The organism is Saccharomonospora sp. NB11 (assembly GCF_015910535.1).
In the GTDB taxonomy this organism is placed as follows: Bacteria; Actinomycetota; Actinomycetes; order Mycobacteriales; family Pseudonocardiaceae; genus Saccharomonospora.
Window position 1 is genome coordinate 1 of the sequence record NZ_JACBJG010000014.1, and the last position, 57671, is coordinate 57671.

47 protein-coding genes, 1 pseudogene and 1 riboswitch (1 of these 49 running past the window's edge) are annotated in these 57671 nt (G+C 70.9%); of the genes and pseudogenes, 27 read left to right on the plus strand and 21 right to left on the minus strand.

All coding sequences use genetic code 11. From position 1 onward, the window contains the following. Nucleotides 1–519 precede the first annotated feature (519 nt). The 6 genes from JAV51_RS18270 to priA all read left to right on the plus strand — a co-directional run bounded on the left by JAV51_RS18270 (nt 520) and on the right by priA (nt 4980). On the plus strand, nt 520–768 hold the full coding sequence (locus tag JAV51_RS18270) for a hypothetical protein (protein ID WP_197321971.1): 249 nt from the start codon (nt 520–522) through the stop codon (nt 766–768). A gap of 18 nt (nt 769–786) precedes the next feature. Further along, a complete protein-coding gene (locus JAV51_RS18275; RefSeq protein ID WP_197322067.1) occupies nt 787–1296 on the plus strand; it encodes a metallophosphoesterase in 510 nt (169 codons plus the stop codon). Further along, nucleotides 1293–2306: a PHP domain-containing protein gene (locus JAV51_RS18280; protein WP_197321972.1), complete on the plus strand. Its 1014-nt coding sequence runs from the start codon at nt 1293–1295 to the stop codon at nt 2304–2306. The genes JAV51_RS18275 and JAV51_RS18280 overlap by 4 nt, the downstream gene beginning before the upstream one ends. Nucleotides 2307–2431: 125 nt before the next feature. Next, the gene (locus JAV51_RS18285; RefSeq protein WP_197322068.1) at nt 2432–3547 is read left to right on the plus strand and encodes an MFS transporter; all 1116 of its coding nucleotides are present in this window, start codon (nt 2432–2434) and stop codon (nt 3545–3547) included. A gap of 36 nt (nt 3548–3583) precedes the next feature. Further along, complete coding sequence (gene hisH / locus JAV51_RS18290; protein WP_197321973.1) at nt 3584–4213, plus strand: imidazole glycerol phosphate synthase subunit HisH; 630 nt, start codon at nt 3584–3586, stop codon at nt 4211–4213. Nucleotides 4214–4248: 35 nt separating this feature from the next. Continuing rightward, nucleotides 4249–4980, plus strand: coding sequence for a bifunctional 1-(5-phosphoribosyl)-5-((5-phosphoribosylamino)methylideneamino)imidazole-4-carboxamide isomerase/phosphoribosylanthranilate isomerase PriA (priA, locus tag JAV51_RS18295; protein ID WP_197321974.1), 732 nt, complete (start codon nt 4249–4251; stop codon nt 4978–4980). 145 nt (nt 4981–5125) lie between these two features. Here the strand turns inward: priA and JAV51_RS18300 are convergent, their stop codons facing one another. Both JAV51_RS18300 and JAV51_RS18305 read right to left on the minus strand, forming a co-directional pair. Beyond that, nucleotides 5126–5512, minus strand: a complete 387-nt coding sequence (locus JAV51_RS18300) for a PPOX class F420-dependent oxidoreductase (protein WP_374059072.1) — start codon at nt 5510–5512, stop codon at nt 5126–5128. A 68-nt stretch (nt 5513–5580) separates the two neighbouring features. Then, nucleotides 5581–7377, minus strand: coding sequence for a hypothetical protein (locus JAV51_RS18305; RefSeq protein WP_197321976.1), 1797 nt, complete (start codon nt 7375–7377; stop codon nt 5581–5583). A gap of 115 nt (nt 7378–7492) precedes the next feature. Between JAV51_RS18305 and hisF the strand changes: the two genes are divergently transcribed. Next, nucleotides 7493–8266, plus strand: a complete 774-nt coding sequence (gene hisF / locus JAV51_RS18310; RefSeq protein WP_197321977.1) for an imidazole glycerol phosphate synthase subunit HisF — start codon at nt 7493–7495, stop codon at nt 8264–8266. Next, the gene (gene hisI / locus JAV51_RS18315; RefSeq protein WP_197321978.1) at nt 8263–8622 is read left to right on the plus strand and encodes a phosphoribosyl-AMP cyclohydrolase; all 360 of its coding nucleotides are present in this window, start codon (nt 8263–8265) and stop codon (nt 8620–8622) included. The genes hisF and hisI overlap by 4 nt, the downstream gene beginning before the upstream one ends. Nucleotides 8623–8624: 2 nt before the next feature. Here hisI and JAV51_RS18320 read toward each other — a convergent pair whose 3' ends face one another. Beyond that, complete coding sequence (locus tag JAV51_RS18320; protein WP_197321979.1) at nt 8625–9272, minus strand: TetR family transcriptional regulator; 648 nt, start codon at nt 9270–9272, stop codon at nt 8625–8627. Nucleotides 9273–9366: 94 nt separating this feature from the next. On the opposite strand from JAV51_RS18320, the gene JAV51_RS18325 reads away from it, so the two are divergent. From JAV51_RS18325 to lgt, 6 genes are all read left to right on the plus strand, one after another. Then, nucleotides 9367–10920, plus strand: a complete 1554-nt coding sequence (locus tag JAV51_RS18325; protein WP_197321980.1) for an anthranilate synthase component I — start codon at nt 9367–9369, stop codon at nt 10918–10920. After that, nucleotides 10913–11494 carry a Trp biosynthesis-associated membrane protein gene (locus JAV51_RS18330; RefSeq protein WP_197321981.1) on the plus strand — a complete coding sequence of 194 codons (582 nt, stop codon included), beginning with the start codon at nt 10913–10915 and terminating at the stop codon, nt 11492–11494. Before JAV51_RS18325 ends, JAV51_RS18330 begins: the two co-directional genes overlap by 8 nt. 156 nt (nt 11495–11650) lie before the next feature. After that, nucleotides 11651–12460, plus strand: a complete 810-nt coding sequence (gene trpC / locus JAV51_RS18335) for an indole-3-glycerol phosphate synthase TrpC (RefSeq protein ID WP_197321982.1) — start codon at nt 11651–11653, stop codon at nt 12458–12460. Then, a complete protein-coding gene (gene trpB, locus JAV51_RS18340) occupies nt 12457–13695 on the plus strand; it encodes a tryptophan synthase subunit beta (protein WP_197321983.1) in 1239 nt (412 codons plus the stop codon). Before trpC ends, trpB begins: the two co-directional genes overlap by 4 nt. Then, entirely contained in the window at nt 13692–14477 is a 786-nt protein-coding gene (gene trpA, locus JAV51_RS18345; RefSeq protein ID WP_197321984.1) for a tryptophan synthase subunit alpha, read from the plus strand. Before trpB ends, trpA begins: the two co-directional genes overlap by 4 nt. A gap of 132 nt (nt 14478–14609) precedes the next feature. After that, nucleotides 14610–15665, plus strand: coding sequence for a prolipoprotein diacylglyceryl transferase (lgt, locus tag JAV51_RS18350; protein ID WP_197321985.1), 1056 nt, complete (start codon nt 14610–14612; stop codon nt 15663–15665). Nucleotides 15666–15686: 21 nt separating this feature from the next. Here the strand turns inward: lgt and JAV51_RS18355 are convergent, their stop codons facing one another. The 3 genes from JAV51_RS18355 to JAV51_RS18365 are packed head-to-tail and all read right to left on the minus strand — an operon-like array spanning nt 15687 to nt 18459. Beyond that, a complete protein-coding gene (locus JAV51_RS18355) occupies nt 15687–16463 on the minus strand; it encodes an ABC transporter ATP-binding protein (RefSeq protein ID WP_197321986.1) in 777 nt (258 codons plus the stop codon). Beyond that, nucleotides 16460–17521 carry an iron ABC transporter permease gene (locus JAV51_RS18360; protein ID WP_197321987.1) on the minus strand — a complete coding sequence of 354 codons (1062 nt, stop codon included), beginning with the start codon at nt 17519–17521 and terminating at the stop codon, nt 16460–16462. Before JAV51_RS18360 ends, JAV51_RS18355 begins: the two co-directional genes overlap by 4 nt. Nucleotides 17522–17523: 2 nt before the next feature. Further along, on the minus strand, nt 17524–18459 hold the full coding sequence (locus tag JAV51_RS18365; protein WP_197321988.1) for an ABC transporter substrate-binding protein: 936 nt from the start codon (nt 18457–18459) through the stop codon (nt 17524–17526). Nucleotides 18460–18540: 81 nt separating this feature from the next. Next, nucleotides 18541–18707: riboswitch (cobalamin riboswitch) on the minus strand. A 249-nt stretch (nt 18708–18956) separates the two neighbouring features. Between JAV51_RS18365 and gltB the strand changes: the two genes are divergently transcribed. The 4 genes from gltB (at nt 18957) to JAV51_RS18385 (ending at nt 28104) form a co-directional block, all read left to right on the plus strand. Next, entirely contained in the window at nt 18957–23546 is a 4590-nt protein-coding gene (gene gltB / locus JAV51_RS18370) for a glutamate synthase large subunit (protein WP_197321989.1), read from the plus strand. 370 nt (nt 23547–23916) lie between these two features. Beyond that, nucleotides 23917–25422, plus strand: coding sequence for a glutamate synthase subunit beta (locus JAV51_RS18375; RefSeq protein WP_197321990.1), 1506 nt, complete (start codon nt 23917–23919; stop codon nt 25420–25422). A 156-nt stretch (nt 25423–25578) separates the two neighbouring features. Next, complete coding sequence (locus JAV51_RS18380) at nt 25579–26592, plus strand: serine protease (RefSeq protein WP_197322069.1); 1014 nt, start codon at nt 25579–25581, stop codon at nt 26590–26592. Nucleotides 26593–26700: 108 nt separating this feature from the next. Continuing rightward, nucleotides 26701–28104 carry a class II 3-deoxy-7-phosphoheptulonate synthase gene (locus tag JAV51_RS18385; RefSeq protein WP_197321991.1) on the plus strand — a complete coding sequence of 468 codons (1404 nt, stop codon included), beginning with the start codon at nt 26701–26703 and terminating at the stop codon, nt 28102–28104. 77 nt (nt 28105–28181) lie between these two features. On the opposite strand, the gene pknB is transcribed toward JAV51_RS18385, so the two are convergent. Continuing rightward, the gene (pknB, locus tag JAV51_RS18390) at nt 28182–30143 is read right to left on the minus strand and encodes a Stk1 family PASTA domain-containing Ser/Thr kinase (protein ID WP_197321992.1); all 1962 of its coding nucleotides are present in this window, start codon (nt 30141–30143) and stop codon (nt 28182–28184) included. Between the two features lie 112 nt (nt 30144–30255). On the opposite strand from pknB, the gene JAV51_RS18395 reads away from it, so the two are divergent. Next, nucleotides 30256–30624, plus strand: coding sequence for an Rv2175c family DNA-binding protein (locus tag JAV51_RS18395; protein WP_197321993.1), 369 nt, complete (start codon nt 30256–30258; stop codon nt 30622–30624). A 103-nt stretch (nt 30625–30727) separates the two neighbouring features. Here JAV51_RS18395 and JAV51_RS18400 read toward each other — a convergent pair whose 3' ends face one another. The 5 genes from JAV51_RS18400 to JAV51_RS18420 form a co-directional block, all read right to left on the minus strand. Further along, nucleotides 30728–31645: an alpha/beta hydrolase gene (locus JAV51_RS18400; protein WP_197321994.1), complete on the minus strand. Its 918-nt coding sequence runs from the start codon at nt 31643–31645 to the stop codon at nt 30728–30730. Between the two features lie 147 nt (nt 31646–31792). Then, nucleotides 31793–34594, minus strand: coding sequence for a LuxR family transcriptional regulator (locus tag JAV51_RS18405; RefSeq protein ID WP_197321995.1), 2802 nt, complete (start codon nt 34592–34594; stop codon nt 31793–31795). A gap of 59 nt (nt 34595–34653) precedes the next feature. Beyond that, nucleotides 34654–35442, minus strand: a complete 789-nt coding sequence (locus JAV51_RS18410) for an LLM class F420-dependent oxidoreductase (protein ID WP_197321996.1) — start codon at nt 35440–35442, stop codon at nt 34654–34656. Next, nucleotides 35439–36950 carry a phytoene desaturase family protein gene (crtI, locus tag JAV51_RS18415; protein WP_197321997.1) on the minus strand — a complete coding sequence of 504 codons (1512 nt, stop codon included), beginning with the start codon at nt 36948–36950 and terminating at the stop codon, nt 35439–35441. Before crtI ends, JAV51_RS18410 begins: the two co-directional genes overlap by 4 nt. A 52-nt stretch (nt 36951–37002) precedes the next feature. Continuing rightward, nucleotides 37003–38088 carry a polyprenyl synthetase family protein gene (locus tag JAV51_RS18420; protein ID WP_197321998.1) on the minus strand — a complete coding sequence of 362 codons (1086 nt, stop codon included), beginning with the start codon at nt 38086–38088 and terminating at the stop codon, nt 37003–37005. A gap of 67 nt (nt 38089–38155) precedes the next feature. Here JAV51_RS18420 and JAV51_RS18425 point away from each other — a divergent pair, with 67 nt between their 5' ends. Further along, nucleotides 38156–39817 (plus strand): DUF885 domain-containing protein, encoded by a 1662-nt coding sequence (locus JAV51_RS18425; protein ID WP_197321999.1) that lies wholly within the window; start codon nt 38156–38158, stop codon nt 39815–39817. A 21-nt stretch (nt 39818–39838) separates the two neighbouring features. On the opposite strand, the gene JAV51_RS18430 is transcribed toward JAV51_RS18425, so the two are convergent. Next, on the minus strand, nt 39839–41197 hold the full coding sequence (locus JAV51_RS18430) for a sodium:proton exchanger (protein WP_197322000.1): 1359 nt from the start codon (nt 41195–41197) through the stop codon (nt 39839–39841). Nucleotides 41198–41450: 253 nt separating this feature from the next. Here JAV51_RS18430 and JAV51_RS18435 point away from each other — a divergent pair. Continuing rightward, nucleotides 41451–42357: pseudogene (locus tag JAV51_RS18435) on the plus strand (DMT family transporter). A 25-nt stretch (nt 42358–42382) separates the two neighbouring features. On the opposite strand, the gene JAV51_RS18440 reads toward JAV51_RS18435, so the two are convergent. Continuing rightward, complete coding sequence (locus JAV51_RS18440) at nt 42383–42949, minus strand: GNAT family N-acetyltransferase (RefSeq protein ID WP_197322001.1); 567 nt, start codon at nt 42947–42949, stop codon at nt 42383–42385. Continuing rightward, complete coding sequence (locus tag JAV51_RS18445) at nt 42946–43512, minus strand: YbaK/EbsC family protein (protein ID WP_197322002.1); 567 nt, start codon at nt 43510–43512, stop codon at nt 42946–42948. The genes JAV51_RS18440 and JAV51_RS18445 overlap by 4 nt, the downstream gene beginning before the upstream one ends. 238 nt (nt 43513–43750) lie before the next feature. On the opposite strand from JAV51_RS18445, the gene JAV51_RS18450 reads away from it, so the two are divergent. Both JAV51_RS18450 and JAV51_RS18455 read left to right on the plus strand, forming a co-directional pair. Then, nucleotides 43751–44362: an SAV_6107 family HEPN domain-containing protein gene (locus tag JAV51_RS18450; RefSeq protein ID WP_197322003.1), complete on the plus strand. Its 612-nt coding sequence runs from the start codon at nt 43751–43753 to the stop codon at nt 44360–44362. Beyond that, nucleotides 44359–45123, plus strand: coding sequence for a maleylpyruvate isomerase family mycothiol-dependent enzyme (locus tag JAV51_RS18455; protein ID WP_197322004.1), 765 nt, complete (start codon nt 44359–44361; stop codon nt 45121–45123). The genes JAV51_RS18450 and JAV51_RS18455 overlap by 4 nt, the downstream gene beginning before the upstream one ends. Before the next feature lie 8 nt (nt 45124–45131). On the opposite strand, the gene JAV51_RS18460 is transcribed toward JAV51_RS18455, so the two are convergent. From JAV51_RS18460 to JAV51_RS18470, 3 genes are all read right to left on the minus strand, one after another. Further along, a complete protein-coding gene (locus JAV51_RS18460; RefSeq protein WP_197322005.1) occupies nt 45132–45842 on the minus strand; it encodes a hypothetical protein in 711 nt (236 codons plus the stop codon). A 130-nt stretch (nt 45843–45972) separates the two neighbouring features. Further along, a complete protein-coding gene (def, locus tag JAV51_RS18465) occupies nt 45973–46473 on the minus strand; it encodes a peptide deformylase (protein WP_197322006.1) in 501 nt (166 codons plus the stop codon). Nucleotides 46474–46543: 70 nt separating this feature from the next. Beyond that, nucleotides 46544–51190 (minus strand): ATP-dependent helicase, encoded by a 4647-nt coding sequence (locus JAV51_RS18470; RefSeq protein WP_197322070.1) that lies wholly within the window; start codon nt 51188–51190, stop codon nt 46544–46546. Between the two features lie 156 nt (nt 51191–51346). On the opposite strand from JAV51_RS18470, the gene JAV51_RS18475 reads away from it, so the two are divergent. Further along, nucleotides 51347–53272, plus strand: a complete 1926-nt coding sequence (locus JAV51_RS18475) for an Hsp70 family protein (RefSeq protein WP_197322007.1) — start codon at nt 51347–51349, stop codon at nt 53270–53272. 7 nt (nt 53273–53279) lie between these two features. Here JAV51_RS18475 and JAV51_RS20405 read toward each other — a convergent pair whose 3' ends face one another. Next, a complete protein-coding gene (locus JAV51_RS20405; protein WP_255535027.1) occupies nt 53280–53402 on the minus strand; it encodes a hypothetical protein in 123 nt (40 codons plus the stop codon). Between the two features lie 63 nt (nt 53403–53465). Here JAV51_RS20405 and JAV51_RS18480 point away from each other — a divergent pair, with 63 nt between their 5' ends. From JAV51_RS18480 to JAV51_RS18490, 3 genes are all read left to right on the plus strand, one after another. Beyond that, the gene (locus tag JAV51_RS18480; protein WP_197322008.1) at nt 53466–53660 is read left to right on the plus strand and encodes a DUF3046 domain-containing protein; all 195 of its coding nucleotides are present in this window, start codon (nt 53466–53468) and stop codon (nt 53658–53660) included. A 289-nt stretch (nt 53661–53949) separates the two neighbouring features. Next, on the plus strand, nt 53950–54987 hold the full coding sequence (gene recA, locus JAV51_RS18485) for a recombinase RecA (RefSeq protein WP_197322009.1): 1038 nt from the start codon (nt 53950–53952) through the stop codon (nt 54985–54987). Between the two features lie 13 nt (nt 54988–55000). Beyond that, nucleotides 55001–55522 (plus strand): regulatory protein RecX, encoded by a 522-nt coding sequence (locus tag JAV51_RS18490; protein WP_197322010.1) that lies wholly within the window; start codon nt 55001–55003, stop codon nt 55520–55522. Between the two features lie 194 nt (nt 55523–55716). Here JAV51_RS18490 and JAV51_RS18495 read toward each other — a convergent pair whose 3' ends face one another. Together JAV51_RS18495 and eda are read right to left on the minus strand one after the other, a co-directional pair. Further along, nucleotides 55717–57159 carry a lipase maturation factor family protein gene (locus JAV51_RS18495; protein ID WP_197322011.1) on the minus strand — a complete coding sequence of 481 codons (1443 nt, stop codon included), beginning with the start codon at nt 57157–57159 and terminating at the stop codon, nt 55717–55719. 45 nt (nt 57160–57204) lie between these two features. Then, nucleotides 57205–57671 carry the 3' portion of a bifunctional 4-hydroxy-2-oxoglutarate aldolase/2-dehydro-3-deoxy-phosphogluconate aldolase gene (eda, locus tag JAV51_RS18500; protein ID WP_197322012.1) on the minus strand. The gene runs 175 nt beyond the window's last position, so 467 of the gene's 642 nt are visible here — the last part of the coding sequence; its start codon lies beyond the right edge, outside the window — the gene reads right to left on this strand; its stop codon occupies nt 57205–57207.

Consider the following 57671-nt stretch of genomic DNA (forward strand, 5'->3'; position numbering starts at 1 on the left):
ACAACTGGAGATCATCAACGACATCGCCTCCGACGACTGCCGCTACAGACGTGACGTCTGAGTGGTACGCAGCGATGGCAACCTTCGAAAAGACCTTCGATGCGATGGCGTTTTTTTTGTGTCGTGTGCTGCGATGTGCTGGGTGTTCGCCGCTGCGTTCGGGTCGGACTGACCTTGCCGCGCGTCGATCCGCGGCAGAATGTCCGTCTCCTCGCTGTGCGACTCGGGCCATTGGCGATCCTGTTGCAAGGCAACCCCTCCACGTCCGGCGTTCGGCCAGAACTCCGCAGGCCAAGATACGGGTGGACGAGCGTCCGTGTCCCATGAGGCCCCGACTCGCGGCTCATCCTGTTGCCGCTGGTCACGGCATGTGTGCGCGCGGTCGACCGGGGTTGTCGAGTCCGCTTCCCGTGACTCTCGGCCGTTGTACCGATTCTGTTTCATTGCGATAGCTGTTTTTGTGGGTACCCGCCAGTGATCGGGCATCGAAGAAGACGCGCATCCGTAGGGGGAGGTTCCATGCGAGTCACGGCCGACGACGTCCGGGCCTTGTTGGCGAGTGACGAGCCCGGGGCACGCCTCGTGCTCCACGAGGGCAGGCTGCGGGTACTGGGTGAGCGTGACCTGCGTTCGCCCGACCACGCCGGTGCCGTGGAGGTGGCGGAACGCGACGAGCTGCGAAAGGAGCTGCCGGACGAGGCGACTCCGGGCGACTACGAGCGCGTCGCTGCGGGTCTGGACGTCACCCTCTCGAACCAGGGCGGTTGAGCGCGGGTGAGCGACGAGCTGCGGCTGCTCCTCCTTGCCGACACCCACGTGCCGCGACGAGCTCGCGAGCTGCCCGAGCAGGTGTGGGACGCGGTGTCGGTCGCCGACGTCGTCGTGCACGCGGGTGACTGGGTGTCGGCCGACCTGCTCGACCGGCTCGACGAGGCTGCGGCCCGGCTGGTGGGCGTGTACGGCAACAACGACGGGCCCGAGCTGCGACGGCGGCTGCCCGAGGTCGAGCGGGTCGAGCTGAACGGCCTCCGACTGGCGGTGGTGCACGAGACCGGGCCCGCGAAGGGGCGCGAGCAGCGGTGCGATCGCCGGTTCGGCGACGTCGACGTCCTCGTGTTCGGGCACAGCCACATCCCCTGGGACACGACGACCCCGGCCGGGTTGCGCCTGCTGAATCCCGGCTCCCCCACCGACCGGCGTCGGCAACCGGCGTGCACCTACCTCACGGCGACGATTCGGGACGCGCGATTGGACGACGTGAGATGGCACACGCTGCCGCGGAAGGACGGGCGATGAATCCCGTGAGCGTGCTCCGACAGATCGCGCTGCACCTCGAACGTGCGGGTGCCCCGACCTATCGGGTCCGGGCCTTCCGCACGGCGGCCGGAGTGGTCGAGGGCGTCGAACGGAACGAGCTGGAGCGGCGGGCCGCAGAGGGGACCCTCACCGAGCTGCGCGGCATCGGCAAGACCACGGCGACGGTGATCGCCGAGGCGCTGGCAGGCCGGGAGCCGGAGTACCTCACGCAGGTCGCGGGCGGGGCGGAGAACCTGCCCGACGGGGGAGAGCTGCTGACGGCGTTGCGGGGCGACTGTCACACGCACTCCGACTGGTCGGACGGCGGGAGCCCGATCGAGGAGATGGCCGAGGCGGCCCGGCAGCTCGGTCACGAGTACGTGGTGCTCACCGACCACTCGCCGAGGCTGACGGTCGCGCGCGGCTTGTCGGCCGACCGGCTGCGGGAACAGCTCGAGGTGGTGGCAGGTCTCAACGCCGCCTACGACCGCGAGGGCAGCCCCTTCCGCATCCTCACCGGCATCGAGGTCGACATCCTCGACGATGGTGCGCTCGACCAGGAGGAGGAGCTGCTGGCGCGGCTGGACGTCGTGGTGGCCAGCGTGCACTCCCGACTGAGGATGGAACGGCGGAGCATGACCGAACGCATGGTCGCCGCCGTGTCGAACCCACACGTGGACGTGCTCGGGCATTGCACGGGACGACTGGTGACGGGCCGGGGGAGGCCGGAGTCGGAGTTCGACGCCGACGCCGTGTTCGAGGCGTGTCGGGACCACGGCGTCGCGGTGGAGATCAACTCTCGGCCGGAGCGGCTCGATCCGCCCCGGCGGTTGTTGCGCCGAGCACGTGAGCTGGGATGTCGGTTCGCCATCGACACCGACGCGCACGCGCCCGGCCAGTTGGGCTGGCAGCCCTACGGGTGCGCCCGGGCGTTGGCGTGCGGTGTGGGGGTCGAGGACGTGGTCAACACCCTGCCCGTCGACGAGCTGCTGAGCTGGACTCGGCGGTGACGGAGGTCTCGTGGCACACGCGGGGTTCGACAGAACGGGTACGGGCGTACTAGAAGTGACGGGTGCCCTCGACCTCCGTGACTGACATCCCGGTCTCACCGCTGCGGCACCGGCCGTTCGTGCTCATGCTGGTGGCCGCGGTCGGGGCGTTCGCGGGCTTCGCGCTGCTGCTGCCCGTGGTGCCGCTGTGGACCGTCCGGCAAGGCGCGGGTTCCGTCGTCGCCGGAGCCTCCACCGGGGTCTTCATGGCGAGCACCGTGCTGGCACAGTTCGCCGTGCCCACGCTCGTGCGCAAGTTCGGTTATCGGACCGGGCTACTGCTCGGGGCGCTGCTGCTCGGCGTCCCGGCCCCGCTGCTGGCCGTGTTCCCCGCGGCCGAGGCGATCCTCGCGACGTCCTTCGTGCGCGGACTCGGCTTCGGACTCCTCACCGTGTGCGCCAGCGCTCTGATCGCCGAGCTGCTGCCGGAGGCGTCGGTCGCGCGCGGTTCGGGCCTCTACGGCCTCGCGGTGGGGCTGCCCCAGCTCGTCGGACTGCCCGCGGGCACGGCCATGGCGGAGCACTGGGGGTTCGTGCCGGTCTTCGTGCTCGCGACCGTGCTGCCGCTCATGGCGGTCGTGCCCATCCTCGGCATTCCCACGGCGTTCCCTCACGACGACACCACGCGAGGCGGCCTGCGCGGGGCCGTGGACGTCGCCTCGGCCACCTGGCGGCCGTGGTTGCCGATGCTCGCGGTGTCCACCGGCTACGGCGCGCTCGCGACGTTCCTGCCCATCGTGTTGAGCCCGTCCGTCGCGACGATCGCGTTGCTGGTCGTGCCGGGTGCGGCGATGCTCACCCGCTGGCTCGCGGGACACGTCGGTGACCGTGTGGCCGCCCCGGGTCGCATGCTGCTGCCCGCTCTCGCCGTCGGTGGTGCGGGGCTGCTCGGCTTCGCGCTCGTCTCCGAGGCGGACGGTCTCGCCGTCGTCGCCGTCGTGGCGGTGACGTTGTTCGGTATCGGGTTCGGGGTCGTGCAGAACGACGCCCTGGTGGCCATGTTCGCCAGGGCTCCCGCCGCCAAGGCCAGCGTGGCCTGGAACGTCGCCTTCGACGCGGGGCAGGGCCTGGGCGCCGTCGCGCTGGGGGCGCTGATCTCGGCCACCACCGTGGGGACGTCGTTCACGCTGCTCGCGGTCGCCGCCCTCGCCGTGCTGCCGGTGGCCTGGCAGGCGGGCAGGACGACGCCGAAGGGTGGTTAGTCTGGAAGGGTGACTTCAGCGCCTTCAGTGTCTTCGGTGCCGTCGGTCGTCATCCTCGACTACGGTTCCGGCAACCTCCGCTCCGCCGAGCGCGCCCTGCAACGCACCGGCGCGCACGTCGAGGTGACCTCGGACCCGAAGGCGGCCGTGGAGGCCGACGGGCTCGTCGTGCCCGGGGTCGGTGCCTTCGCGGCCTGCATGGAGGGCCTGCTGGAGGTCGGCGGCCACCGGATCATCGGCAAGCGGCTCGCCGGTGGGCGGCCCGTGCTGGGCATCTGCGTCGGCATGCAGATCCTCTTCGAACGCGGTGTCGAGCACGACGTCGAGGCCGAGGGGGTCGGCGAGTGGCCGGGCACCGTCGAGCGGCTCGACGCCGACGTGCTGCCGCACATGGGCTGGAACACCGTGCGAGCGCCCGAGGATTCGGAGTTGTTCGCGGGACTCGACCCGGACACGCGCTTCTACTTCGTGCACTCCTACGCCGTGCGGCGTTGGGAACTGGAGTCGGAACTGCCCGGCGCGCAACCGAAGGTCACCACCGCGCACCACGGGGAGGAGTTCGTGGCCGCGGTCGAGAACGGTCCGCTGTGGGCCACGCAGTTCCACCCGGAGAAGTCCGGCGACGCCGGGGCGCACATCCTCAAGAACTGGGTCCAGACCCTCTGAATCCGTTCCGGCCCACCGGTTCCTATAGTGGCCGGGTGAGCTTCACACTACTTCCCGCCGTGGACGTGGCCGACGGACAAGCCGTACGTCTGGTGCAGGGCGAGGCAGGGACCGAGACCTCGTACGGATCGCCGCTGGAGGCGGCGCTGGCCTGGCAGCGTGACGGCGCGGAGTGGATCCATCTGGTGGACCTCGACGCCGCGTTCGGCAAGGGCTCCAACCGCGAGCTCCTGGCGGAGGTCGTGGGCAGGCTTGACGTGAACGTGGAGCTGTCCGGTGGCATCCGCGACGACGAGTCGCTGGCCGCCGCACTGTCCACCGGGGCGCGCCGCGTGAACCTCGGGACGGCGGCGCTGGAGGACCCGGAGTGGAGCGCCCGCGTGGTCGCGACGCACGGTGACCGGGTCGCGATCGGCCTCGACGTCCGTATCACCGAGCAGGGACACCGGCTCGCGGCGCGAGGCTGGACCAAGGACGGTGGCGACCTGTGGGAGACGCTGGAGCGGCTCGACCGCGACGGCGCCCAGCGCTACGTCGTCACCGACGTGAGCAAGGACGGCACTCTGCGCGGGCCGAACCTCGACCTGCTTCGTGAGGTCACCGCCCGCACCGATGCGGCCATCATCGCGTCGGGTGGAGTGTCCAGCCTCGACGACCTGCGGGCGCTGGCGGCGCTGAGCAGCGACGGCGTCGAGGGCTCGATCGTGGGCAAGGCGTTGTACGCCGGTGCCTTCACCCTTCCCGAGGCGCTCGCGGCCGTGGCTTGATTGGCCGTTCACGGCCGTGGCCTGATTGGCCGTTCACGGCCGTGGCTTGATTGGCCGTTCACGGCCGTGGCTGGTTTGGCCGCTCGCGGCCGTGGCCTGACGGGACGGGCGGCGACCAGCACGAGACTCCGGGGCGGTTCGGGCGTCAGTCGGTGAGCGTGATGGCGATACCGACGGTGCGCTGCGGGCCGCCCCTCAGCTTGCTGAAGAACATCGTGATCCGCCCGAGCAGCCCGTAGCGCCGGGCGATGACCCGTCGGGCGTGCTCGCTGCCCTCGTCGTCGAGAATCCGGGCCGTGCCGGTGACGGTGGGCCCGTGGAGGTTCTTCCCCCGCACGTCGCAGGCCGTCAGCCGGACCTCGGGGTTGTTGCGGATGCGCTTGACCTTCCCGGCGTTGCGCTCGCTGAAGACGAGCAACTCGGCGCCGTCCCTGGCGATCCACACGGGAGTCGCCACCTCGGCGCCGGTCTTGCGGAAGGTGACCAGCGACACGTACTTCTCGGAGTCCAGTCGCGCGAGTTCGCTCTCGATGTCCACGGCCACATCGTGCCGGGCCGCCGGGACGGGCGGTACCCCACCCCGTGGGCCCGGCGGTCGGATCAGCCTTCGGCGCGGTACGGGTGCGCGGTGACGGGATCGCTGGACGGAACCCGGTTCGGCTCCGACAACTCCGTCTGTCCACGGTGCAGTGTCGGGCCGCACTGTCGCAGGGGCGAGGCGAGCAGTCGTTGCTCCACCCAGGCCGCCGAGGTGGTCGCGTAGTCGCGCAGCTCGGCGAGTGTCTCGGCGTCCGGCACCACCGACTTGCGCACCCAGTCGCCGTGGGGCTCGCCCTGCTTGGTGTGGTAGTGGATCGGGTAGTAGTCGCGTTCGAGCCGGGGGTCCCACCCGAGGCCCGTGCCGCTCGTCCACGGTTCCCGTATGTGGATGAACGTGGGCTTGGCGACGGTGTAGACGTACTCGGCCTGCGCGCGGCGGTCCTCGGTGCGCGCCATCTCGGCGAACGTCGCGTGGGTCAACCCGGCCATGTCGACGAGGTCGAGTCGGCTCGTGAGCGACGAGCCACCGAGGTCGGGGATCAGCAGGGACGCCTCTTCCAGTCCGAGGACGTCGGCGTAGCCGTTGAAGACGCGACCGAGCCGGTCGGCGACGTAGCACGCGGAGATGTCGGGCTGCGCCCGGAACTGCTCCGAGGCGTGGACGAAGCCCGCGCCGGTGGGCAGCAGCACCGCGACGAGCCCGGCGACGAGCCAGGCGCGGACCCGGGTGCGGGCGGACCGCACCACCTCGACCGTCGCGAGCGTGGCGGCGAGGGTGCCGAGCACCCACACCGGGGTGGCGAACCGGTACTGCGCCATCCAGTCGGGTTCCAGTACGGCGTAGGCGACCACCGCGAGCCCGAGGGGGACGAGCACGGCGAGCAGGCCCGCGCGCCACCAAGTGCCCCTGGCGAGCATCGCGGCGACCATGGCCGCGGCGAACAGCACGGCGAGCGCTCCCACGTAGGAGACCAGCTCGCCCGGCCGGACGAGATCCACGAGGGTCGGCAGGTCCTGCGCCTTCGCCACCGACGGCATGGACAGCCACTGCCCGAACGTCACGTACCGCCACGTGAAGTACGCGCCGACGGGGACGAGGAAGACCAGGGACGACTCGACGCAGCGGCGCAGGCTCGGCACGAGTTCGGCACGCCGGAGCTGAGCCAGCACCACCAGCGGATAGCTACCCGCGTAGATCAGCCCCTCGGGGCGGGTGAGCGCTGCCAACGCGGCCAGCGCGCCGACCGTCACCGCCACCTTCGCGGTGAGCAGCCGGCCGTCCACGACGGCGAGGAAGAGCACCACCGCCTGGGTGACGAGCAGCAGAGCGTAGAGCGGGTTCTCCAACCCGGAGAACGCCCAGATCACGAACGACGGCATCGCGGCGAGGACACCGCCCATCGCGAGCGGCACCACCCACGCGGCCGTGGTGAGGACCCTGCGAGCGGCCACGTAGCTCAGCGTGAGAATCGCCGCGCAGCACAGCAGCGCCAGCGCCTTGGGGAACAACACGTAGTCGGGGATGCCGAACAACAGACCGTGGTCGAACAGCCCGACCAGCCTGCCGAGGACGAGCAGCAGCAGCCACGTCGGATTGGAATAACCCTCGACGGCGGGCGCGCCCGGTTGCAGCACCGGTCCGAGTCCCTCTGCGACACTGCGCGCGTAGGAGAACGTGATGGCGGCGTCGTCGATGATCCAGTACCCGTAGGCGGACGCGTGGGCCCCGATCAGGGCAGTGCCCACGGCCACCGAGGCGACCGGAGCGAGACGAGCGCGTCGAGCGGGCCTCCGGGCCACGTGGTTCTCGGTCTCCGACGGGATCGTTCGGACGTCTCTTACCGAGGCGATCGTCATGGAAGCACTGTAGAGAGCGAAGTGTTCGCCCTGCGTATAACGCGAATACCCGGCACGGCGGGGTGACGCGGTGTCACCCGGCAGAGGGGCCGGACGCCCCGGTTAGGCTGAGTCCATGTCCGTCGCGGTGAGAGTGATTCCCTGTCTCGACGTCGACGCGGGCCGGGTGGTCAAGGGCGTGAACTTCGCCGACCTCCGGGACGCGGGGGACCCGGTCGAACTGGCCCGTCTCTACGACGCGGAGGGTGCCGACGAGCTGACGTTCCTCGACGTGACGGCCTCGTCCGGCAACCGCGAGACGACGTTCGACGTGGTGCGCAGGACGGCCGAGCAGGTGTTCATCCCGCTCACCGTGGGTGGCGGAGTGCGCAGCACGGACGACGTCGACCGGCTGCTGCGGGCCGGGGCCGACAAGGTCAGCATCAACACGGCCGCCATCGCGCGGCCCGAGCTGCTGCGGGAGGCGTCACGTCGGTTCGGCGCGCAGTGCGTCGTGCTGTCGGTGGACGCGCGGCGGGTGCCCGAGGGCGGCACGCCGACTCCTTCCGGCTTCGAGGTCACCACGCACGGCGGCCGTCGGGGCACCGGGATCGACGCCGTGGAGTGGGCGGCGCGCGGCGAGGAGCTGGGTGTCGGCGAGATTCTGCTCAACTCGATGGACGCGGACGGCACGAAGCAGGGCTTCGACCTGGAGCTGATCGAACTGGTGCGGGCCCAGGTCCGGGTGCCGCTCATCGCGAGCGGTGGCGCGGGCGCGGTGGAGCACTTCCTGCCCGCCGTGCGGGCGGGCGCCGACGCCGTGCTGGCCGCGAGCGTCTTCCACTTCGGAGAGATGAAGATCGGCGAGGTCAAGGCGGCCCTGCGAGAGGGAGGTGTCGAGGTCCGATGAGCGGACTCGACCCGGACGTCGCGCGGCGGCTCAAGCGCAACGCCGACGGTCTCGTGTGCGCCGTGGTGGTGGAGCACTCGACGTCGCAGGTGCTCATGGTGGCGTGGATGGACGACGAGGCGCTGCACCGCACGCTCACCACCCGCCGCGCCACCTACTTCTCGCGCAGCAGGGGACGGCTGTGGGTGAAGGGGGAGACCTCGGGTCATGTCCAGCACGTGCGTGAGGTCCGGCTCGACTGCGACTCCGACACGCTGCTCGTGCGGGTGGACCAGACGGGACCGGCCTGCCACACCGGGACCCACACCTGCTTCGACGGTGACGAGCGGGTGCTGTTGGCCGACGAGTCGGCCTGAGGTCAGGCGGCGGTGTCGGTCGGCCCGTCCAGATCGCCCGTCAGGTAGTGCTGGAGCGTGGGCGCGATCGTGGCGACGAGCGTGTCGACGTCGGCGGACGCCACCGGCTCGAATCTCGCCACGTAACGCACGACGCCGAGGCCGATCACCTGGGTGGCGCACAGGGCCGCGCGTAGCTCGGGGCGATCACTGCCCGCCGTGGTCGTGATCGCGGTGAACAGCTTCCGGAGCAGGACGTCGCGGAGCGCGCTGCGGGCCTCGTCGTGGGTCGTGACGCTGCGGACGAGCGCTTCGAACACCTCGCCACCGGCCCCGTCCCATGTGGTGAGGAACCTGCGGACGATGTTCTCCCCGAGCTTGTCGGGGCCGTCCGCGGTCACGTCCTCGATGATGGCGTGCACGTCGAACGGCACCTGGAGGATCGCCTGGGCGAAGAGCCCGTCCTTGCCGCCGAACCAGTGGTTCACCATCGCCGGGTCGACCCCCGCCTGGCCGGCGATGGCCCTGACGGTCGCGCGGTCGTAGCCGCGCTCGGCGAACACGGCGCGGGCGGCGGTGAGGAGGGCCGCTCGCGTGTCCTCGCCGCTCGTCCGTCTGCCACGTCGTCGAGCGGGAGGTCGAGCGGACGTGCTGCCCTTCGCGGTCGTCATGTCGACAATGATGCCCGACGAGGGGATCTCTCAATTCATCGCTGTTGAATTCACCCCGTGACGGTCGCGGCGCCCGCGGCGGGACAATGAACTCATGGTGACTGCCCAGACTTCCCACACCGCGGCCCGTGGACTGGGTGAGGTCAGCCCGAGTCGTGAGGACTTCCGGGCGCTCGCGCAGAACCGCCGCGTGATTCCCGTGGTGCGGCGGTTGCTGGCGGACGCGGACACGCCCGTGGGGTTGTACCGCAAACTCGCCGGTGACCGGCCCGGAACGTTCCTGCTGGAGTCGGCCGAGAACGGGCAGTCCTGGTCGCGATGGTCGTTCGTCGGCGTGGACAGTCCGTCCGCCCTCACGGTGCGGGACGGCAAGGCCGTGTGGACGGGGACACCGGTCGCGGGCCTGCCCACCGAGGGGGACCCGCTGTCGGTCCTGCGCGAGACGCTCGCGACGTTGCACACCGAACCGCTGCCGGGTCTGCCGCCACTCACCGGTGGGCTGGTCGGCTACGTCGGTTACGACGCGGTGCGGTGGCTGGAGCGCCTTCCCGAGCTCGCGGAACGCGACCTCGACATCCCCGAGCTGACGATGTTGCTCGCCACCGACCTCGCCGCGCTCGACCACCACGAGGGCACGGTCACGCTCATCGCGAACGCTGTGAACTGGGACGACTCCCCGGAGCGCGTGGACGCCGCCTACGACGACGCGGTGCGCCGGTTGGACGTGATGGCGGAGCGGTTGGCCGATCCGGCCCCGGCCACCAACGCCGTCTTCGAACGCCCGGCGCCCGAGTTCACCCGCCGGCAGACGAAGGAGAACTTCCACGCCGCCGTGCGCAGGACGGTGGAGGCCATCAAGGCCGGTGAGGCCTTCCAGGTCGTGCCGTCGCAGCGGTTCGAGATGGAGACGGACGCCGACGCGCTCGACGTGTACCGGGTGCTGCGCACGTCGAACCCGAGCCCCTACATGTACCTGCTGCGACTGGACGGTTTCGACATCGTCGGGTCCAGCCCGGAGGCGCTGGTGACCGTCCGTGACGGTCGGGCGACGACGCATCCCATCGCGGGTACTCGCTGGCGGGCCGCCGACCCGGAGGAGGACGCCCAGCTCGCCAAGGACCTGCTCGCCGACGAGAAGGAGCGCGCCGAACACCTCATGCTCGTGGACCTCGGCCGCAACGACCTCGGCAAGGTGTGCCGTCCGGGCACGGTGCGCGTGCTCGACTCCTTCACCGTCGAGCGGTACAGCCACGTGATGCATCTCGTCTCGACCATCACCGGCGAGCTGGCCGACGACGCGACCGCGTTCGATGTCGTCCTCGCCTGCTTCCCCGCGGGCACGCTGTCGGGCGCCCCGAAGGTGCGGGCCATGGAACTGATCGAGGAACTGGAGCCCACCCGGCGCGCCCTCTACGGCGGGATCGTCGGCTATCTCGACTTCGCGGGTGACGCGGACACCGCGATCGCGATCCGGACCGCGCTGATGCGCGACGGAGTGGCGTACGTCCAGGCCGGTGCCGGTGTGGTCGCGGACTCCGACCCCGACTACGAGGACACCGAGTCGCTCAACAAGGCCAGGACGGTGCTGTCGGCCGTGGCCGCGGCGGGAACGATGAGCCCCGCGAAGGTGGCCGATTCCGGTGTCTGAGGCGACCAAGCGTCTACTGTGGATCACCCTGGCGGCGCTCGCGGCGGCGGCCCTGGCGCTGTGGGGTGCGTCCGCGGTGACGTGGGTCGACGTCCCGCCGGGAACCGTCTTCAACGGGGAACTGCGCGACGAGATCTCCGGATCGGACCTCGTGACGTGGCCGACGCCGCTGGCGCTGCTGGCGCTGGCGGCGATGGCGGCGACGCTGGCGCTGCGCGGGGTCGCACGCCGGGTGCTGGGGGTCGTGCTCCTCGCCGTGGCCGGGTGGGTGACCGTGCTGGTGCTGAACGGCTCGGCCTACGACGTCGACCTCACCACGCGGGCGCCCGGCTACGACGCGATCCCCGGCGACCCCGAGAGGACCTGGCTCGGCCCCGCGACGGCGCTGGCCGCGGCGGCCTGTTACGCGGTCGCGGGCGCTGTGCTCGCGTGGCGGGGACACCGCATGCCCCGCATGGGGGCGAAGTACTCCGCCCCCGGGGAGAAGAAGGAACGCAGACGGTCCGGAAATCCCGACTCCGACCTGTGGAACGCGCTGTCGGAGGGTGAGGATCCGACCACGCGCGATCGGTGAGGATCGCGCCGAGGTGCGAGGGCACGGCACAACACGACCCCAGACCGGTGCGCGGCATCGAGCGGGTTAGCATCGAATCGGCGGGAAGGGGAAGGTTTTTGTGAGCCACCTTGCGAGTGAATCAACAGGCATCGCGACTCCCGGTGGGGCCGCCCGGTGAGCGTTCTGGAAGACATCATCGCTGACGTGCGGGCCGATCTCGCCGAGCGCGAGGCGGCGCTGCCGTTCGACGAGCTCAAGCGTCGTGCCGCGGCGGCACCTGCGCCGAGGGACGCCATGGCGGCCCTGCGGGAATCGGGGATCGCCGTGATCGCGGAGGTCAAGCGCCGCAGCCCGTCCAAGGGTGACCTGGCGTCGATTCCCGACCCGGCGGCGCTGGCGAAGGACTACGAGGACGCGGGTGCGCGCGTCATCAGCGTGCTCACCGAGCAGCGTCGTTTCGGTGGGTCGTTGGCCGACCTCGACGCGGTGCGCGCGGCCGTCGACGTTCCCTTGCTGCGCAAGGACTTCATCGTCAGCCCGTACCAGGTGCACGAGGCGAGGCTGCACGGCGCCGACATGGTGTTGCTGATCGTCGCCGCGCTGGAGCAGAACGCGCTCGTCGCCCTGCTCGACCGGGTCGAGTCCCTCGGCATGACGGCGTTGGTGGAGGTGCACAACGCGGAGGAGGCCGACCGGGCGCTGGAGGCCGGTGCCTCCGTCATCGGCATCAACGCGCGCAACCTCCACACGCTCGAGGTGGACCGCGACGTGTTCGGTCGGCTGGCTCCGGGCCTGCCGATGGACGTCTACAAGGTCGCCGAGTCCGGCGTGCGGGGTCCGGGCGACCTCATGGCGTACGCGGGCCACGGTGCCGACGCGGTGCTGGTCGGTGAGGGGCTCGTCTCGACGGACGACCCGAAGGGTGCGCTCGTGAAGCTGGTGACGGCGGGCTCGCACCCGGCCTGCCCGAGGCCGAGCCGATGACAGGAGTGGAAGGCGTGAGCACGGACCGGGCGGGCGCCGCCCACGACCCCGACGAGCGGGGGCACTTCGGCCCGTACGGAGGTCGGTACCTGCCCGAGGCGTTGATGGGCGCGCTCGACGAGCTCGCGGCCGAGTACGAGAAGGCGAAGTCGGACCCGGAGTTCACCCAGGAGTTCGAGCGGCTGCTCTCCGGTTACGCCGGGCGGCCGTCGTTGCTCACCGAGGCGCCGCGGTTCGCCGAGCACGCGGGCGGTGCGCGGATCTTCCTCAAGCGGGAGGATCTCAACCACACCGGCTCCCACAAGATCAACAACGTGCTCGGCCAGGCGTTGCTCACCAAGCGGATGGGCAAGAAGCGGGTCATCGCCGAGACCGGTGCGGGGCAGCACGGGGTGGCCACCGCCACGGCGTGTGCGCTGCTCGACCTCGAGTGCGTGGTCTACATGGGCGAGGTCGACACGCAGCGGCAGGCGTTGAACGTCGCCAGGATGAGGCTGCTCGGTGCCGAGGTGGTGCCCGTGCGGACCGGTTCCCGGACGCTCAAGGACGCCATCAACGAGGCGCTCCGCGACTGGGTGACCAATGTGGACACGACGCACTACCTGCTCGGCACGGCGGCCGGTGCGCATCCCTTCCCGGTCATGGTGCGCAACTTCCACCGCGTCATCGGTGAGGAGGCTCGGCGGCAGATCCTGGAGCTGACCGGCCGACTGCCCGACGCCGTGGCGGCGTGCGTGGGCGGTGGCTCCAACGCCATCGGCATCTTCCACGGCTTCCTCGACGACCCGGACGTGCGCCTGGTGGGGCTCGAACCCGGCGGGAAGGGGCTCGACTCCGGTGAACACGGTGCCACGCTGACCCAGGGGACCCCGGGCACGCTGCACGGCGCGCTGTCCTACCTGCTGCAGGACGAGGACGGCCAGACCGTCGAGGCGTACTCGATCTCCGCCGGACTGGACTACCCGGGCGTCGGTCCCGAGCACTCGTACCTCAAGGACACCGGTCGGGCCGAGTACCGGGCGGTCACCGACGACGAGGCCATGGAGGCCTTCCGGCTGCTCTCGCGCACGGAGGGCATCATCCCGGCGATCGAGTCGGCGCACGCCCTCGCAGGCGCGTTGCAGCTCGGCAAGGAACTCGGTCCCGACGCGCACATCGTGGTCAGCCTCTCCGGCCGCGGTGACAAGGACGTGGACACCGCTGCCCGGTACTTCAAGCTCGTGGAGGACGTGTGAGCAGGCTCGGCGAGCTGTTCGACAGCACGAAGGCGGAGCGTCGCGCCGCGCTCGTGGGCTACCTGCCCGCCGGGTACCCGACCGTCGACGAGTCCAAGGACCTCGTCGCGGCCGTGCTCGACGCCGGGGCCGACCTGATCGAGGTCGGTGTCCCGTACTCGGACCCGGTGATGGACGGCCCGACGATCCAGAGCGCGGCCGACACGGCGCTGCGCAACGGGTTCCGGCTCAAGCACCTGTTCGAGGTCGTCGAGTCGATCTCCGCCAGGGGTGGCCGGGCCGTGGTGATGACCTACTACAACCCGGTGCACCGCTACGGGGTCGACGCCTTCGCGCGGGACCTGGCCTCGGCGGGCGGGCTCGGACTCATCACCCCGGACCTCACGCCGGACGAGGCGTCGGATTGGATGGCCGCCTCCACCGAGCACGGGCTCGACCGGGTCTTCCTGGTGGCGCCGTCGTCGTCCGAGGACCGCATCGCGATGACCACGAAGGCCACCACGGGCTTCGTCTACGCGACGGCGGTCATGGGTGTCACGGGCGCTCGCGACACGGTCGGCAGCGCCGCCTCGGACCTGGTGCGGCGTACGCGCAAGCACACCGACCTGCCGATCGGGGTGGGTCTCGGGGTGCGCTCCGGCGACCAGGCCGCCGAGGTGGCGGGCTTCGCGGACGCGGTGATCGTGGGATCGGCCCTGGTGGCGAAGGCCGCCGAGGGCACGGGGCCGTTGACCGAGCTGACCGAGGAACTCGCCGACGGCGTCCGCCGTCCGGTGCGCTGAGGACCGACGAGCCGATCTCCCCGGCTCTCGTTCGGGCCGGCAAGAGCGGGCAAACCGCCCAGTCGGGTCATCGGGGCGGGCTTTCTCGTGGGGTCCGCAGTGGCGGGTACGACGTCGCGCTACGGTGACCGTGTGAACACCGCGTCGACGTATTTCCTCGCGAGCATCCCGAGCCCCGACCGGGGAGTGTGGGAGATCGGACCGCTCTCCCTGCGGGCGTACGCGCTGTGCATCATCGCCGGCATCGTCATCGCCATCTGGTGGGGCGATCGCCGCTGGGTGCAGCGCGGCGGGGTCAAGGGCACGATCGTCGACGTCGCGGTGTTCGCGGTGCCGTTCGGCCTGATCGGTGGCCGGCTCTACCACGTCATCACCGACAACCAGTTGTACTTCGGCGAGGGCGAGGACCCGATCCGTGCGCTCTACATCTGGGAGGGCGGTCTCGGCATCTGGGGAGCCATCGCGTTGGGTGCGGTGGGCGCGTGGATCGCGTGCCGTCGCCGCGGCATCCCGCTGCCTGCGGTGGCCGACGCGATCGCCCCCGGCATCGTGGTCGCCCAGGCCGTCGGGCGGCTGGGCAACTACTTCAACCAGGAGCTCTACGGCGGCGAGACCGACCTGCCGTGGGGCCTGGAGATCTACGAACGCATCGATCCCGCCACGGGCCTGCCCGACCAGCTCAACGGTGTGGCCGTCTCCGACGTCCCGCTGACGGTGGTGCACCCGACGTTCTTGTACGAGCTGGTGTGGAACCTCGGTGTGGCCCTGCTGGTGGTGTGGGCCGACCGCCGGTTCCGGCTCGGCCACGGCCGCGCGTTCGCGCTGTACGTCGCCGGATACACCGCGGGCCGCTTCTGGATCGAACTCATGCGCACCGACCAGGCCAACCACATCCTGGGCCTGCGGGTGAACGTGTGGACGTCGATGCTGGTGTTCGCCGGTGCGGTGGTGTACCTCGTGCTCGCTCGGCGGCGTGGCCCCCGGGAACGGCCCGAGGATCTCGCTATCGGTCCGGACGACGTCGACCGCGGTACGCCGGACGACGAGGCCGGGGAGGCCGGGCAATCCGGGGACGCGGGCGAGACTTCGGAGGCCGGTGCCGAGGCCGACGAGCGGAAGCGTGACGAAGGGCGTGGTGGCGACACGGCTGGTGTCGACCTCAGCGACTCGTCGGCGACCCGGCCCTGACGCGGCTCGTCCGGGCCTGCGTCAGCCCGGCCGGACGGGAGCCACCACCGGGTGCCCCGTCGTCGTGGTGAGCACCTCGGCCTCGGCCGCGTAGTGCTGCCGCAGCCGGGCGGCCGTGAGGACGTCCCGGCCCGGGCCCGCCGTGACCACGTTCCCACCGTCGAGGAGCAGCAGCGTGTCCGCGTACTGGGCGGCGAAGGTCAGGTCGTGCAGCGTGGTGACCACGGTGATGCCGTCTTCCGTGCGCAGCGCGTCGAGCCGTTCCAGCAACGCCTGGGCGTGGCCGATGTCCAGTCCCGTGGTGGGTTCGTCGAGCAGCAGCACCTGGGCCCGCTGAGCCAGCACCCGCGCCAGCACGGCGCGCTGGCGTTCGCCGCCGGAGAGCGTGTCGAGCTCACGACCGGCGAGGTCGCCCAGGTCGAGTCGATCGAGAGTCTCGCGCACGAGGGAGAGGTCCGACGCCGACTCCCTGGCGAGCGGACCCAGGTGAGGCGTGCGACCCAGCAGGACGTAGTCGGTCACCGTCAGCCGCTCCGGCAGCACGGGACTCTGCGCTGCGTAGCCGACGAGGGCGGCTCGCTGTCGGCGCGACAGACTGGTGGTCGGTGAGCCGTTCACGGTGATTCGCCCCGTGTGGCGGACGAGCCCGGCGATGGCCTTGAGCAGCGTCGACTTGCCTGCCCCGTTGGGGCCGACGATGGCGAGCCAACCGCCTTGGGCGAGCTCGGCCGACACGTTCCGGACCACGGGTGCGCCGTGGTAGCTCACGCTCACGTCGTCGAGGTGGAGTGCGCTCACGTGGCCCGTCCCTTCGACGTCCGGAGTACGAGGGCGAAGAACGGGGCGCCCGCGAACGCGGTCACCACCCCCAGCGGCAGCTCACCGGGCATGGCGGTGCGGGCGACGTAGTCGGCGACGATGAGGAACCCGGCGCCGCCGACGAGCGACAGGGGGACGATGACGCGGTAGCTGGCTCCGACGAGCAGGCGGACGACGTGGGGCACGACGATGCCGACGAAGCCGATCAGTCCGCTCACCGCCACGGCGGCGGCCGTGGCCAGCGACGCCGCGCCGAGTAGCACCAACCGCAGCAGGCCGGGCCGCACGCCGAGGGACGCGGCTTCGGCGTCACCGAGGGCGAGAACGTCCAGCAGCCGTGCGCTCCCGCAGAGCACCACCGCGGCGGCAGCCACGTACGGCAGGGCCAGCCACACGTCGCGCCAGCCGCTCACGTTGAGTCCCCCGAGCGTCCACGTGTACACCTGCTTGAGCGTGTCGGTGTTCAGTTGCTGCACGAAGGTTTGCACGGCGGTCAGGAACGCCGTCACCGCGACTCCCGCGAGCAGCAGGGTGGCCGTTCCCGAACCGCCCGCCGAGCGACCCAACATCCAGCTCAGGCCCACTCCGCCGAGGGCGCCCGCGAAGGCGGCGAGCGGGACCGGGCCGACGAACCAGGTGGTGACCGCGGGAGCCAGCACCATCACCAGCGTGGCCGCCATCCCCGCCCCGGCCGCGGCCCCCAGCAGGTACGGGTCGGCCAGCGGGTTGCGGAACACGCCCTGGAAGGTCGCGCCCGCTCCGGCGAGTGCGGCACCCACGATGCCCGCGAGCAGTACCCGCGGCACGCGCAGTTCCCAGACGATCGCCGCCTCGCGCTCCGACAGCGGCGACAGCGTCCCCGTGAGCTGGGCCCAGATCTCCGCGAGCACACGGTGCCAGCCCAGGTCACCGGAACCGGCCACGATCGCCGCCACGCAGATCACGAGCAGCCCGGCGAGGGCGAGCAGCAGGGTGCCCGGTCGCAGCCGCGTCCGGTGTTCGCGGCGTCGTGTGCGGTGTCCCGACCGTTTCAGCACGGTCAGGCAGCCGCTCGCGTGACGCCGTCGGCGACGGTGCGGACGAAGTCGACCAGCCTCGGCGTCCAGCGGGACGCGGCGTCCTCCTCCAGCTCGACCACCGTGTCCTGCTTGACCGCGGTGAGCGTGTCCCACCCGGGACGCTCCGCCACGGCCTCGGCGGTCTGGGCGCAGCACTGCGTGTCGGCGAGGAAGATCAGGTCGGGGTCCTCCGACAGCACGGTCTCCGCGGAGAGCTGCGGGTAGCCGGCGTGAGCCGTGGGATCGCCCTGGTCGGCGATGTTCTCCAACCCGAACAGCCCGTACACCTGCCCGATGAACGTCGCCGAGGTCACGGTGTAGTAGCTCGGGTCGAGTTCGTGGTAGTAGGTCAGGCCCTCGCCCGCGTCACCGACGTCGGCGACCAGCTTGTCGATCTCCGCTTCGGTCCGGCGGGCCAGGTCGGCCCCCTCCTGCTCGTGTCCGGTGGCCTTGCCGATCAACTCGAACTGGTCGTACATGGCGTCGAGCGAGCCCGGGGCCGTCAGCACCAGCGTGGGCGTGCCGACCTTGTCGAGCGCGTCGGCGAGCTTGCCGTCGGTGTCGGACTCCACGACGACGAGGTCGGGGTCATGGCTCGCGATCTTCTGCGGGTCCGGGTTCAGCCCGGACAACTCCGTGCGAGGGGCGTCCTCGGGGATGGTGGACATCTCGTCGACGGCCACGACCTGGTCGCCCGCGCCGACGGCGTAGAGCATCTCGGTGGCCGACGGGGACAGCGAGACGATCCGCTCGGGCCGTTGCTCCAGAGTGACGGCGGGGGCTCCTTCGGGGCGCACCTCGACCGGGAAGGCACTGTCGGTCGCCGAGGTGTTCCCCGACGTGTCCTCCTGGCGTTCGGCACACGCCGTGAGGGACAACACCAACAGCAGGGGGACGAGCAACCGTCTGACGGGCATCTGGACCTCGACTTCTCGGCCGGCGCGTCGGCCGCGCCGAGACCGGAGGTCGCGGACGCCGCACCTCTGCGCCGGAGGCGGTGGTGGCGTCACGTGAACGGCAGGCGACCTGGCTCGGTCCGCCGACGACGGGAAGTCGTCCCGGGGACCATCACAGTTGCGGCACAGCGCCGGATTCGCACCGGACTTCGCTGCAGCTCACGTCGACGTGACACTACCAGAGCGCAACCGGCGCGTAGACTGGGTGAGCGACTCGACCACGACCGGTCGAGTCGAACGCGCCTGGTCCCGGCGTCGCCCGGGACAGCAGACATCGCAGACCGCACACAGCAGTTCACGTCGATGTGACACGCTGCCGGATCGTTACCTCCGGCAGCGGGAAATGGGCTGGTCGGAGCATGTTCGCAACGTTTCCCGAATGTTAAGGTCGCGCTCATCCGCGGGCCATGGTCGTCCCGTGCCGGCACGAGTGCAGCACGACGACGCAGGAGGTCCCCTTGATCTTCTCCGCGACCCCCGAGAGCCAGGGCCTCTATCGACCCGAGTCGGAGAGGGACGCCTGTGGCGTGGCGATGGTCGCCCACGTCCGGGGTGTTCGGTCCCACGACATCGTGAGCGACGGTCTCACCGCGCTCACCAATCTCGATCACCGCGGAGCCGCGGGTGCGGAGCCCACCAGCGGTGACGGCGCGGGAATTTTGGTGCAACTGCCGGACTCGCTCATCCGGGCCACGGTCGACTTCCCGCTGCCCGAGCCGACCGACGACGGTGACCACCGTTACGCGGCGGGGCTGGCGTTCCTGCCGACCGAGGAGGACGTACGGGCCCGCGCTGTCGAGCTGATCGAGCGCATCGCCCGCGAGGAGAACCTGACCGTTCTCGGCTGGCGCGCCGTACCCACGGACCCGGACGCGGCCGACGTCGGGCCGACGGCACGGTCGGTGATGCCGCACGTGGCCATGCTCGTCGTGGCCGAGGCGGCCGACGCCGCCGAGGACGGCGGACGGGCCGGTCTCGACCTCGACCGGCTCGCGTTCTGCCTGCGCAAGCGGGCCGAGCACGAGAGCGTCGCCGCAGGTTGCGGGGTGTACTTCCCGTCGTTGTCGTCCCGGACGCTCGTCTACAAGGGGATGCTCACCCCGGTCCAGTTGCCGTTGTTCTTCCCCGACCTCCGCGACGAGCGGCTCACGAGTGCCATCGCTCTGGTGCACAGCCGGTTCTCGACCAACACGTTCCCCTCGTGGCCACTGGCCCACCCGTTCCGGTTCGTCGCCCACAACGGGGAGATCAACACAATCCGGGGCAACCGCAACCGGATGCGCTCGCGGGAGGCGTTGCTGGCCTCCGACCTGATCCCTGGTGATTTGAGTCGCCTGTACCCCGTGTGTTCACCGGACGGCTCCGACTCGGCGTCGTTCGACGAGGTGCTCGAACTGCTGCACCTCGGGGGCCGAAGCCTGCCGCACGCCGTGTTGATGATGATCCCCGAGGCGTGGGAGAACCACACGACGATGGACCCGGCCCGGCGGGCGTTCTACCAGTTCCACGCGAGTCTCATGGAGCCGTGGGACGGGCCCGCGTGCGTGACGTTCACCGACGGGTCCCTGGTCGGGGCGGTGCTCGACCGCAACGGGCTGCGGCCGGCGCGGTGGTGGCGTACTGCCGACGACCGTGTCGTCTTCGCCAGCGAGAGTGGCGTGCTCGACGTGCCTCCGGACCGGGTTGTGGCGAAGGGCCGACTCAAGCCGGGACGCATGTTCTGTGTGGACACCGTCGCGGGCCGCGTCGTCGAGGACGACGAGATCAAGGCGGAGCTGGCCGCGCAGGCTCCCTATGCCGAGTGGCTGGCCGCGGGGCTGCTGCCGGTGGACAGCCTGCCCGAGCGGGAGCCGGTCACCCAAAGCCACGCCTCGGTGCGGCGCAGGCAGCTCGTCTTCGGCTACACCGAGGAAGAGCTGAAGATCCTCCTGGCCCCGATGGCTCTCAAGGGGGCCGAACCCGTCGGGTCGATGGGGTCGGACACGCCTCCGTCGGTGCTGTCGAAGCGGTCGAGGCTGCTCTACGACTACTTCAAGCAGGGATTCGCGCAGGTCACCAACCCGCCGCTCGACACCATCCGCGAGGAACTGGTCACGTCGATGAGCCGGGTGATGGGGCCGGAGGAGAACCTGCTCGCGCCGGGGCCGGCGTCGTGTCGGCAGCTCCAGCTCGACTCGCCCGTCATCGACAACGAGCAGCTCGCCAAGCTCGTCCACGTCGCCGACGACGGCGAGCACTCCGACTTCGCGTGTGCCGTCCTCTCCGGACTGTTCGAGGTGGATGGTGGTGGACAGGCGCTCGCCGAGGCGATCACGCGGGTGCGGCAGGAGGCGTCGGAGGCCATCGCCGCGGGGGCGCGCACCCTCGTGCTCTCCGACCGCGACTCCGACCACAGGATGGCTCCCATCCCGTCGTTGCTGCTGGTCTCCGCGGTTCACCACCACCTCGTACGGACCAAGGAACGGCTGCGGGTGGCGCTCGTGGTGGAGACGGGTGACGCGCGCGAGGTCCATCACGTGGCGCTGCTGCTCGGGTACGGCGCGGCGGCCGTGAACCCGTACCTGGCGTTCGAGTCGATCGAGAACCTGCTGGCGCGCGGCGACCTCGACGGGATCGAGCCTCGCGCCGCCGTGCGCAACTACGTCACGGCGCTCGGCAAGGGCGTCCTGAAGATCATGTCCAAGATGGGCATCTCGACCGTCGGTGCCTACACCGGCGCGCAGGTGTTCGAAGCCCTCGGCCTCTCGCAGGACGTCCTCGACGAGTACTTCACCGGCACCGTCTCCACGCTGGACGGCGTGGGACTCGACGTGCTCGCCGAGGAAGTGGCGGTGCGGCACCGACGCGCCTATCCGGACAACCCCGCCGAGCACGCCCACCGGGGCTTGGAGAGCGGTGGCCACTACGCCTACCGGCGGGACGGGGAACTGCACCTGTTCACCCCGGAGACCGTGTTCCTGCTGCAACACGCGACGAAGTCGCGTCGCGAGGAGGTGTACCGCCGCTACGTCGACGAGGTGAACCGGCTCAATCGGGAGGGCGGTGTGCTGCGCGGGCTGTTCTCCCTGCGGGAGGGCGTTCGCGAACCCGTGCCGATTGAGGAGGTCGAGTCGGTGGAGTCGATCTGCCGCCGCTTCAACACCGGCGGCATGTCGTACGGCTCGTTGTCCAGCGAGGCACACGAGACGCTCGCGATCGCGATGAACACGATCGGGGGCCGCTCCAACTCGGGCGAGGGCGGTGAGGACGCGGATCGGCTGCACGACCCGTTGCGGCGCAGCGCGGTGAAGCAGGTCGCGAGCGGGCGGTTCGGGGTCACGAGCGAGTACCTGGTCAGCGCCGACGACATCCAGATCAAGATGGCGCAGGGTGCCAAGCCCGGCGAGGGCGGACAACTGCCGCCGAACAAGGTGTACCCGTGGATCGCGAAGACCCGGCACTCCACACCCGGGGTGGGCCTGATCTCGCCGCCTCCGCACCACGACATCTACTCGATCGAGGACCTCGCCCAGCTCATCCACGACCTCAAGAACGCCAACGAGCACGCCCGGATCAACGTCAAGCTCGTGAGTTCCTTCGGGGTGGGCACCGTGGCCGCGGGGGTCTCGAAGGCCCACGCCGACGTGGTGCTGATCTCCGGCCACGACGGTGGCACGGGGGCCGCACCCATGAACTCGTTGAAGCACGCGGGGACACCGTGGGAGATCGGGCTCGCCGAGACGCAGCAGACGTTGCTGTTGAACGGATTGCGTGACCGCATCACGGTGCAGGTCGACGGCGGCTTGAAGACCGGTCGGGACGTCGTCGTGGCGGCGTTGCTCGGCGCCGAGGAGTACGGCTTCGCGACGGCCCCGCTGGTGGTCGCGGGCTGCGTCATGATGCGGGTGTGTCACCTGGACACCTGTCCCGTCGGGGTCGCGACGCAGAACCCCGCGCTGCGCGAGCGGTACACCGGACAGGCCGAGCACGTGGTGAACTACTTCCGGTTCGTGGCGCAGGAGGTGCGGGAGTACCTGGCGCGACTGGGTTTCCGGTCGCTGGACGAGATGATCGGGCACGCCGACCTGCTTGACGTCGACGAGGCGGTGCAGCACTGGAAGGCCGCAGGACTCGATCTGTCGCCGATCTTCGAGGTCCCGGCCGACCCCGTCGCGGGCCCCCAGCACGGCGGTGCGCGACGCAAGGTCCGCGATCAGGACCATGGGTTGGACCAGGCGTTGGACCGCACACTCGTGCAGCTCGCCGAGGCGGCGCTGCAGGACGCGCGTCCGGTGCGCCTCGACCTGCCGGTGCGCAACGTCAACCGCACCGTCGGCACGATGCTCGGGTCCGAGGTCACCCGCCGCTACGGCAGCGCGGGACTGCCCGACGACACCATCCACGTGCGACTCACCGGGTCGGCAGGGCAGTCGCTCGGCGCCTTCCTGCCGCCGGGGGTGACGCTGGACCTCGTGGGCGACGCCAACGACTACGTCGGCAAGGGGCTCTCGGGCGGGCGCATCGTGGTGCGGCCCCACCCGGACGCCTCGTACGCCGCGCAGGACCAGGTGATCGCGGGCAACACGATCGCCTACGGGGCCACGTCGGGTGAGCTGTTCCTGCGCGGGCAGGTCGGGGAACGTTTCGGGGTGCGCAACTCGGGCGCCCTGTTGGTCGCCGAGGGCGTGGGTGACCACGCGTTCGAGTACATGACCGGGGGCCGCGCCGTGGTGCTGGGCGGCACCGGCCGCAACGTCGCCGCGGGCATGTCGGGCGGCATCGCGTACGTGCTCCGGCTGCACGAGGCCGACCTCAACCGCGCGATGGTGGAGGTCGAGCCCCTGGACGGCGACGACGCGGCCTGGCTACGGGACGTCGTGGAGAGGCACCACCGCCTGACGGGTTCGACGGTCGCGGCGTGGTTGCTCGACGACTGGGAGCGCCGGGCGGAGGCGTTCACGAAGGTGATGCCGAAGGACTACCGCCGTGTGCTGGAGGCCGCGGAGCGGGCGAAGGCGCAGGGGCGAGATGTGGACGAAGTGGTCATGGAGGAGGCGTCGCGTGGCTGAGACTTGTGGTGCAGCTGGGCGCGCCGACCGGGTGCGGGTGTCCCGCAAGGTACAGAGGAGGCGTCGCGTGGCTGACAATCGTTGGGCGGCTTCGCGCGCCGACCGGGTGCGGGTGTTCCCGCATGACACAGAGGAGGCGTCGCGTGGCTGAGACTTGTGGTGCAGCTGGGCGCGCCGACCGGGTGCGGGTGTCCCGCATGACACGGAGGAGGCGTCGCGTGGCTGACAATCGTTGGGCGGCTTCGCGCGCCGACCGGGTGCGGGTGTTCCCGCATGACACAGAGGAGGCGTCGCGTGGCTGAGACTTGTGGTGCAGCTGGGCGCGCCGACCGGGTGCGGGTGTTCCCGCATGACACAGAGGAGGCGTCGCGTGGCTGACCCCAAGGGCTTTCTGCGGTACAGCCGCGTCGAGCGGCCCAAGCGTCCGCGTGAGGAACGGATCGGCGACTGGCACGAGGTGTACGCCGACACCGATCCGGTGGAACGGGACCGTGCCGTGTCGACTCAGGCGACGCGGTGCATGGACTGTGGTGTCCCGTTCTGCCACTCGGGCAGCGCCGGCTGTCCGTTGGGCAACCTGATTCCGGAGTGGAACGACCTGGTGCGGCGGGGAGAGTGGTTCCGGGCGTCGGAGCGCCTGCACGCCACCAACAACTTCCCGGAGTTCACGGGGAAGTTGTGTCCCGCGCCGTGTGAGGCGGCGTGTGTGCTGGCGATCTCCCCGGACTCGGGTGGTGCTGTCACCATCAAGCGGGTCGAGGAGGCCATCGCCGCACATGCGTGGGAGGCCGGGCACGTCCCCGTGGCCCAGGCCGTGTCCTCGACGGGGCACACGGTGGCCGTGGTGGGCTCCGGTCCCGCCGGACTGGCGGCGGCGCAGCAGCTCACGCGCGCCGGGCACGAGGTGACCGTCTTCGAGCGGGACGACCGGCTCGGCGGACTTCTCCGGTACGGCATTCCCGAGTTCAAGATGGAGAAGCACGTGCTCGACCGCAGGCTCGCGCAGTTGCGGGAGGAGGGCACCACGTTCGTCACGGGATGCGAGGTCGGGGTGGACGTCACCGTGGACGAGCTGAAGGAGCGGTTCGACGCGGTGGTGCTCGCGGTCGGCGTGTTGCGGGGGCGTGACGACACGGCCACGCCGGGACGTCACCTGGACGGCATCCACCTCGCGATGGAGCACCTCGTGGCCGCCAACCGGGAGTGCGAGGGTGACGGGCCGGCGGAGGTGCACGCGCGGGACAAGCACGTCGTCGTCATCGGGGGCGGGGACACGGGTGCCGACTGCTACGGCACGGCGATCCGCCAGGGCGCGCTGTCGGTGACCCAGCTCGACCGGTATCCGCAGCCACCGTCCACACGGGACGACGAGGTCTCGCCGTGGCCGGTGTGGCCGTACGTGTTGCGGACGTATCCCGCGCACGAGGAGGCCGGACAACGTCGTTTCGCCGTGGCCGTGCAGCGGTTCGTCGGCGACGACGACGGTCATGTCCGCGAGATCGAGCTGCGGGAGGTGGAGGTGCGCAAGGACCCGGAGACGGGTCGGCGCGAGGTGGTCCCCACCAGCGACGAGGTCGAGCGGCTGCCCGCCGACCTCGTGTTGCTCGCGATCGGCTTCGAGGGTGTGGAGCCGATGCCGCTGCTGGACGGGCTCGGGTTGTCGTTGACGGGGCGGGGCACGGTCTCGTGCGGTGCGGACTGGCAGACGCAGGCACCGGGGGTGTTCGTCTGCGGTGACGCCCATCGCGGCGCGTCGCTGGTGGTCTGGGCCATCGCCGAAGGCCGCTCGGCCGCCAGGGCGGTGGACGAGTACCTGACGGGGTCGTCCGAGTTGCCCGCACCGGTGCATCCCACGGCGTTGCCGTTGGCGGTCTGACGGAGGTCTTCGCTACTCCACTCGCGGGAGTCGTGAGTGGAGCGATCGGCTCGTTCACCCTGGTCGTCCCTCGCTCGGCGGTACCGCGACCGGGCGAGTTCTCGGATCGTTGCCACCACTCGGTTGGCTACTCACCAACAGTGTGGAGGCATCGTGATGAAGCGAGGGATGTCGCGGACGGTCACTCTGCTCGCGGCCGGAGTGATGGCGACAGCACTGGCGACTCCCGCATTCGCGGAAGTCCAACGGGAGAGCATGGCCCCCGACGACGTCGCCGTCAACGAGATGGCCACGACGGCCGACGAGGTCGTCGCGTACTGGACGCCCGAGCGGATGCGCGAGGCCGTCCCGATGGATCTTCTGCTCGCCGACGCGGCCGACGTGGCCGCCGGGGCGACGGCGGACGTGTCGCCGGAGGCCGTGGCGGAACGAGTGGCGGAGGTTGCTCGTGGTGAGGCGCGCACGGTGCCCGGTGTCGCCCCGACGGCGTTCCCGAACGCCGGGGGGCCGTGGGACGGCGGTGGCGAGGTCGTCCAGACGGCGGGCCGCGTGTTCTTCAACTTCGACGGCAACGCCTCCTCCTGCAGCGGCAACGCGGTGACGAGCGGCAACAAGAGCGTCGTCATCACGGCCGGGCACTGCGTGAAGTACCAGGGGAGCTGGCACACCGACTGGATCTTCGTCCCCGCGTACGACGACGGGAACGCCCCGTACGGGGAGTGGCCTGCTCGGTTGACGCTCACCACGCCGCAGTGGGAGCAGAGCGAGGACATGAACTACGACGTCGGCGCCGCCGTCGTCGAGCAGGTCGGCGGGCAGTACCTCACCGACGTCGTGGGCGCGCAGGGCATCGCGTTCAACCAGGGCCGCAACCTCGACATGTACACGTTCGGCTACCCCGCCGCCTCGCCGTACGACGGTACCGAACTGATCTATTGCAGCGGTCCGACGATCACCGACTTCCTGCTCACCGGTGACCACGGCATGAACTGCGACATGACGGGCGGGTCGAGTGGCGGACCGTGGTTCCTCGACTTCGACGAGTCGACCGGTACGGGCGTGCAGGCATCGGTGAACAGCTTCGGCTACACCTTCCTGCCCGGCTACATGTTCGGCCCCTACTTCGGTTCCGAGGCCGAGGCGCTCTACGAGGCCGCCCAGACGTCCTGATCCGAACCGACTCGCCGGTACGGTCCGTGCGCGTGTGGACACCCACAGTGGACTCCGGTCGTGGATTTCTCACACCGCCCACGGGCCGTCCGGCGGTCGTCGGTTCGTATGCTGGTCGTCGTGAACTGGACTGTTGACGTCCCCATCGACGCCCTGCCCTCGTTGCCTCCGCTGCCCGACGAGCTGCGTAAACGCCTGGACGACGCACTGTCGCGTCCGGCGGCGCAGCAACCCGAGTGGCCTGACGCCGACGTGGTTCCCCGGGTCAGGGCGGTCCTGGAGAGCGTGCCCCCGATCACTGTCCCGGCCGAGGTGGACCGCCTCCGGGAACGCCTCGCCATGGTGGCCCGTGGTGAGGGCTTCCTGCTCCAGGGCGGCGACTGCGCCGAGACGTTCGAGTCCAACACCGAGCCGCACATCCGGGCCAACCTGCGGACGCTGCTGCAGATGGCCGTCGTGCTCACCTACGGCGCGAGCCTGCCGGTGGTGAAGGTGGGTCGGATCGCGGGCCAGTATGCGAAGCCTCGGTCCAACAACACCGACGCGCTGGGCCTGCCGGTCTACCGGGGTGACATCGTCAACTCGCTCGCACCCGACCCCGAACTGCGCATCCCCGACCCGGGCCGGATGATCCGCGCCTACGCCAACGCGGGCGCCGCGATGAACCTCGTGCGGGCGCTGACCGGCGCGGGCATGGCGGACCTCGCGCAGGTGCACGCCTGGAACAAGGACTTCGTGCGCACCTCCCCGGCGGGGGAGCGGTACGAGGCGTTGGCCGCCGAGATCGACCGGGGCCTGCGGTTCATGGCCGCGTGCGGGGTCACCGACCAGTCGTTGCACTCCACCGAGATCTTCGCGAGTCACGAGGCGCTGCTGCTGGACTACGAGCGGTCGATGCTGCGGCTCGACGACCCGAACGCGGACGAGCCGTCGCTGTACAACCTGTCGTCGCACTTCCTGTGGATCGGTGAGCGGACCCGCCAGCTCGACGGTGCCCACATCGCGTTCGCAGAGCTGCTGGCGAACCCCATCGGCGTCAAGATCGGGCCGACGACCACGCCGGAACAGGCCGTCGAGTACGTCGAGCGTCTCGACCCGCGCAACGAGCCGGGCAGGCTCACGTTGATCGCGCGCATGGGCAACGGCAAGGTGCGCGAGGTGCTGCCCGCCATCGTGGAGAAGGTCGAGAGCACCGGTCACAAGGTGATCTGGCAGTGCGACCCGATGCACGGCAACACGCACGAGTCGTCCAACGGCTACAAGACCCGGCACTTCGACCGCATCGTCGACGAGGTGCAGGGCTTCTTCGAGGTGCACCGGCGGCTCGGCACCTACCCGGGCGGCATCCACGTCGAGCTGACGGGTGAGGACGTCACCGAGTGCCTGGGCGGTGCTCAGGACATCTCCGACCTCGATCTGTCGGGTCGGTACGAGACGGCCTGCGACCCGAGGCTCAACACACAGCAGTCGCTGGAACTGGCGTTCCTGGTCGCGGAGATGCTGCGGGCCTGAGCGGGGCAGTCATCGGAAACGACGGCGGTCGGCGGTGAGCCGGCCGCCGTCGTTCCTTGTGGGTCAGTGAGTCGTGCTCAGGGGATCGTCGACAGGGTGACCGTCGACCCGGGCTCGACGAACTTCCCGCCCGACGGGCTCTGCTCGATCACGAAGCTGATCGGGCCGCGGGACTCGCCGCCGCCCACCTCGAAACCCGCTTCGCGCAGGATGCGCACGGCCTGTTCGGTGCGGCGGCCGACGACGGACGGCACCTTCACGGCGTTCGAGACGACCACGCCGACGCGCGAGCCTTCCTCCACCGTGCTGCCCGGTACGGGGTCGGTGCGCACGACGTGTCCCGCGGGAACGTCGGCGGCGAACTCCTCACCGGCGTCGAACGGCTCGAAGCCTGCCTCCTTCAGGGCCTTGAAGGCGTCGTCCCGGCTCTGACCCAGGACGTCCGGCACCGGCGTCGGAGGCGGGCCCTTCGAGCGCACGATGGTGACCGCGTCACCCACGTTCGCCTGGCTGCCCGGCTTCGGCTTCAGCGTCACGACGGCACCCTCGGGCACCTCGTTGCTGTACTCGTCGGCCTCCTCGGACACGCGGGGTTCGAGCTGGACCGCCTCGATGGCGCGTTCGGCCTCCTCGACGGTCGCCCCGGCCCGCACGTCGGGAACCACCGGCCTGCCGAGCGAGAGCACGACCGTCACCTCGTCGCCCTGCAATGCCCGGTCGCCGCCCTCGGGGTCGGTGCGGATCACGGTGCCCGACGGCGTGGTGTTGTGCCGTTCCTCCGTCACCACCGGGGTGAGCCCGGCCTGTCGCACCGCTGCCTCGGCTTCCTCCCGGCTCATTCCCGCCACGGAGGGGACGTCGACGTACCGGCCGCTGGAGAACCACCACACGCCGGCACCCACCCCACCGAGCAGCACGAGCACCACGAGCGCGAGGACCGCGAGGGGTGGGCGGCGACGCGGGGCGATCGCGACGTCGTCGGCCTGCGGCGGCGCGTCCGCCGGGGTCGCGAGCCGGGGCAACGCCTGCGTGCCTCGCGGTCCGGCGTCCGACGGCGACGTCGTGACGGCGGGCAGTGCGGGAACGGTCAACTCGCTGTCGCTCTCGGCGGGCGGCTCGGTCGCGGGCCCGGACGCCGGGACGCGCGGGATCTCGACCGGGCCGAGGCCGAGGTCTGAGCGCACCCGGCGCAGCTCGGCGAGGAAGGCACCCGCGTCGGCGGGACGCGCGTCGGGATCGCGCCGCGTGGCACGGACGACGAGGTCGTCGAGCGCGGGCGGCAGCTCCGGAACCACCGTGCTCGGGCGCGGAACGTCCTCGTTGACGTGCCGGTACGCCACCGACAGGGCGGTGTCCCCGCGAAAGGGGACGTGGCCGGTGAGCATCTCGTAGAGCAGGATGCCCGTCGAGTACACGTCCGAGCGGGCGGAGGCGTCGCCGGTTGACACCTGTTCGGGCGAGAGATAGCCGACGGTGCCGAGGATGACGCTGGTGCTCGTGGAGCCCGCGTTCGCGGCGGCCCGCACCAGGCCGAAGTCGGCGACCTTCACCACGCCGCCGCTCTCGCCCATCGCACCGACGAGCACGTTCTCCGGCTTGACGTCCCGGTGGACGAGGTGTGCGGCGTGGGCGGCGGCCAGAGCCGACAGCACCTGCTCGGTGATCGTCAACGCCAGCGGGACGTCGAGTCGACCGCGTTCGGTGAGCAGGTCACGCAGCGTGCCGCCGTCCACCAGCTCCATGACCAGGAACGCGCGCGGGTTGTCCACTCCGGCGGAGGTGTCGAAACCCTGGTCGTGGACCGCGACGACGTGAGGGTGGTGGAGGCGGGCGGCCGAGCGGGCCTCGCGCTCGAACCGCTCGACGAACGAGCGGTCGCCCGCGAAACGGGAGTCCATGATCTTCACGGCGACCGGGCGGTCGAGTCGGGTGTCGACCCCGCGGTACACCGACGACATCCCGCCTCGGGCGATGAGGCCGCCGACGCGGTACCGGCGGTCGAGAAGTGCGCCCGCGAGGCTGCTATCCGTGGGTGTCACAGCGGTCGATCCTACGGTCGACGGCGACGGCGCACCGACGAGTGCACCCCACGGCTCCCCGCCGGGGAAATCCCCTGCTCCCGGGTGCATCGATTGTGGCAAGGTTAGGGGTGTGAGTGCGATTCCAGTCGCTGACGACCTGCTCGACCCCGCTGTTGCCGTCCTGACCGTCGCCGAGGTGGCGGAGAGGATCGGCGTGTCCGAGAACAAGGTCCGGCAGATGCTGCGGGACGGCCATCTGATCGCGGTCCGCAGAGACGGCGCCCTGCTCATCCCCGCCGACTTCGTCGGCCCCGAGGGGGCGATCAAGGGCTTGCCCGGGACGATCACCGTGTTGTCGGACGCCGGGTTCAGCCGGACCGAGATGTTGCGCTGGCTGTACACGGAGGACGAGTCGTTGCCGGGCGTGACCCCCATCAACGCGTTGCGGACCAGCCACGGCACGGAGGTCAAGCGGCGCGCCCAGGCCATGGCCTTCTGACCAGCCGCGGTACAGCCGAGACGACAGACACACCCGGGCGGTGTGCGACCTGGGTCGCACACCGCCCTTTCGATGTGTCGATGTCGCTACCGGGACTGCCGGATCAGTACGGGCAGGTGGAGCGGTACTCCTCGATCGTGCGGTCGGTCGGGTTCGGGCAGAGGAACTGGCTGTAGCGCGTGTCCTCGTCGACGAACCGCTTGAGCCACGAGATCGAGTACTTGGCGATCGTGGTGTTGGAGATGTTCGGCGCGAAGTGCGTCGCCCCGTCGAGCTCCATGTAGGCCTTCGGCAGCGTGCTCGGCAGGCTGTTGTAGAACGGCTCCGAGTGCGTGCGCACCGGGGCGATCGAGTCGTTCTCCGCACCGATGATGAACGTCGGAACCTGGACGTCACCCCACGTCTTGTCGAGGTTCCACGGCGTCAGCGGGATGGACGCCTTCAGGGACGGCCGGCTGACCGTCGCCTCCAGCGAGCCGCCACCGCCCATCGAGTGGCCCATCACGGCGAGGCGGTTCGGGTCCAGCCGCTGCCGGACGTCCCTGTCACTGCGCTCGACCAGGTAGTCCAGCGCGGCCAGCAGCTGGCGTCCGCGCTGCCCCGGCTGGTCGAGCCTGGTGTTGGTGTCGATGGTGAACACGATGAAGCCCTGCGAGGCGATGCGTTCGCCGTACCACGACATGCTGCCCTCGTCGGCGGTGAAGCCGGGGGCGACGGCGACGGCGCCGAACGTGCCCTCGCTGGTGTCGGTGGGGTAGTAGATCGTGCCACCACCGAACCCGACGGCGAACGACGACACGCGTTCCGTGTCCACCCGGAACGGCCCGCGGACGGCCTCGATGCTGTCCACCGTCGGGTCGGGTCCGCGCTCGTAGGGATTCTCCTGTGCGGTGGTGACGTCCGCGCCCGCCACACCGGCGCCTGCCAGACCAGTCGCCACGGCGATAGCCGCGGTCAGTACGCCGATCGTCCGCGCCACCCTGCCACGGGGGCGGACGACCGACTTGCTCCGGATTCGCACTGCGTCGCTCCTTTGCGTCGAGAACAACCACGGCGGCGCTGCGTGGCCGCCTGCGTTCGTGCGGTGACGAACGTGGGTGATTCTGACTGCGCGACGCTTGCGCCGGCATCGGTGAAACCACCAGTCGCTACCGATCGGTAATGCGCCTTATCGGTACAGCGCGGCGAGTTCGACCCTCGATCGGACGTCCAGCTTGGCGAAGATGTTGCGCAGGTGGTGGTCCACCGTGCGGTGGCTGATGAAGAGCTGCTCGGCGATCTCCTTGTTCGTGGCTCCCGCCGCGACGAGCTGTGCGATGCGGTCCTGCTGCGGACTCAGCGACCCGGGCTTCGGTCGCCGGTCGTGGGGGACGCGATGTCCGCACGCCCGCAGTTCCCGGGAGGCCCGCCGAACCCAGTGCGCCGCGCCCAGCTCGTCGAAGAGATGCACGGCCTCCCGCAATACGTCCCTGGCCTGCCCCGGTTTGCGGGAGCGCCGCAGCCACGACGCGTACAGCAGTTCGGTGACGGCGAGGTCGTAGGGAGCGTCGGCGTCGCGATGCAGGCGGATGGCCTCGGTGAACCGGGCGTTGACCTCGGCGTCCTCCTCCGCGAGGAGGGCGTGACAGCGGTGGGCGAGTGCGGCCCGGGCGGCGCCGCCCGTGGTGTCGGCCCACTGCTCGAAGGTGGTCAGCGCTCGGCGGGCGACCTCGCGTTCCCCACAGCGGACGGCCGCCTCGACGAAGTGCGGCGTGGCCATGACCCGCAACGGGATGCAGTGCCGGGAGCGGCCCACGGACAGGCGCCGGAACCGGTCGAACGCCTCCGCCGGGCGGTCGTGTGCGAGATCGACGCACGCGGCGGCCCAGGTGGCCAACGCGCTCGGTCTGCCGAGACCGCGTTCGACGAGTTCCTCCTGCGCCGCGTCGAGCCGGGCCAGCGCGGTGGCCTCGTCGCCCTGCAACGCGGCGAGCATGGCGAGCACCGTGATGTGATCCACCGCCGAGTTCGACTGCCCGAGCGACCGGGCCACCGACAGCCCCTCCAGCGCGGTGGTGGTGGCCGTGGCGTGCTGCCCGGAGAGCAGTGCGGACATCGCCGCGTACACCAGCGCCCACGGGACGCCCGACTCGTCTCCGTGGGAGCGGGCGCTCACCACCGCCCGCAGGGCGAGGTCGCGGGAGCGCTCCGCGTCGCCGAGGGTGAACGCGGCCTGGCTCGCCAGGGTCATGCCGGTGGCATCGGTCGTCGTCTCGCCGAGTTCGACGAGCCGCCGCAGCGGGGCAGCAGCCGCCGCGTGTCGGCCCCGGAAGGTGGCCGACATGGCGGTGAAGTGTTCGCGGACGAGAAGCGTGGTGGGCCAGTTCTCCGAGCCGCACAGTGCCGCGGCGTCCCGTGCGGTGAGGCAGTAACGCGCATTGTCACCTGCGACGAAGCTCGCCTCGCCCGCGAGCATGAGGGTGGTGGCCGCGAGGTCGCGATGGGTGGGAGCGAGCCGCCGGGCCGTGGTGATGAGCTCGGCCGCCGCGACCGACGGATTGCCCCGACGCAGTTCGATCTCCCCTGCGAGCCTGCCGATGCGGGCCCGGAGGTCGCCGGTCGCGAGGGGTGCCGCGAGCCGCAACGCCGTGCGAGCCCGCTGCGGTCGCCCCGACGCCCAGTGGTCGGACGCGGCCGTGACCAGTCGTAGGGCTCGGGTGTCGAGGTCGGTGGACAACGCCGCCGCCCGCTCGCCCGCTTCGGCGGCCTTGTCGAAGGCGGCCTCGCTGCGGGCCCGGCGGGCGAGTCGGTCGAGTTGCGTCACGAGGTCGGGCGCGGGGGCGGTGGCGGTCGCGGCCCGATGCCACACCGCCCGGTCCCGATCTCCCGCGGCGTCGGCCGCTCTCGCCAGACATCGGTGCGCTGCCTCGACGTCCTGAGGCGGCAGCGCGCCGAGCACCGCCGAGGGCACGATGTCGGCGGCCAGCCGGACCGCTTCCCCGTCGTGCGTCACCAGACCACTGCGCACGGCCTCGCTCGACGCCTCGGTGACCTCGGACGACGTCGACGGCTCCAACAGAGCCCGGTGGACGAGGTGTCCGTCCGCCCGCTGCGCCACTGCGGCCAACGCGACGACGGCACGGGCGGCGTCGGACAGCGTGGAGAGCCGTTCGCGCACGACGCGACACAGCCGACTGTCGGTGGGCAACGCGGCGGGGACGGCCGCGCGACCACAGAGGTGCTCGGCCGTCAGGGACTCGGCGAGTTCGACGAGGGCGAGCGGGTTGCCGCACGCGGTGTCGACGAGCGCGTCGGCGACGTCGGCGGGCAGCGAGTCACCTCGCCGGTCGTGGAGCAGCTCGTGCGCCGCCACGTCGGGCAGGGCACCGAGGCGGACGCGCGGCGGTCCTTCCCAGAGCGCCGGGTCGGTGTCGGAGGTGTGGTCGACGGCGAACACGAAGGCCACGCCCGCGTGCCGCGCGCGGCGGGCGGCGAACGTGAGCACCGATCTCGACGCCTCGTCGAGCAGGTGTGCCGAGTCGACACAGCACAACACGGGGCGCTGTCGTGCCGCCTCGGAGAGCAGGGCCGACACCGCGGCCGGGAGAGCCAGCGAGGCGGTGTCGTCGGTGTCGTCGGAGTCGTCGCTGTTGCCCGTCAGCCCCCACACGGGGCGCAGAGCCCGGGCGCGTTCGTCGGGCAGCGCCGCCGCCAGGTCGGCGAGTGGTCGCAGGAGTTGTTCGGCCCCGGCGAAGCGGACGGTGCGCTCGGCGACGGTGCCTTCGGCCCACAGGACGCGGAACCCGCCCGCGCGGCGGGCGAGGGCGTCGAGCAGTGTCGTCTTCCCCGTCCCTGGGGCTCCGGTCACGACGGCCGCACCACCGTGACCCTCGGCGGCGACGTCGAGCAGTCGGGTCAGGTCGGCGAGTTCCCGGTCACGCCCGCGCACCGGTCGTGCGTGCGCGGGCGTGTCGTCCCACACGGCGAGCATCTCGCCAGTGTTGCGCGTAGATCATCGGGTTGAAAGATCTTCGTGAAAAATTAACCGAGTCAGCCGTTGCGGCTGTCCCTCCAGGCGAGCCAATCCCGCAGCGGGGCGAGGTCGTAGTCCGGCCCGCTCGCGCTCACGGTGAACATCGTGATGCCCAGGTCGACGAGCTGGTCCCCGGAGTCCTTCGGCGACCCCGACACACCCACCGACCGTTCGATCTCGGCCGGGTCGCGACCCACGTCGGCGCAGTGCCGGTCGAGGATCTCCACCTTGCGAGCGGCGACCTCGACGTCCCCGAAGCCGTGCCAGATGTCGGCGTGCTGGGCCACCAGCCGCAACGTCTTCTTCTCGCCGCCGCCGCCGATCAACACGGGGATCTTGCGCGTGGGAGCGGGGTTCAGCTTCGCGAGCCGCTTCTCGATGCGCGGGAGTGCCTCACCGAGGTCGGCGAGGCGGCTGCCCGCCGTGCCGAACTCGTAGCCGTACTCGTCGTAGTCCTTCTGGAACCAGCCCGCGCCGATGCCGAGGATGAGCCGTCCGCCGCTGATGTGGTCGACCGTGCGGGCCATGTCCGCGAGCAGCTCCGGATTGCGGTAGCTGTTGCAGGTGACGAGGGCTCCGATCTCGACCCGGGAGGTGGCTTCCGCCCACGCGCCCAGCATGGTCCAGCACTCGAAGTGCTTGCCCTCGGGCTCGCCGCTGAGCGGGTAGAAATGGTCCCAGTTGAACAGGATGTCCACGCCGAGTTCCTCGGCCTCCGCCGCGGTCCGCCGGATGGCGTCGTAGTCGGCGTGTTGGGGCTGAATCTGCAGCCCGATCCGGATGGGGCGTCCTGTGCTGGTCGTCATACCGTCGACCCTAGTGTCGACCGTCGACGCCCACCGGCTGCGAGGACGCGTTCGGCGGCGAGCCTGCCCGACACGAGCACGGGCGGGATTCCCACACCCGGCGTGGTGCCGCATCCGGCGAGCACCACGTTGTCCGCTCCCCGGACCCGGTTCGCGGGGCGGAAGGGGCCGGTCTGGACGAGCGAGTGCGCGAGCGAGAACGGCGTCCCGGCGCCGAGGCCGTCGGCGGCCCACGTGTGCGGTGTCGCGACCGCCTCCACGACGAGGTCACCGGCGACGGTGAACCCCCGCGCGTCGAGGGTGCGCAGCAGTTCGTCGCGGTACGCACCGGTGACGCGCGGCCAGTCGATCGGAGCGACGTGCAGGTTCGGCGCGGGAGCCAGCACGGTGACGACGTCCTCCCCGGGCGGTGCGAGGGAGGGATCGGTCGCGGTCGGCCGCGTGACGAGCAGCGACGGATCGCTCATCAGGCGACCCTGGTCGATGATCTCGGAGAAGGTCTCGTGCCAGGCGTCGCCGAACGACAGCGTGTGGTGCCCGAGGTCGCGTCCGCCGTGCGCGCTGTGTCCGTAGAGGACGACGGCGGACGGCGCGTAGCGGCGACGCAGCAGTCGTCGCGGTGTGCGGCCCAGCAGTGCGTACGAGGTCGACAGCTCCGTGGCGAGCACCACCGACTCGCAGGCGATGCGGTCTCCGGCCTCGGTCCACACCGCCCGCACCCGACCGTCGGCGTCGCGGTCGAGGCGCTCGGCCGCCGTGCTCAGCCGCACGGTCGCTCCCGCGGCCCGCAACGCCGCCGTCATGGCTCGTGCCACCTGGCCCATACCGCCCGTCGGGTAGTAGACGCCTGCGACGGTGTCCATGTACGCGATCACGCCGTAAGCCGCGAGAGCCCGCATGGGGTCGAGGCCCGCGTACAGCGACTGGAACGTGAACAGCCGCCGAAGGCGCTCGTCGGTGACGAAGCGCGCCACCCGCGCACCCAGCCTGCCGAACCCGCCGAGCGCGAGCAGCCGCACCAGTTCGGGGCCGACGAGGTCCAGCACCGAGTCGAAGTTCGACCCGATGAACCGGTCGCGTTGCACGTCGTACAACTCACGCAACCAGCGCCGCAGCGCAACGTATCCCGCGGCGTCGGCGGGACCCGCCACGGCGCGGATCTCGGCCTCCATGGCGGCCGCGTCGGTGTGCACCGTGACGGTGCTGCCGTCGGCGAAGTGGGCGTGATAGGCCGGGTCGAGGCGGGTCAGCGTGAGCCACTCGCCGACGCTCGACCCGACCGCCGCGAACGCCTCGTCGAGTAGGTCCGGCATCGTGAACACGCTGGCACCGGTGTCGATGCGGTAGCCCCTGCCGTCCTCGCCGAACAGCCGGTCGGCCACGCGCCCGCCCGGTTCGGGAGCGCGTTCGAGCACCGTCACCCTGCGCCCCGCACCCGTCAGGTGCAGGGCCGCGGACAGGCCCGCCAACCCGGCTCCCACCACCACGACGTCGGTCGTCTCGTGCACCCGCGTTCCCTTCGGTCGGGACACGCCGGGCACCGAGCCGGGCGGCGGCGTGTCAGAACGTCCTTCGGGTCGCCCTGTCCGCGAGTTCGGCGAGCTGGTGCGCGGCGGGTTCGGCGAGCGCCGCCCGCTCCAACGAGGCGAGCGCGTTGCCGGTCATCTCCTCGATCCTGCGTTCGACCTCGGCGACCGCGCCGACGTCGACGAGCGCCTGCCGCACGTCGTCCACCTCGGCGTCGGTCAGCCGTGGGTCACCGACCGCGTCGGCGATCACCTTGTGTTCGCCGACCCGGCCCTGCTGCTCGGCGTAGGCCAGGCCGAGTGCCAGCAGCAGTGTCCGCTTGCCCTCGCGTAGGTCGTCCCCCGCGGGCTTACCCGTTACGGACGGGTCTCCGAACACGCCGAGCAGATCGTCCCTCAACTGGAACGCCACACCGAGGTCACCGCCGAAGTCCAGCAGCGCGTCGATGAGGGGCTGTTCCGCTCCGGCCAGCGCGGCGCCGAGGTGCAGCGGCCGCTGCACGGTGTAGGCGGCCGTCTTGAGCCGGTCGACCCGCAGCGCCGCCTCGACGGAGGCGTCGCCGGTCGCCTGCGTGTGGACGTCGAGGTACTGCCCCGCGAGCACTTCGGTGCGCATGGCCCGCCAGGCCGGGCGGGCCGCGGCCATCCTCGCCGCGGGAAGCCCGCAGTCGGCGAACATGTCGTCGGCCCACGCCAGCGCCAGGTCGCCGATGAGCACGGCGGCGGCCCACCCGAACGACTCCGACGAGCCGAGCCACCCCTGCTGCCGGTGCTGCGCCGCGAACGCGACGTGCACCGTGGGGGCGCCCCGGCGGGAGTCGGAGGAGTCGATGACGTCGTCGTGGACGAGCGCGCACGCCTGGATGAGTTCCAGGCTCGCCGCGGCCCGGAGCACGCCCTGTGCCTCGTCCGAGTCCGGGTCGCCTCCCGCGCCGCGCCAGCCCCACCAGGCGAAGGTCGGCCGCAGTCGCTTGCCGCCTCCGAGCACGAACGCGCTCAGGGCGTCCACCGCGGGCCCGAAGGTGGGTTCGGTGCGGCGGATCGGGTCACCTGCGTTGTGCAGGAAGTCCTCCAGAACGCGGGTGATCGCGGACGGCAACTCGGCGTCGATGTGGTGCATGAACCCATGGTCCCAGGCGCGTCGAAATCGCTGTCTGCCCATCTCCTCAGCGGGGTAGCGTGCGGGCATGAACGTCCACGAGATCTCTGACCAGACTGTCGACGACTACGCCGCGGCACACCCCGATGTGGCCGTGCTGATCGGTGTCGGTGATCACCGCGACCGGGTGACCGACTACTCCCCGGAGGGACACGCCGCTCGCGGCGCCATCATGCGCCGGGCGCTGACCGCCATGGAGGCCACGGAGCCTCAGGACGAGAGCGAGCGCGTCGCGAAGGCGGTGTTCACGGAGCGGGTCGGCAACGAAGTCGCGATCCACGAGGCCGGTCTCGACGTGGCGTCGCTCAACGTGCTCGAGAGTCCGCCGCAGAACCTGCGCATGATCTTCGATCTCCTGCCGACGGAGACCACCGAGGACTGGGAGAAGGTCGCCACGCGCATGGCAGGCGTGCCGGACGCGCTCGACGGTGTCCGCGCGTCGTTGCTGACCGCCGTCGAGGCCGGTCGGGCGCCGGCGTTGCGCCAGGTCACCAAGGTGGCCGAGCAGGCTGATCTGTGGGCGGGCCTGTCCAGTCGCACCGGCTACTTCGAGTCGCTCGCGAGCAGGGCCGAGAACGTTCCGGACAGTCTGAAGGAGCAGCTCGGTAAGGCCGCTCGCGAGGCGCAGGAGGCGTACGCCGAGCTGGCGGGCTTCCTGCGGGCCGAGCTGGCGCCCGAGGCGCCGACGAAGGACGCCGTCGGCGAGGACGTCTACCGCGTGTGGTCGCGCTACTTCCTCGGTGCCGACCTCGACCCGCGCGAGGCCTACGAGTGGGGCTGGGAGGAGTTCGCCCGCGTCGAGCGCGAGGCCAAGGAGGTCGCCGAGCGCATCAAGCCGGGGGCGACGCTGGCCGAGGCGGCGCAGGCGCTGGACGCCGATCCGCGCTACCGCGTGCACGGCCAGGCCGCGTTCGAGCAGTGGATGCAGCGGCTCTCCGACGACGCGCTGGCCGCCCTGCGCGACGTCCACTTCGAGATCCCGGACGAGATCATGGCCCTGGAGTGCCGTATCGCACCGCCCGGGGGCCCGGTGGGCGCGTACTACACCGGTCCCGCCGAGGACTTCGGCAGGCCCGGCCGGATGTGGTGGTCGGTGCCCGCCGACAAGGAGGAGTTCTCCACCTGGCGCGAGGTCAGCACCGTCTACCACGAGGGTGCCCCTGGGCACCACCTCCAGATCGCGACGCAGGTCCACGAGCGGTCGCTGAACCGCTTCCAGCGCATGTTCGCCTCGACCTCCGGGCATGCCGAGGGGTGGGCTCTCTACGCGGAGCGCCTGATGCAGGACCTCGGCTTCCTGAACGACGACGGCAACCTGCTGGGCATGCTCGACGCGCACCTCTTCCGCGCCGCCCGCGTCGTCGTGGACATCGGCATGCACCTGGAGCTGGAGATCCCGAAGGGCACCGGCTTCCACGAGGGCGAGCGCTGGACGCCCGACCTCGGGTTGGAGTTCATGCTCACGCGCACCATCACCGACCCCGCCCACGTGCACGACGAGATCGACCGGTACCTGGGCTGGCCGGCACAGGCGCCCGCCTACAAGCTCGGCGAGCGGCTGTGGTTGGAGGCCCGGGAGGAGGCCCGACGCCGTGAGGGAGCCGATTTCGACCTCAAGGCCTTCCACACGAAGGCCCTGCGCATGGGAGGCATGGGCCTGTCCACGTTGCAGGACCTGCTCTCGGCGTGAGGTGACGGGAGGCCGTCCGGCTCACTCCTGACGGAGCCGGACGGCCTCCTGCTCGTCGGCACGCTGCAACACGTCGAACGGGGTCGCCAGGCCGTCGCGGACGACCCGCTTCGTGTCCGCGAACCGACGCGCGAGCAGCACGATCGCCAGCAGCACGTAGATCGCGCTCAGGACGGAGATGATGATCCGGTCGGTCTCCTCCGGCAGCAGGATGCTGGTGATGAACTGGATCAAGAACAACGTCAGCAGTGCGGCAGCCCACCGTGCCGTCATGGTCAGCGACACCAGGATCGCCACGGCGAACAGCGACTGCGCTGCCGTGATCATCAGCTCGAAGCGCTGATGCAGGTCGATGGGCAGCCCGTCGAACGACCCGCTGGAGATGGCGAAGACGATCGGGATCGTCCCGACGAGCAGGGTCCACTGGTTGACCTTGCTGGAGATCAACGTGCCAAGCGCGGAACTCGCGTGCAGCTTCCACGCGAACAGGCACGCGACGATCAGCTCCGGCGACTCGCTCGCCAGCGGCGCCACCCACTGCACGAGCAGGAACTGGTCGATCCCCAGGTCCGTCCCCGTCTGCACGAGGTTGTGCGCGAAGTGCTCCGCCGTGGCCAGGATGATGATCGCGGCGAAGCCGAACATGGCTCCGTAGAGCCAGCGTCGCGTCGTCTTCGGTCGGGTGCCGATCCACGCCGAGGTGCCGGTGAGTTCCGGTTCCTCCACGGGAGCCTTCGCCAGCCGCCACGCGTAGGCGACGAACAGCGACACGAGCACCGCGGCGTCCACGAGCGTCAGCGAATCCCGGAAGGGGAAGTGCAGCGAGTACAGGGTGGCCGCGCCGAGGAAGAAGATCTCCGCCGACATGCGGCGGGGCAGTCTCACCCAGCCCTTGTGCGCGGACGCGCTGTGGGCTCCGCCGTTGCGGCGTGCCCGCACCACGGCGAGCGTGGCCACGAGCACCACGAGCGGCCATCCGACGCCGACGAGAATCCGGTTCGCGCCGGTCATGTTGGCCAGTGCGAGCGAACACGGGTTGCTCCCGTCGGCCACGGGCATGCAATGACCGTGTTCGGCGTTGATCCGTCCCGCGTTCATCGTGAACACGAAGTCGACGGCGTACTCGGGGAGCACGGCGAGGAACGCCAGCAACGCCAGAGCCAGCCCGCCGTTGATGTCCACCTGAGCGGCTTCCGCGGCCCAGGACAGGATGAAGGCGGCACCCACGATGGCGATGCCGTAGAGGAGCGCGGCCAGTGGCGCGGCGAGCTCCGGGCTCGGCAGGCCCAGATAGTCGGTTCCGCCGAGGTAGAGCCCGGGCAGCGTCACGAGCGCCGCGAGCGGCAGTGGCGGGGTGAGGCGCTCACTATGGTCCGGCACCCGGTTGAGATTCCCTGGCCGTCGATGATCGAAACAACGGTCGGCGTCGAGCTCCCCGGCTAGAATCCCCGTCATGCATCACGTCGTGCGTCGCGTTCTCGCGCCGCTGTCTCCGCCGCCGCGCTCCTGACGCGGGGTGATCATCAGGCCTCCCGGCCCGGTCGACGACCGGTGTCCCGGTGACGGCCGTCTTCGTCGTGCCCCGCGTCGTCCGTCTTCAGTCGTCCGACTCCGACGTGGGAGCGCATTCGTCATGTCCACGACCATCGCCGCGCGGTCGCGCGCGGCATCCGTCCAGTTGATCGTCGCCGGGGTCCTGTGGGGCACCGGCGGCCTCGCCGGGTCCGTTCTGTCCGAGCGGGCCGGTCTGTCCTCGCCTGCCGTCGCCGTGTGCCGCTTGTCCCTCGGCGGCGCGTTCGCCCTGCTCCTGCTGGGCTGCACCGGAAGGCTCCGGGCTCTTCCCCGCACGCGGGAAGCGGTACGCCGCGTGCTCGTCGCCGGTGCGCTGCTGGCCTGCTATCAGGCGTGCTACTTCGCGGCGGTCACGCTCACCTCGGTGAGTGTGGCCACCATGACCACGATCGGCAGTGTCCCGGTGTTCGTCGCCGTGGCCGGTGCTGTGAGGGAACGGCGGCTGCCCGATCCGGTGACCACGACGTCGATCGGGTGTGCCGTGGTGGGGCTTGTCCTGCTCACCGCCTCGCCGGGTGAGCTGTCCGGGGGAGCGGGCTTCGTGCTGGGACTCGCCTGCGCAGTGGCCTCCGGCGCGGGCTTCGCGACGCTCACCCTCGTCACCCGTACGCCGGTCGAGGGGCTCGATCCCTTGCGTACCACCGCGTTCGGCTGCCTGGTGGGGGCGTTCCTGCTGGCCCCGCTCCTCACCGTGTCCCCGGTGTCCGTGCCGTCGTGGCAGCTCGACGTGCTCGCCGTGGCGCTCTACCTGGGCGCGGTTCCCACGGCGCTGGCCTACCTCGCCTACTTCCGGGGGGCTGGAGCACTCGCGTCCGGTGGTGGCCGCGATGTCCGCGTTGCTGGAACCGTTGACGGCAGCCGTGTTGGCCGCACTTCTGCTCGGCGACGACCTCGGCTTCGCCGGATGGTGCGGAGCGGTGTTGCTGCTGGGTGCCCTGGTCGGGGGTGACCTGCGGCGCGGGCGCTGACGCGATGCCGGGCGCACCCTCCCGCTCAGTCCAGCGGGAGGGTGCGTCCCAGCACGGCGAAGGGCCTCGGATCACCCGCGAAGCGGTAGTCCCGCAGGATGTCGACGAACCCGAGCCTGCGGTACAGCCGCCAGGCGCGGGTCGGCCCCTCGGGCGTCGACAGCAGCACCCTGCTCTGCGCCACGCCGTCCAGCAGCGTGCGCAGCAGGGTCTCGCCGATGCCGCGGCCGTGGTGGTCGGGACGCACGTGGATCTCGGTCAACTCGAAGTAGTCGGACAGCCACGTGCGCGCGACGTCCTCGTCCCGCTGGAGCAGCACTCCTCGATGCACCTGCTCGTACCACCACTGCCCGGGACTTCCCTGGTAGCCGTAGGCGACGCCGACCAGGGTGTCGTCCGGGTCGAACGCGGCCACGCCGCGCCACCCGGCCCGCAACGCGTGGGTCAACCACATGGGAGCACGCTGCTGTGCCGTGTTCGGCGGGTAGTTCATGGCGGCGACGTAGATCGACAACGCCTCGGGGAGCAGCGCTCGGAACTCCTCACCGGTGAGCCGGACGATGCGTTGGTGGCCGGGCGAGGTGGCGGTCATCGGGGTGCGGACCTTCCGGTGCGGGAGTCGGTGGAGGTGGAGACGGTGGCGACACGGCCGCCCGTGACGGTCACCAGGTCGTCGAACGTCGCGGGGAAGACCGTGTTCGGGTGTCCGGCGGCGGCCCACACGGTGTCGTAGGAGCGCAGTGCCTCGTCCACCAGCGTGGTGAGGCGACCGGGATGACCGACCGGTGCGACGCCGCCGATCACCTGGCCCGTGTGGGTTCGGACGAACTCGGGATCGGCGCGGTCGACGCGGCGCGTCCCGGTGAGTTCGGCCAGCATCGCGGTGTCCGCCCGGTGGGCTCCCGAGGTGAGGACCAACAACGGAGCCACCACGCCGTCGTCGTCCGTCGTGCGGAACACGAGGCTGTTGGCGATGGCGCCCACTTCCACCCCGATCGCCTCGGCGGCCTGCGCGGCCGTGCGCACTGCCCGGGGGAGGAACCGGATGCCGTCGACGCTCGTGGCCAGGCCGGCTTCGGCCAGCACGGCGGCGACCTTGGCGACGGACGGGTGGTCACGGAGAGGGTCGGCAGACCGATCGCGTGTCGCGCTCATACGGCTATGAGATCACGGCGGCTCGCCGCGTGCGACGCCGCTTCCGGGGATATCGGTGTTCGTGGGGACTTGAAGGTGGTGGCGGCGCGGGTTAATGTTGGGGTGTTCGAACACATGTTCGACACGTGGTGGTTGGTTCGTCGACGGGTGCGGTTCGACGAGGGCGCCGGCGCGGTGGTGGGGGAAGCACCCCGCGCCGGCTCCCGCCGCCGTGCCGGGCCGGAAGAGAGGTGGAGCCATGACGGTGGAATTCGTGCCTCGGCGTGACGGAACCTGGCCGGTGTCCGGTCGGCCGACGTGGGCGGGCAGGTCGACACGGACCTCCGACGGGGACGCGCGGACGGCCGATCTCGCGGCACCACCGTCGGCGATACCGACCCAACGCACCGGACGGCCGTCCGAGCCGTTCGAGCCGCGTCGTCCGGCGTCTCCGGAGGCCGCATCGCTGGTGGCGCAGGCGGGTCACGGTCTCGCGGAGGTCGCGCGGGAGACGACGGCCGCGACCCGGTTCGTCGCCGCCTACGCCTCGGCGTTGCGCGCGGGAGCGGCGATCCTGGTGGCGAAGGGACGACCGCACCGCCGCGTGGCGAAGCCGCAGAGCACGTGGACGCTGTTGGCGGAGGCCGCGCCCGAGGTTCGGCAGTGGGCCGAGTACTTCGCGACCCACTCCGCCACCCACGCCGCCGCGCAGGCGGGCATCACTCGTCGGGTCACCGCGGAGTCGGCCGAGGAACTCCGACGGCGGGCGGCCGACTTCGTCGCGTTGGCCGCGCGAGTCGTGCACGGAGACGCCGCTTCGAGTGTCTTCCCGGGTGGAACGCGACCGGGGGAGCGGCGGGGCGACCGATGAGGTCCGGGAGCGTGATCGACCACGGCAGGTTGCTCGACGCGATCGGGTACGAGGCCGAGCTCCTGGTGGAGGTGTCACGGTCGGGTTCTCCGGAGGCCGCTGTGCCGACGTGCCCGGGGTGGACGTTGAGCGAGGTAGTGCGGCACGTGGGCAGTGTCCACCGGGCGGCGTCCCACTGGGTGCTGCACGGCGAGGCGCCGCGACGGTGGCAGCGTGACCCGGTTCCCGGGCAGACCGTGCAGGGCTATCTGCGGGACGGTGCCGAGGGGCTTCGGGACGTCCTCGCCGCCCGTACGCCGACCACGAGTGCGGCCACGTGGTGGGACGACGATCCGACAGCCGGGTTCTGGTACCGGCGCATGGCGCACGAGACCACGATGCACCGCGTCGACGCCGAGCGGGCGCTCGGTGTGGAAAGCTCCGAGATCGCACACGACGTCGCGCTCGACGGCATCGACGAGGCGCTCCTACTGTGGTTCGGGCACCGGCTGCCCATGCTCGGCGTCACCGGTACCCGGACGGCGACGGTCGCCGTTGCCGCGGCCGGTTGTCGGTGGCTCGCCCGGATGACGCCCGAGTCGACCGTCGTACGGCGCAGTTCGGGAGCCGAGCCCGACGAGGTCGACGCGGTGGTGTCGGGTGAGCCCGAGCAGGTCTACCTGTGGCTCTGGGGGCGTCAGGGGCCGAGTGCGGTGTCCGTTGCGGGCGACCACGACGCCGTGGGGCAGCTCTGGGCGTTGCTGCGCCTGGCCACGCGGTAGCGGGGAATTCAGCAGATGACGGCGACGTCGGCGCCCGCGGCGAACGAGACGTGCACGTGGTCCATGTGGTTCGCGGTGGGGCTGCCGCGGTCCTCCATCGTCGTCCAGCCTGAGCCGCTGTTGATGCGCTGGTACCAGATGACGTAGGTGATGCCGAACTCGGCCTGGTGGGCCACGAGGTACTCCGAGAGCTCGTCGCCCACTGCCGGGTCGACCATGAAGTCGAGGGCGAGTCCGACGGGGTGGTCGCTGGCGTTCGCGCGCCCGGCCCGACCGCCCACCGAGTCGACCGCGAACCGGGTGAGCACGTGGTGTCCGACCTGTGCCACGTGCGGCTCGGTGTTCTCCAGGTCGGTCGAGCACGCCTGCGGCTCGGGCTCGACGGGCTCCGGCGGTGGAGCTTCCTCGGTGGTGGTCTCCGAGGTCGGTTCCGGCTCGGTCGTCTCGGTGGTCTCGGGTGGTGTGGACGTCGTGGTGGACGTGGTCGGGGTCGAGGTGGAGGACGGCGGCGGTTCGATGCTCGTCGAGGAGGTCGGGGCCGGGCCGCCCGACATGACGAGTGCCGCGGACGCGGGGTCGCTGCGGACCAGACCGTTCGTGGTGTAGATCATCAGCGCCAGCGCGGCGGCGGCGACCACGCCCAAGGCGGTCGGGGCGATCCATATCCGAGGTTGGGTCGGTTTGCGATGCCGACCGCGTGCCGTCCGATGTCTCGTCATCGTCCCTCAACTCCCGTGATCCCAGCGCCGGTGAGATTAAGAACCGGCAACGAAGAAGTCACGAGAGAGTGGGGATGGACACAGTCGGATAACGATATTCGTGATCGCGCGTGTCGTTCCCGTGATTGTCCTAACGGGACCAGAACCAGTCCTGATCACGAGCCTGACGCAGTGCCTGCTTGCGTCGCTCGGCGTCCAGCCGGTCGATGTACAGGTAACCGTCGAGGTGATCGACCTCGTGCTGGAGGCACTGGGCCATCAGTCCCTCGCCCGAGACGATCACCGGCTCGTTGCGGAGGTCCACACCCTTGACCGTCGCGCGCACTGCGCGCACCGTCGCGAATCCGAGGCCGGGCAGAGACAGGCAGCCCTCCATGACCTCGTGCTTCTCCTCGGAGAGCTCGACGATCTCCGGGTTGAGCACGTAGCCGAGGTCGCCGTCGACGTTGTAGCTGAACGCCCGCACCCCGACCCCGATCTGGGGTGCGGCGAGGCCGGCCCGTCCTGGTGCCTGCACCGTGTCGAGGAGATCGTCCACCAACGCCCGGGTCGTGTCGTCGAAGGTGGTGATCGGGTCGGAGGGCGACTTCAACACCGGGTCGCCGAAGTAGCGGATGTCGCGCTTGGCCATGCTCGTGGTCCTTCCGGGAAGTGATGACGGCGCGAGCTTAGCGACGCCGTGACCACCGCGAACACGCTCGCTATGCGCGCAGGCGCAAGCCCTTCGGGGTCGCGCGGAAGCCGGCTTCGCGGAGCACCACGGCGAGCTCCGAGGTCAACACCTGTTCGCCGTCGGCCCGCTGGACCTGCAACTGCCCGAGCCACCCGTCGCGGACGGCGTCCGACAACGCCCCGGCGGCGGCCCGGAGGATGATCGGGTCGTCGGTGAACGACAGCAACGACCGGCCACCCCGCTCGACGTACAGGGCAGGGGTGCCGTCGACGAGCACGGTGAGCGCTCCTGCCTTGCGTGCGGGGCGATGCTTCGTGTCGCCCACGACCGGCGGCCAGGCGAGCGCCGCGCCGTATGGCTGGGCGGGATCGGCGGCAGCGAGGACGACGGCCCGCTGCTCCGGCCGCCAGCCCCCGGCGTCCGCGACGGCACGAAGCCGGTCGACGGCCCCACGCACGGCGAACTGCGCCGCACCCAGCCCCTCCACGACGTAGCCACGGACGACGTGCCCCGAGTCCTCCATACCACGCAACACCCGGTAGACGGCCGAGAAGCCGCCGGTGACCCGTTCCGTGTCGAGCGCGCCACGGGTCAGCACACCATGGCGTTCGAGGAACGACTCCGTCCGGGCGTGGGCGCGGCGCGTGGGGTCGGTCTCGCGCGGTGGGGTCAGGCCCCATCGCCCGGCGACCGTCGGGGGACCGGTGCGGCTGGGCATCGCGGGTCGGGCCGCGCGCAGCCGCGCGTACCGGCCCCGAGGTGTGGACCGTCGAGGCTTGTGTGCGGCACCCTTGCCCGCGACCTGGGCGCGCAGCGGCGCCAGCGTGTCACCGGTGACGAGGCCGGACCACACGAGATCCCACAACGCGGTGACCACGTCGGCGTCGGTGCACGGTTGGTCGAGCGTCACGGTGACGCGGTCGACGATCTGGCGGAAGAACAGACCGCCCCCTTCCAGGGCCGCGACGACGGCGTCGTGCAGCGGACCGTGCGTGGACGTGTCCTCCACGTCCGGCAGCAGCGCCTCGGCGACGTCGGTGGGTGCCAGCGCGATCCACCCGTCACCACCGGAGAGCGAGCCGCAGCCGCACCACGTGACCTCGCCCGCCACCATCAGTTCGTCGAGCAGCGCCGGGTAGTAGCCGGGCAGCCTGCTCGGCAGGATCAGCGATTCCACCGCACTCGCCGGGAGTGGGGCTCCGGCCAGTTGTTCGACCACCGCGAGCACGTCGTCGGCCGTCGGTGTCCACCGGCTGGATCGGTGTGCGCCGACGCCGTGCCAGCTCGGCAGGAACCGTCCCAGCGCGGCGGGTTCGACCGGCTCGACCTCGGCGCGCAGCCGTGCCAGCGAGGCCCGCCGCAGTCGACGCAGCACGGCGGCGTCGCAGTACTCGGTACCTGCCTCGTGGGCCTGGGGACGGAGTTCGCCGCGCACGAGCGTGCCGTCGGCGGTCAACCGGTCGAGCACGCCGGTCACCACCGCGAGCCCGAGCCCGAACCGCGCCGCGGCGTCGTGGGCCGAGAACGGCCCCCGGGTGCGGGCGTAGCGGCGGAGCAGGTCGCCCAGCGGGTCGGCCACAGGCTCGGTGAACGCCTCGGGAACGCCCACCGGGAGAGCCGCGCCCAGGGCGTCGCGGACCCGGCCCGCGTCCTCGATCGCGAGATGGCGCTCCTCGCCCGCGATGCGGACGACGATGGCGCGACGTCGCGCCACGAGCTCGTCGAACCACTCCGGTCGGACGCCACGGGCGGCGGCCTCTTCACGCGTGAGGTCACCGAGGAAGCGCAGCAGGTCGGCCGTGTCCTCGGGCCCTCGGGCGTGGCGGTCGGGGTCGAGTCGCTGCAGCGAGCGTTCGACCTCGGCCACGACATCGGCGTCGAGCAGCTCGCGGATCGCCTCGGTGCCGAGCAGTTCCGCCAGCAACGTCGAGTCGAGCGACAGCGCCGCCGCCCGCCGCTCGGCCAGTGGGGCGTCGGTCTCGTACAGGAACATGCCGACGTAGCCGAAGAGCAGGCTGCGGGCGAACGGCGAGGCCGACGGCGTCTCCACCTCGACGACTCGCACCGACCGCGCCGCGACGTCGGCCATCAGCTCCTTCAGCCCGCCCACGTCGTACACGTCCTGGAGACACTCGCGCATCGCCTCCAGCACGACGGGGAATCGCTCGTACTTGGCCGCGACCCCGAGCAACTGGGAGGCCCGCTGCCGTTGCTGCCACAGGGGCGTACGGCGTCGCGGGTCCCGCCGGGGCAGCAGGAGCGAGCGCGCCGCGCACTCGCGGAACCGGGCCGCGAACAGCGCCGACCCGCTCACCTCGGTGGTGATCAGCTCCTCGACCTCGTCCGGATCGAGAACGACATCCTCCGCGCCGATCGTCACCTCCCGGCCCTCGTCGTCCAGCGCGTCCGGCAGCCGTAGCACGATGCCGTCGTCGGAGTGGGCGACCTGGGCGTCCACCCCGCGTCGTTCGCGCAGCCGCGCGGCAACGGCGAGGGCCCACGGGGCGTTGACCTGCGCGCCGAACGGGGAGTGCACGACCACGCGCCAGTCGCCGAGCTCGTCGCGGAACCGCTCCAGCAGCACGGTCCGGTCGCTGGGGACGTGGCGGGTGGCCTCGCGTTGCTCGTCGACGTAGGCCACGAGGTTCGCCGCCGCCCACGCGTCGAGTCCGGCCTCCTCGGCGCGTCGCAGTGCCTTGTCGCGTTCCGACGTGGACAGAAACCGGAGGAGTCGTCCCAGCGCGCGGCCCAGTTCCAGCGGTCGGCCCTGGGCGTCGCCCCGCCAGAACGGCATGCGCGCGGGGTGTCCGGGCGCGGGAACCACCAGGACCCGGTCGTGGGTGATGTCGGTGATCCGCCACGACGACGTGCCCAGCAGGATCGTGTCGCCCACCCGCGACTCGTAGACCATCTCCTCGTCGAGCTCGCCGACGCGGGACCCCGGCCGTTCCCCGTCGCCCGGCGTCATGACGGTGAACAGGCCGCGGTCGGGGATCGTGCCTCCCGACGTGACCGCGAGCCGTTGCGCCCCCGGCCTGCCCTCCAGCACGCCCGTGACGCGGTCCCAGGTGATGCGGGCACGCAGTTCGCCGAACTCCTCGCTCGGGTACCGCCCCGCCAGCATGTCCAGCACGGCGTGCAGCGCGTCGTCGGGCAGTGCCGCGAACGGGGCGGCCCTGCGCACCGTCGCCGCCACGTCGTCCACCGTGCGCGGTTCGACGGCGACCATGGCCACCACGTGCTGCGCGAGCACGTCCAGCGGGTTGCGGGGATAGCGCACGGCCTCGATGGCGCCTTCGGCCATGCGCTCGGCCACGACGGCGCACGAGACGAGGTCGCCCCGGAACTTGGGGAACATGACGCCCGTCGACACCGCTCCCACGTGGTGTCCCGCGCGACCGACGCGTTGCAGTCCCGACGCCACCGTGGGCGGCGCCTCCACCTGGATCACGAGATCGACGGCACCCATGTCGATGCCCAGCTCCAGCGAGGAGGTCGCCACCACGCAGGGCAGCGTGCCCGACTTGAGGTCCTCCTCGACGCGGCTGCGTTGCTCGCGCGACATCGAGCCGTGGTGGGCGCGCGCCACCACCGGAGCAGCCTCCGTCTGCGGGCGCGTCGTGCCCGACTGGCCGACCGCCTCGGCGGGGAAGTCGCTCGCTTCGTCGAGGTCGGCGGCCAGCTCCGCGCGCTCGGCGGCGAGTTCGTTGAGCCGGGCGGTGAGCCGTTCGGCGAGGCGCCGGGAGTTGGCGAACACGATCGTGGAGCGATGGGCTCGGACGAGGTCGAGCACGCGTTCCTCGACGGCAGGCCAGATCGACGGCCGTGGGGTCGGTTCGGGTAGCTCCAGGCTCGCGTCCGGGTCGGCCTCGCTGGGTAGAGGTGCCGGTTCCGTACGCGAGGGTCGAGCGTCGAGTTCCCCCATGTCCTCGACGGGCACCTCGACACGGACGTCGATCGTCTTGGTCAGTGGCGGTTGCACGACCTGCACGGGCCTGCCGCCGGTGAGGAACGCACCCACCTCGTCGACGGGTCGGACCGTGGCCGACAACCCGATGCGTTGCGCCGGGTGTTCGAGGAGATCGTCCAGCCGCTCCAACGACAGCGCCAGGTGCGCGCCGCGTTTGCTGCCCGCCACCGCGTGCACCTCGTCGACGATCACCGTGTCGACACCTCGCAGCGACTCGCGGGCCGCGGAGGTCAGCAGCAGGAACAACGATTCCGGGGTGGTCACCAGGATGTCGGGCGGGGTGCGCGCGAACGCGCGCCGTTCGGCGGGCGTGGTGTCGCCCGTGCGCGTGCCCACGCTGATGTCCGGCGGCTCCAGTCCCCGACGCCGGAAGGCCTGCGAGATGCCGGTCAGCGGTGCCCGGAGATTGCGTTGCACGTCCACGGCCAGTGCCTTCAACGGCGAGACGTACAGGACACGGCAGCGGCGACTGCGTTCCGGCGGCGGCAGCGTGGCCAGCCGGTCGAGCGCCCACAGGAACGCGGCCAACGTCTTGCCCGACCCGGTGGGTGCGATCACCAGCGCGTGCTCGCCCTCCTGGGCCGCGCGCCACGCGCCCTCCTGCGCGGCGGTGGGCGCTTCGAACGCGCTCGCGAACCAGTCCCGCGTGGCGGGGGAGAACAACGCGAGCGGCTCGGGACGGACGTCGTCAGGCACGTCTTCCATCATGCGTGGCACACCGACAGTTCGGCCCGGCGTGCGAGTGGGACGGGGACGGGACGGGGACCCGACGAGGACGACTTGCCGGGTGCGTCCCCCACGTCGGCGTCGGACGTGAAAGCATCACCGCGGTTTCTCGCGGAATTCGGCAAGGGAGAACTGGTGGGGATTCTGTCCGTCGATCTCGGTACGTCGAACACGGTCGCCGTACTCTCGGCACACGGGAGACAGCCCAGGGTCATCGACGTGGACGGCTCGGCCACGATGCCCTCGGCCGTGTTCGCCGAGGAGCAGGGCGAGCTGGTGGTGGGGCGTGACGCCGAACGCCGGGCGCGACTCGACCCGACGCGATTCGAACCGAACCCCAAGCGCAGGGTCGACGAACAGACGCTTCTCCTCGGCACCGACGTGGTGCCGGTCAACGAGGCGCTGGCCGCCGTGCTGCGCCGAGTTCTCGACGAGACCGTGCGGCAACTCGGCGGGGAACTGCCGGAGGAGGTCCGCCTGACCCACCCGGCGCAGTGGGGGCCGGTGCGACGCAACGTGCTGTTGTCGGCCGCCCGGCTCGCGGGGATGGGCAACAGTGCCATCACGTTGGTTCCCGAGCCGGTCGCCGCCGCCGCCCACTTCGCCTCCTTCCCCGGCAAGGCGCTCGCGCCGGGACAGACGCTCGCCGTCTACGACCTCGGCGCGGGCACGTTCGACGTCGCCGTGCTCGGGGCCACGCCGAACGGCTTCACCGTGCTGGCCGAGGACGGACTGCCCGACCTGGGCGGACTCGACGTCGACCAGGCCCTGCTGGTGCACGTCGGCCGCGAGGTCTCGCACAGCGATCCGCAGCGGTGGCAGCGCCTGCTGCGTCCCGAGTCGACGGCCGACCGTCGGGCCCGCCGGGCTCTGCAGGAGGACGTGAAGGCCGCCAAGGAGGCGCTCTCGCGCCTGCCGCAGACCGAGGTGCCCATGCCCGAGCCGTTCTCGGACGTGCTGGTCACGCGGGCGGAACTCGAAGCACTGGTGCGCCCCACCATGCTGCGCAGCGTGGAGCTGCTCGCGCGCACGGTGCGGTCGGCCGGGTTGTCCCCCGACCAGCTCGCGGGCATCTACCTCGTCGGTGGGTCGAGCCGACTGCCGCTCGTGGGCAGTCTGCTGGCCGAGAAGCTCGGCGTGGTGCCTTCCAGCCTCGACCAACCCGAGACGGCGGTGGCGTTCGGCGCCCACCACGTCGGCCCCGACGGGCTCAGCATGCGGACGCAGCAGGTCGATGGAGAGGTCGTCGGCGGGCAGTCGTCGGGACCGGCGGTGGTCACCGGACCGTACTCGCCTCCAGCGGGCATGACTCCGCCGCAGCAGGCCGCCCCGCAGTACCAGCCCGTGGCACCGGCGCCCTACGGAGCGAACGGCGGGGGACAGCAGCACACCACGGCACCGCTCGGACCTCCTTCCGGGCCGTTGGCCACACAGCCTGCCCACTTCCCGACCGTGCCGGTGAGCGGGAAGAACAAGAGCCGCAAGGGCTGGTGGGTGGGCGCCGCCGTCGCGGTCGTGGCGATCCTCGGCGGTGTCGGGGCGTTCTTGTTCTGGCCTTCGTCCTCGGTCACCACCTACACGGCGCAGGAGTGCCGCGAACCGGGTGAGCCCGACGAGGAGGGCTTCACCGGCTGCCTGCGCCAGCTCGCGGGCGGTGTGCCCCGGGACAACGATTGCGCGCCCGGAACGGGCAAGGGAGCCGCCGCGCCTCCCAACGAGGAGGAACTCGGGGTCACGGTGACGTGCGCGGCACCCGGGCTGCCCGGCGCGCAAGTCACCTATATCCACTCGGACTCCACCGAGGTCATCGAGCAGTACACCGACGGCCTGATCAGCCGTACCGGCGGCGGGGACCAGGTGCAGGCGGAGTGGAGGGGCAACGGCCTGTCCGGCCGCTACGCCGCCTCGGCGGGGCGCAGCTCGTCGGTGCTGGTGTTCACGGTGGACGACCGCCCGCTCGCCGGGTTCGTCTACCAGGTCAACGTCACGGGCGACGGCGAGGCCACCCCGCCGAACGAGATGGCGAACTACTTCGAGGCCACGGTCCAGCCGGGGGAGTGAGTCCCGCTCACTTCCGCCGATTGCGGCGCGCGGTGATGACCAGCACGACCAGCGCGCTGCCGACCACCGCGATCGAGGCCAGCGTGAGCGCGGTCGACTGGAGCTCGGAGAACGCCTGCGACAACACCATGCGACCACCCTACGGTCCGTAGGGGGCGCCGTGGGGTCGACCGGGCTGACTACGCTGAAGCCGATGCGAATCACGGTGTTCCGACGGCTCATGGAGGAGGAGTTCGGCGCGATGCGCGCCGAGACCCTCGCGGCCGACCACGTGCTCAGCGCGCTCGGCGGCCGGACGGCCGACGAGGCGCTCCGCGACGGCTACTCGGCCAAGGAGGTCTGGCACGCGGTGTGCGTCGAGTTCGACGTACCGCCGGAGCGGCGGTGACCACCGGTGGTGTCTGACGACGGTGCGGGACCCGGTGGAAGTGTCTACCGGCTCACCCGGACGGCGAGCGCCGAATCGTTCGGGGTGTCGCATCGACGTCGAACACCTGTTCGGCTATCGTGGTGTCCACAATCCGGTCAGGCTGTGGACAACCACCCGGTCCGGCCGCGAACTGTCCGACCCCGCCCGTAACGTCGGACCCGAACAACAGACATCCCTCGGACTCCGACAGCACGTCTGCGCCACCGCACGTCTTCGGGCCCGATGAGCAGCCAATGAGGTGGATTCCATGCCAGCAGCACCGGACAAGGGCAAAGCGCTCGACCTGGCCCTTGCCCAGATCGACAAGCAGTTCGGCAAGGGATCGGTGATGCGTCTCGGTGAGGACAGCAGGCCGCCGGTCGAGGTCATCCCCACGGGGGCGATCGCGCTGGACATCGCGCTGGGGATCGGTGGGTTGCCGCGGGGCCGCATCGTCGAGGTCTACGGTCCCGAGTCGTCGGGTAAGACGACGGTCGCGCTGCACGCGGTGGCGAACGCCCAGAAGGCCGGTGGCATCGCCGCCTTCATCGACGCCGAGCACGCCCTCGACCCCGAGTACGCCAAGGCACTAGGCGTCGACACCGACGCCCTGCTGGTCTCCCAACCCGACACCGGTGAGCAGGCGCTGGAGATCGCGGACATGCTGATCCGGTCCGGCGCTCTCGACATCCTGGTCATCGACTCCGTGGCTGCCCTGGTCCCGCGTGCGGAGATCGAGGGCGAGATGGGCGACTCGCACGTGGGCCTCCAGGCCCGCCTGATGAGCCAGGCGCTCCGGAAGATCACCGGTGCCCTGCACAACTCGGGCACCACGGCGATCTTCATCAACCAGCTCCGCGAGAAGGTCGGCGTCATGTTCGGCAGCCCGGAGACCACCACCGGTGGTAAGGCGCTGAAGTTCTACGCCTCCGTCCGCCTCGACGTCCGCCGCATCGAGACGTTGAAGGACGGCGGTGAGCCGGTCGGTAACCGCACCAGGGTCAAGGTCGTCAAGAACAAGGTCGCGCCGCCGTTCAAGCAGGCCGAGTTCGACATCCTGTACGGCGTCGGCGTGTCTCGTGAGGGCTCGTTGATCGACATGGGGGTCGATCAGGGCATCGTGCGGAAGTCGGGAGCCTGGTACACGTACGAGGGCGACCAGCTCGGCCAGGGCAAGGAGAACGCACGGCGTTTCCTGCGCGAGAACCCGGACGTGGCCAACGAGATCGAGAAGAAGATCAAGGAGAAGCTCGGCATCGGTGCCCAGGAGGGCGAGGACGGCGCTCCTGCTCCGGTCGACTTCTGACGGGCCGTCTGCGTTGACGCGCGAACTGCCGCCGGACGAGGCGTGGCGCAAGGCCAAGGAGGTCTGTTTCGACCTCCTGGCCGCGCGTCCGCGTACCAAGGACGAGCTGCGTCAGGCGTTGCGGCGCAAGGGCTTCGCCGAGGACGTCGGGGAGAAGCTCCTCGGCAAGCTCGACGACGCGGGACTGGTCGACGACGCCGCCTTCGCCGAGATGTGGGTGCGGTCCCGCCACACCTATCGAGGTCTCGCGCGGCGGGCGCTGGTGGCCGAGCTGCGGCGCAAGGGAGTCGACCCGGAGATCGCCGCGGAGGCCGCGGGCGAGATCGACGCCGATGCCGAGGAGCAGCGGGCGCGGGAGCTGGTGCGCAAGAAGCTGCGGACCATGGGTGACGTGGACGAGCAGAAGGCCACGCGCCGCTTGATCGGCATGCTGGCCCGCAAGGGATATCCCCAGGGCCTGTCCTACCGCGTCGTCCGCGACGAACTGCGTGAGGCGGGAGCGGACACGACACTCCTGGACGACGTCGACCCCTGAACCCGAGTCCCGACGCGCGCGTGCCCGCATGTTGCGTCAGTGTGTCCGCACTTTGACGACGCGTGTCCGCGCCCTACGCGCGTGTGTCCGCGTCGTACGTACGCGTGTCTGCATCTCGTTGACTGCCTACAACACCTCGGCGTCGAGACGCCGCTGTTCGTACTTCTCGTCCTCGTCGTCTGACCCGTAGCCCGTCACACCACCACGGGCGTGCCGTCGGTCCCCAGCCGACAGGTCCGCACGACCATCCCCACCGGTTCCCTGACCCACCACGCCTTCGTCTCGGCGCGTTCGGCGCGTGTGGTGAACCGGTAGTGGAACAGGCGGGCACGGAGGTACGTCGGTGGGCGGCCGTCGAAGGGATCACGACGCAGTAGGCGGCGCACTTCGCGGTCTCCGTCGAGCAGCTTCCGGACGAGAACGGGCAGCCATCGGCCCCCATAGCGCGATGACAACGACAGGAACCACAGCTGCCAGTCGAGCCGGAAGTGGTAGGGCGCGACCTGTGGTGGACGCCGGTGAGGATCGGTCGGTTTGCCCTTGAACTGGTACTCGCGCCACACCGTGTCCTCGGTCAGGATGTCCTCGTCCGTGCCCTCGACGACCACTTCGTACCGGTCGCGGGTGACACTGCCGAACGCGCCGTAGGTGTTGACCAAATGGAACGGGTCGAAACTGAAGTTCATCAGTTGCCCGCGGCCGAGGAGGTTCCGCACCGGCCGATAGCTCAGCACCGCGACCAGGACCGTCAGGGCGACGACGAGACCGCCGTACCACGACGACGGCGCGGCGAGGTCGTCCGGCGGCGCGACGCCGAGCAGCGTGCCGTCGATCGCGGACACCGCCAGCGTGATCGTCAACGCGTTCAACCACGAGAAGTTGCCGCTGAGCATCAACCAGCCCTGGGTGACGATCACGATGCCTGCCGCCACGCTTGCCGCGGGCTGCGGAGCGAAGAGCACGAACGGCACCACGAGTTGGGCGACGTGGTTGGCTACCGCCTCCACCCGGTGCATCCAGCGGGGCAGGTGGTGGAAGTACCAGCTCAGCGGGCCGGGCATCGGCTGCGTCTCGTGGTGGTAGTAGAGGCAGGTCAGATCCCGCCAACACCGATCGCCCCGCAGCTTGATCAGCCCGGCGCCGAATTCGAGGCGGAACAGCAGCCAGAGCAGCAACCACAGCACAAGCGTCGGCACACTCGTGTGCGCAGGCCCGAGGAAGATCGCCAGGAAGCCCGTTTCGAGCAGTAGCGACTCCCAACCGAACGCGTACCACGTCTGCCCGACGTTGACGATCGACAGGTACAGCACCCACGGGACGGCCCACAGCAGCAGACACGCCCACACCGGCAGCAGATCCGCGACCCCGGCCAGCAGCGCTGCCGACACGACGGCGCCACCACCGGCGACCACGGCGAAGAGCCGGTCGGAGTAGTGCAGGTGGAACAGACTCGGGGCGCGTCGGACGTCGACCCGTTCCAGATACTCCGGAATGGGAAGTAGCCCTCGCTCACCGAGCAGGGCGCGGAACTGGTTCAGCGCGCAGACGAACGCCACCACGTAGAGCGCGGCCAGCATCTTCTGGAAGACGAGCCGCGAGATCCAGTACTCGTCGGCGGTGAACCAGTCCCACGACATCCGCTCGGCGGGCCTCCCTCCACGACGGAAAGCCCGCCGTGTGCGCTACCTGGCCGTCGCGGCCTCCGCCCTCAGCTCGGAGGCCTCCTTGGCCAGTGTCTCAATGCGCGCGTAGTCGTGCGCCGCGAGAGCGTCCTTCGGCGTCAGCCAGGAACCACCGACACACCCCACGTTGCGCAGCGCCAGGTAGCGCGGCGCGCTGGCGACGGTGATGCCTCCGGTCGGGCAGAACCGCAGGTGCGGCAGTGGTCCGCCGATGGCCGCCAACGCTGCTGCGCCGCCACTGGCCTCGGCGGGGAAGAACTTCAGTCGCTCGAACCCGCGCTCGGCCAACCGCATGGCCTCGGAGACGGTGGACGCGCCGGGCAGCACCGGGAGTCCGGTGTCGACCACGGCGTCGAGCAGCGCGTCGGTGGTGCCGGGGGTCACGAGGAACGCGGCACCCGCGTCCCGAGCGGCGCGGGCCTGGTTCGGGGTGATGACGGTGCCCGCACCGACGACCACGTCCGGCA

What these genes read in the sequence shown, in the direction of transcription:
- JAV51_RS18380 (WP_197322069.1), top strand. Translation starts at nt 25,579, where the DNA reads ATGAAGCGAGGGATGTCGCGGACGGTCACTCTGCTCGCGGCCGGAGTG.
- hisI (WP_197321978.1), top strand. Translation starts at nt 8,263, where the DNA reads ATGAGCGGACTCGACCCGGACGTCGCGCGGCGGCTCAAGCGCAACGCC.
- JAV51_RS18420 (WP_197321998.1), bottom strand. Translation starts at nt 38,088, where the DNA reads ATGCACCACATCGACGCCGAGTTGCCGTCCGCGATCACCCGCGTTCTG.
- JAV51_RS18365 (WP_197321988.1), bottom strand. Translation starts at nt 18,459, where the DNA reads ATGCCCGTCAGACGGTTGCTCGTCCCCCTGCTGTTGGTGTTGTCCCTC.
- JAV51_RS20405 (WP_255535027.1), bottom strand. Translation starts at nt 53,402, where the DNA reads ATGGTGTTGTCGCAGGCGTTCTCCGAGCTCCAGTCGACCGCGCTCACG.
- JAV51_RS18445 (WP_197322002.1), bottom strand. Translation starts at nt 43,512, where the DNA reads ATGAGCGCGACACGCGATCGGTCTGCCGACCCTCTCCGTGACCACCCG.
- JAV51_RS18425 (WP_197321999.1), top strand. Translation starts at nt 38,156, where the DNA reads ATGAACGTCCACGAGATCTCTGACCAGACTGTCGACGACTACGCCGCG.
- JAV51_RS18495 (WP_197322011.1), bottom strand. Translation starts at nt 57,159, where the DNA reads ATGTCGTGGGACTGGTTCACCGCCGACGAGTACTGGATCTCGCGGCTC.
- recA (WP_197322009.1), top strand. Translation starts at nt 53,950, where the DNA reads ATGCCAGCAGCACCGGACAAGGGCAAAGCGCTCGACCTGGCCCTTGCC.
- JAV51_RS18280 (WP_197321972.1), top strand. Translation starts at nt 1,293, where the DNA reads ATGAATCCCGTGAGCGTGCTCCGACAGATCGCGCTGCACCTCGAACGT.
- JAV51_RS18410 (WP_197321996.1), bottom strand. Translation starts at nt 35,442, where the DNA reads ATGACGACCAGCACAGGACGCCCCATCCGGATCGGGCTGCAGATTCAG.
- JAV51_RS18455 (WP_197322004.1), top strand. Translation starts at nt 44,359, where the DNA reads ATGAGGTCCGGGAGCGTGATCGACCACGGCAGGTTGCTCGACGCGATC.
- JAV51_RS18305 (WP_197321976.1), bottom strand. Translation starts at nt 7,377, where the DNA reads ATGACGATCGCCTCGGTAAGAGACGTCCGAACGATCCCGTCGGAGACC.
- JAV51_RS18450 (WP_197322003.1), top strand. Translation starts at nt 43,751, where the DNA reads ATGACGGTGGAATTCGTGCCTCGGCGTGACGGAACCTGGCCGGTGTCC.
- JAV51_RS18405 (WP_197321995.1), bottom strand. Translation starts at nt 34,594, where the DNA reads ATGCTCGCCGTGTGGGACGACACGCCCGCGCACGCACGACCGGTGCGC.
- JAV51_RS18385 (WP_197321991.1), top strand. Translation starts at nt 26,701, where the DNA reads ATGCTGGTCGTCGTGAACTGGACTGTTGACGTCCCCATCGACGCCCTG.
- JAV51_RS18270 (WP_197321971.1), top strand. Translation starts at nt 520, where the DNA reads ATGCGAGTCACGGCCGACGACGTCCGGGCCTTGTTGGCGAGTGACGAG.
- JAV51_RS18480 (WP_197322008.1), top strand. Translation starts at nt 53,466, where the DNA reads ATGCGAATCACGGTGTTCCGACGGCTCATGGAGGAGGAGTTCGGCGCG.
- hisF (WP_197321977.1), top strand. Translation starts at nt 7,493, where the DNA reads ATGTCCGTCGCGGTGAGAGTGATTCCCTGTCTCGACGTCGACGCGGGC.
- trpB (WP_197321983.1), top strand. Translation starts at nt 12,457, where the DNA reads ATGACAGGAGTGGAAGGCGTGAGCACGGACCGGGCGGGCGCCGCCCAC.
- def (WP_197322006.1), bottom strand. Translation starts at nt 46,473, where the DNA reads ATGGCCAAGCGCGACATCCGCTACTTCGGCGACCCGGTGTTGAAGTCG.
- JAV51_RS18460 (WP_197322005.1), bottom strand. Translation starts at nt 45,842, where the DNA reads ATGACGAGACATCGGACGGCACGCGGTCGGCATCGCAAACCGACCCAA.
- JAV51_RS18470 (WP_197322070.1), bottom strand. Translation starts at nt 51,190, where the DNA reads ATGGAAGACGTGCCTGACGACGTCCGTCCCGAGCCGCTCGCGTTGTTC.
- JAV51_RS18285 (WP_197322068.1), top strand. Translation starts at nt 2,432, where the DNA reads ATGCTGGTGGCCGCGGTCGGGGCGTTCGCGGGCTTCGCGCTGCTGCTG.
- JAV51_RS18325 (WP_197321980.1), top strand. Translation starts at nt 9,367, where the DNA reads ATGGTGACTGCCCAGACTTCCCACACCGCGGCCCGTGGACTGGGTGAG.
- JAV51_RS18320 (WP_197321979.1), bottom strand. Translation starts at nt 9,272, where the DNA reads ATGACGACCGCGAAGGGCAGCACGTCCGCTCGACCTCCCGCTCGACGA.
- JAV51_RS18440 (WP_197322001.1), bottom strand. Translation starts at nt 42,949, where the DNA reads ATGACCGCCACCTCGCCCGGCCACCAACGCATCGTCCGGCTCACCGGT.